The sequence below is a fragment of the Hyunsoonleella jejuensis genome, from assembly GCF_900111025.1.
Taxonomy (GTDB): domain Bacteria; phylum Bacteroidota; class Bacteroidia; order Flavobacteriales; family Flavobacteriaceae; genus Jejuia; species Jejuia jejuensis.
Map to the genome: position 1 here is coordinate 1,268,653 of NZ_FOFN01000001.1, position 57,671 is coordinate 1,326,323.

50 protein-coding genes (1 of these 50 running past the window's edge) are annotated in these 57,671 nt (G+C 32.3%); 37 read left to right on the plus strand and 13 right to left on the minus strand.

Annotated features, from left to right (window positions below):
• On the minus strand, positions 1-277 hold the start of the coding sequence (locus BMY39_RS05455) for a glycosyltransferase (RefSeq protein ID WP_092576692.1). Its footprint begins 839 nt before the window's first position; 277 of the gene's 1,116 nt are visible here — the first part of the coding sequence; the start codon lies at positions 275-277; its stop codon lies beyond the left edge, outside the window.
• A gap of 3 nt (positions 278-280) precedes the next feature.
• Positions 281-487: a membrane or secreted protein gene (locus tag BMY39_RS05460; RefSeq protein ID WP_092576697.1), complete on the minus strand. Its 207-nt coding sequence runs from the start codon at positions 485-487 to the stop codon at positions 281-283.
• A 153-nt stretch (positions 488-640) separates the two neighbouring features.
• On the opposite strand from BMY39_RS05460, the gene aqpZ reads away from it, so the two are divergent.
• Entirely contained in the window at positions 641-1,327 is a 687-nt protein-coding gene (gene aqpZ, locus BMY39_RS05465) for an aquaporin Z (RefSeq protein ID WP_177176547.1), read from the plus strand.
• 100 nt (positions 1,328-1,427) lie between these two features.
• Here aqpZ and BMY39_RS05470 read toward each other — a convergent pair whose 3' ends face one another.
• The 4 genes from BMY39_RS05470 to BMY39_RS05485 form a co-directional block, all read right to left on the minus strand.
• Positions 1,428-2,213: an anti-sigma factor gene (locus BMY39_RS05470; protein WP_092576707.1), complete on the minus strand. Its 786-nt coding sequence runs from the start codon at positions 2,211-2,213 to the stop codon at positions 1,428-1,430.
• A gap of 12 nt (positions 2,214-2,225) precedes the next feature.
• The gene (locus BMY39_RS05475; protein ID WP_092576713.1) at positions 2,226-2,756 is read right to left on the minus strand and encodes an RNA polymerase sigma factor; all 531 of its coding nucleotides are present in this window, start codon (positions 2,754-2,756) and stop codon (positions 2,226-2,228) included.
• A 69-nt stretch (positions 2,757-2,825) separates the two neighbouring features.
• Entirely contained in the window at positions 2,826-3,839 is a 1,014-nt protein-coding gene (gene murB / locus BMY39_RS05480) for a UDP-N-acetylmuramate dehydrogenase (protein WP_092577716.1), read from the minus strand.
• Positions 3,839-5,029 (minus strand): pyridoxal phosphate-dependent aminotransferase, encoded by a 1,191-nt coding sequence (locus BMY39_RS05485; protein ID WP_092576717.1) that lies wholly within the window; start codon positions 5,027-5,029, stop codon positions 3,839-3,841. The genes murB and BMY39_RS05485 overlap by 1 nt, the downstream gene beginning before the upstream one ends.
• A gap of 195 nt (positions 5,030-5,224) precedes the next feature.
• Between BMY39_RS05485 and BMY39_RS05490 the strand changes: the two genes are divergently transcribed.
• Positions 5,225-6,496, plus strand: a complete 1,272-nt coding sequence (locus BMY39_RS05490; protein WP_245738174.1) for an aspartyl protease family protein — start codon at positions 5,225-5,227, stop codon at positions 6,494-6,496.
• Between the two features lie 41 nt (positions 6,497-6,537).
• On the opposite strand, the gene BMY39_RS05495 is transcribed toward BMY39_RS05490, so the two are convergent.
• The gene (locus tag BMY39_RS05495) at positions 6,538-6,963 is read right to left on the minus strand and encodes a DUF1573 domain-containing protein (protein ID WP_092576723.1); all 426 of its coding nucleotides are present in this window, start codon (positions 6,961-6,963) and stop codon (positions 6,538-6,540) included.
• Between the two features lie 174 nt (positions 6,964-7,137).
• Here BMY39_RS05495 and BMY39_RS05500 point away from each other — a divergent pair, with 174 nt between their 5' ends.
• Positions 7,138-9,774: a valine--tRNA ligase gene (locus BMY39_RS05500; protein WP_092576727.1), complete on the plus strand. Its 2,637-nt coding sequence runs from the start codon at positions 7,138-7,140 to the stop codon at positions 9,772-9,774.
• A 157-nt stretch (positions 9,775-9,931) separates the two neighbouring features.
• Here BMY39_RS05500 and secA read toward each other — a convergent pair whose 3' ends face one another.
• From secA to BMY39_RS05515, 3 genes are all read right to left on the minus strand, one after another.
• Entirely contained in the window at positions 9,932-13,285 is a 3,354-nt protein-coding gene (gene secA / locus BMY39_RS05505) for a preprotein translocase subunit SecA (protein ID WP_092576731.1), read from the minus strand.
• 228 nt (positions 13,286-13,513) lie between these two features.
• A complete protein-coding gene (locus tag BMY39_RS05510; RefSeq protein ID WP_019387375.1) occupies positions 13,514-13,735 on the minus strand; it encodes a DUF2795 domain-containing protein in 222 nt (73 codons plus the stop codon).
• A 325-nt stretch (positions 13,736-14,060) separates the two neighbouring features.
• Positions 14,061-14,633, minus strand: a complete 573-nt coding sequence (locus BMY39_RS05515; protein WP_092576735.1) for a cob(I)yrinic acid a,c-diamide adenosyltransferase — start codon at positions 14,631-14,633, stop codon at positions 14,061-14,063.
• A gap of 444 nt (positions 14,634-15,077) precedes the next feature.
• On the opposite strand from BMY39_RS05515, the gene BMY39_RS05520 reads away from it, so the two are divergent.
• Positions 15,078-17,054, plus strand: a complete 1,977-nt coding sequence (locus BMY39_RS05520) for a DUF5723 family protein (protein WP_092576738.1) — start codon at positions 15,078-15,080, stop codon at positions 17,052-17,054.
• A 3-nt stretch (positions 17,055-17,057) separates the two neighbouring features.
• Here BMY39_RS05520 and BMY39_RS05525 read toward each other — a convergent pair whose 3' ends face one another.
• Complete coding sequence (locus BMY39_RS05525; RefSeq protein ID WP_092576741.1) at positions 17,058-17,831, minus strand: O-methyltransferase; 774 nt, start codon at positions 17,829-17,831, stop codon at positions 17,058-17,060.
• A 48-nt stretch (positions 17,832-17,879) separates the two neighbouring features.
• A complete protein-coding gene (locus BMY39_RS05530) occupies positions 17,880-19,742 on the minus strand; it encodes an ABC-F family ATP-binding cassette domain-containing protein (RefSeq protein ID WP_092576744.1) in 1,863 nt (620 codons plus the stop codon).
• A 104-nt stretch (positions 19,743-19,846) separates the two neighbouring features.
• On the opposite strand from BMY39_RS05530, the gene BMY39_RS05535 reads away from it, so the two are divergent.
• Genes BMY39_RS05535 through BMY39_RS05600 form a run of 14 tightly spaced genes read left to right on the plus strand, consistent with a single transcriptional unit; the run spans position 19,847 to position 35,045 of the window.
• Entirely contained in the window at positions 19,847-20,647 is an 801-nt protein-coding gene (locus BMY39_RS05535; RefSeq protein ID WP_092576749.1) for a polysaccharide biosynthesis/export family protein, read from the plus strand.
• 8 nt (positions 20,648-20,655) lie between these two features.
• Entirely contained in the window at positions 20,656-23,106 is a 2,451-nt protein-coding gene (locus BMY39_RS05540; protein WP_092576752.1) for an exopolysaccharide transport family protein, read from the plus strand.
• A gap of 29 nt (positions 23,107-23,135) precedes the next feature.
• Positions 23,136-24,032, plus strand: coding sequence for an ABC transporter permease (locus BMY39_RS05545; protein ID WP_092576757.1), 897 nt, complete (start codon positions 23,136-23,138; stop codon positions 24,030-24,032).
• 2 nt (positions 24,033-24,034) lie between these two features.
• Positions 24,035-25,306: an ABC transporter ATP-binding protein gene (locus BMY39_RS05550; RefSeq protein ID WP_092576760.1), complete on the plus strand. Its 1,272-nt coding sequence runs from the start codon at positions 24,035-24,037 to the stop codon at positions 25,304-25,306.
• A gap of 41 nt (positions 25,307-25,347) precedes the next feature.
• Positions 25,348-26,070 carry a hypothetical protein gene (locus BMY39_RS05555; RefSeq protein ID WP_092576763.1) on the plus strand — a complete coding sequence of 241 codons (723 nt, stop codon included), beginning with the start codon at positions 25,348-25,350 and terminating at the stop codon, positions 26,068-26,070.
• The gene (locus BMY39_RS05560) at positions 26,054-27,070 is read left to right on the plus strand and encodes a glycosyltransferase family 2 protein (protein ID WP_092576767.1); all 1,017 of its coding nucleotides are present in this window, start codon (positions 26,054-26,056) and stop codon (positions 27,068-27,070) included. The genes BMY39_RS05555 and BMY39_RS05560 overlap by 17 nt, the downstream gene beginning before the upstream one ends.
• On the plus strand, positions 27,045-27,764 hold the full coding sequence (locus tag BMY39_RS05565) for a hypothetical protein (RefSeq protein ID WP_092576771.1): 720 nt from the start codon (positions 27,045-27,047) through the stop codon (positions 27,762-27,764). Before BMY39_RS05560 ends, BMY39_RS05565 begins: the two co-directional genes overlap by 26 nt.
• Position 27,765: 1 nt before the next feature.
• Positions 27,766-28,719 (plus strand): glycosyltransferase family 2 protein, encoded by a 954-nt coding sequence (locus BMY39_RS05570; protein ID WP_092576777.1) that lies wholly within the window; start codon positions 27,766-27,768, stop codon positions 28,717-28,719.
• Complete coding sequence (locus tag BMY39_RS05575; RefSeq protein WP_092576780.1) at positions 28,719-29,669, plus strand: glycosyltransferase family 2 protein; 951 nt, start codon at positions 28,719-28,721, stop codon at positions 29,667-29,669. The genes BMY39_RS05570 and BMY39_RS05575 overlap by 1 nt, the downstream gene beginning before the upstream one ends.
• Positions 29,669-30,808 (plus strand): glycosyltransferase, encoded by a 1,140-nt coding sequence (locus BMY39_RS05580; protein WP_092576784.1) that lies wholly within the window; start codon positions 29,669-29,671, stop codon positions 30,806-30,808. The genes BMY39_RS05575 and BMY39_RS05580 overlap by 1 nt, the downstream gene beginning before the upstream one ends.
• Before the next feature lie 12 nt (positions 30,809-30,820).
• On the plus strand, positions 30,821-31,699 hold the full coding sequence (locus tag BMY39_RS05585) for a glycosyltransferase family 2 protein (RefSeq protein ID WP_092576789.1): 879 nt from the start codon (positions 30,821-30,823) through the stop codon (positions 31,697-31,699).
• Between the two features lie 18 nt (positions 31,700-31,717).
• Positions 31,718-32,686 (plus strand): glycosyltransferase family 10 domain-containing protein, encoded by a 969-nt coding sequence (locus BMY39_RS05590; protein ID WP_092576794.1) that lies wholly within the window; start codon positions 31,718-31,720, stop codon positions 32,684-32,686.
• Positions 32,687-32,702: 16 nt separating this feature from the next.
• Positions 32,703-34,142, plus strand: coding sequence for an MBOAT family O-acyltransferase (locus BMY39_RS05595; RefSeq protein WP_092576800.1), 1,440 nt, complete (start codon positions 32,703-32,705; stop codon positions 34,140-34,142).
• A complete protein-coding gene (locus BMY39_RS05600; RefSeq protein ID WP_092576806.1) occupies positions 34,143-35,045 on the plus strand; it encodes a hypothetical protein in 903 nt (300 codons plus the stop codon).
• An 18-nt stretch (positions 35,046-35,063) separates the two neighbouring features.
• Here BMY39_RS05600 and BMY39_RS05605 read toward each other — a convergent pair whose 3' ends face one another.
• Positions 35,064-36,371, minus strand: a complete 1,308-nt coding sequence (locus tag BMY39_RS05605; RefSeq protein ID WP_092576811.1) for a glycosyltransferase family 39 protein — start codon at positions 36,369-36,371, stop codon at positions 35,064-35,066.
• Between the two features lie 210 nt (positions 36,372-36,581).
• On the opposite strand from BMY39_RS05605, the gene BMY39_RS05610 reads away from it, so the two are divergent.
• From BMY39_RS05610 to BMY39_RS05700, 19 genes are all read left to right on the plus strand, one after another.
• Positions 36,582-37,736 (plus strand): acylneuraminate cytidylyltransferase, encoded by a 1,155-nt coding sequence (locus BMY39_RS05610; protein WP_092576816.1) that lies wholly within the window; start codon positions 36,582-36,584, stop codon positions 37,734-37,736.
• A gap of 9 nt (positions 37,737-37,745) precedes the next feature.
• Positions 37,746-38,621, plus strand: coding sequence for an N-acetylneuraminate synthase family protein (locus BMY39_RS05615; RefSeq protein WP_092576821.1), 876 nt, complete (start codon positions 37,746-37,748; stop codon positions 38,619-38,621).
• Positions 38,622-38,635: 14 nt separating this feature from the next.
• Complete coding sequence (locus BMY39_RS05620; protein ID WP_092576825.1) at positions 38,636-40,036, plus strand: glycosyltransferase family protein; 1,401 nt, start codon at positions 38,636-38,638, stop codon at positions 40,034-40,036.
• 1 nt (position 40,037) lies between these two features.
• Positions 40,038-40,703: a class I SAM-dependent methyltransferase gene (locus tag BMY39_RS05625; RefSeq protein ID WP_092576829.1), complete on the plus strand. Its 666-nt coding sequence runs from the start codon at positions 40,038-40,040 to the stop codon at positions 40,701-40,703.
• Between the two features lie 8 nt (positions 40,704-40,711).
• Positions 40,712-41,647: a glycosyltransferase family 2 protein gene (locus BMY39_RS05630; RefSeq protein WP_092576834.1), complete on the plus strand. Its 936-nt coding sequence runs from the start codon at positions 40,712-40,714 to the stop codon at positions 41,645-41,647.
• The gene (locus tag BMY39_RS05635) at positions 41,647-42,528 is read left to right on the plus strand and encodes a formyltransferase family protein (protein ID WP_092576838.1); all 882 of its coding nucleotides are present in this window, start codon (positions 41,647-41,649) and stop codon (positions 42,526-42,528) included. The genes BMY39_RS05630 and BMY39_RS05635 overlap by 1 nt, the downstream gene beginning before the upstream one ends.
• On the plus strand, positions 42,525-43,637 hold the full coding sequence (gene rffA / locus BMY39_RS05640; RefSeq protein ID WP_092576841.1) for a dTDP-4-amino-4,6-dideoxygalactose transaminase: 1,113 nt from the start codon (positions 42,525-42,527) through the stop codon (positions 43,635-43,637). Before BMY39_RS05635 ends, rffA begins: the two co-directional genes overlap by 4 nt.
• Positions 43,638-44,136: 499 nt before the next feature.
• Positions 44,137-44,931, plus strand: coding sequence for a hypothetical protein (locus BMY39_RS14970; RefSeq protein ID WP_143064741.1), 795 nt, complete (start codon positions 44,137-44,139; stop codon positions 44,929-44,931).
• A complete protein-coding gene (locus tag BMY39_RS05650) occupies positions 44,931-46,088 on the plus strand; it encodes a glycosyltransferase family 4 protein (RefSeq protein WP_092576847.1) in 1,158 nt (385 codons plus the stop codon). The genes BMY39_RS14970 and BMY39_RS05650 overlap by 1 nt, the downstream gene beginning before the upstream one ends.
• Positions 46,089-46,171: 83 nt before the next feature.
• The gene (locus tag BMY39_RS05655) at positions 46,172-47,044 is read left to right on the plus strand and encodes a hypothetical protein (protein ID WP_143064742.1); all 873 of its coding nucleotides are present in this window, start codon (positions 46,172-46,174) and stop codon (positions 47,042-47,044) included.
• Entirely contained in the window at positions 47,041-48,588 is a 1,548-nt protein-coding gene (locus BMY39_RS05660) for a glycosyltransferase family 2 protein (RefSeq protein ID WP_092576857.1), read from the plus strand. Before BMY39_RS05655 ends, BMY39_RS05660 begins: the two co-directional genes overlap by 4 nt.
• Positions 48,588-49,616 (plus strand): exostosin domain-containing protein, encoded by a 1,029-nt coding sequence (locus BMY39_RS05665; protein ID WP_092576861.1) that lies wholly within the window; start codon positions 48,588-48,590, stop codon positions 49,614-49,616. Before BMY39_RS05660 ends, BMY39_RS05665 begins: the two co-directional genes overlap by 1 nt.
• 8 nt (positions 49,617-49,624) lie before the next feature.
• Positions 49,625-50,617, plus strand: a complete 993-nt coding sequence (locus BMY39_RS05670) for a glycosyltransferase family 2 protein (RefSeq protein WP_092577723.1) — start codon at positions 49,625-49,627, stop codon at positions 50,615-50,617.
• On the plus strand, positions 50,617-51,735 hold the full coding sequence (locus BMY39_RS05675) for a glycosyltransferase (protein WP_092576864.1): 1,119 nt from the start codon (positions 50,617-50,619) through the stop codon (positions 51,733-51,735). The genes BMY39_RS05670 and BMY39_RS05675 overlap by 1 nt, the downstream gene beginning before the upstream one ends.
• Positions 51,735-52,805, plus strand: a complete 1,071-nt coding sequence (locus BMY39_RS05680; protein WP_092576867.1) for a glycosyltransferase — start codon at positions 51,735-51,737, stop codon at positions 52,803-52,805. Before BMY39_RS05675 ends, BMY39_RS05680 begins: the two co-directional genes overlap by 1 nt.
• A gap of 6 nt (positions 52,806-52,811) precedes the next feature.
• Positions 52,812-54,143 carry an O-antigen ligase family protein gene (locus BMY39_RS05685; RefSeq protein ID WP_092576870.1) on the plus strand — a complete coding sequence of 444 codons (1,332 nt, stop codon included), beginning with the start codon at positions 52,812-52,814 and terminating at the stop codon, positions 54,141-54,143.
• Positions 54,127-55,065: a glycosyltransferase family 2 protein gene (locus BMY39_RS05690; RefSeq protein ID WP_092576873.1), complete on the plus strand. Its 939-nt coding sequence runs from the start codon at positions 54,127-54,129 to the stop codon at positions 55,063-55,065. The genes BMY39_RS05685 and BMY39_RS05690 overlap by 17 nt, the downstream gene beginning before the upstream one ends.
• Positions 55,062-56,651 (plus strand): hypothetical protein, encoded by a 1,590-nt coding sequence (locus BMY39_RS05695; protein ID WP_092576876.1) that lies wholly within the window; start codon positions 55,062-55,064, stop codon positions 56,649-56,651. The genes BMY39_RS05690 and BMY39_RS05695 overlap by 4 nt, the downstream gene beginning before the upstream one ends.
• 13 nt (positions 56,652-56,664) lie before the next feature.
• Positions 56,665-57,669 (plus strand): glycosyltransferase family 4 protein, encoded by a 1,005-nt coding sequence (locus BMY39_RS05700; protein WP_092576879.1) that lies wholly within the window; start codon positions 56,665-56,667, stop codon positions 57,667-57,669.
• Positions 57,670-57,671 lie beyond the last annotated feature (2 nt).

Sequence of the window (57,671 nt, forward strand, 5' to 3'; positions counted from 1 at the left end):
AGTCTTCCATAACCTCTAAAGTATCATCATGAGATCCATCGTTTATCAAAACAATTTGAAAATTCTCATACTCTTGCCGAATCACTGAGGGTAAAAACAATTTTAGGTTTTCAGCTTCATTCTTCGCACAAATAATTACGGATACGGGAGCTTTAGAATTTGTAACGACCGATTTAGGTTTGAAAAAAGCAAGTTTCCCAAAGACGTGCAATAAAAAGAACACTTGAATTAAAACAACTACAATAAGGGAGTAGAGTGCAATATCAAGAATAATCATCAATTAGTTGGAATGTTGCGGTTCATTACATTCGCTAAATTGATCTGGAGTTTTTCCACAAAAACCACAAGCCTCACCATCTTTATTTAACATTGGGTTTTGGCTAGCGCAGGTTCCTGCGAATTTACCATCTTTTTTTGCCCAAATTTTAATAGCAATACCAGCAACACCAACACCTAAAAGAAGTAATGTGATAAGTAGAAGTTTCATGAAATTTTATTTTGTGCAAAGATACAGATTTTACAAAAAAATGGCTGTAAAATACACATTATAATTAAGGTGTTGTGACGGTTTTATATTTTAGGTGTCTCATTACTAATGAAATATGTTTTTTAGTACTAACCAATTAAATATTATATCATCATGAAAAAATTATTTGCAGAATTTTTCGGAACATTTTGGCTGGTTTTTGGAGGTTGTGGTAGTGCAATTTTTGCCGCTGCCTTTCCAGAAGTTGGTATCGGGCTTTTAGGGGTATCGCTTGCATTTGGTTTAACAGTTTTAACCATGGCCTATGCTGTAGGGCATGTTTCTGGAGCGCATTTTAATCCAGCTGTATCATTAGGCTTATGGGCTGGAGGTAAATTTGAAGGAAAACATCTTTTAGGCTATATTATCGCACAACTTATTGGTGCCATTGCCGCTGCAGGAACACTTTACCTTATTGTTTCTGGTAAATCTGATTTTACTGACATTGGCGGTTTTGCAGCTAATGGTTATGGAGAATTATCTCCTGGAGGCTATAGCATGGTGTCGGTTTTGGTAACAGAATTTATACTTACTATGTTTTTTCTTTTAATTATTTTAGGAAGTACATACCCAAAAGCGCCAAAAGGATTTGCTGGTATCGCCATAGGTTTAGCGTTAACTTTAATTCACTTAATTAGTATTCCAATTTCAAATACATCAGTTAACCCAGCAAGGTCTACAAGTCAGGCCTTATTTGCTGGTGGAGATTTTACCGCACAATTGTGGTTGTTTTGGTTAGCTCCAATAGCTGGTGCAATAGTGGCTGGATTTATACATAAAACATTTTTCGATAAGGAATAAAGACAATAACCTTTAATAAGAGTTATTAATAGCAATTAAAAAGCCTCTTTTCATTTGGAAAAGAGGCTTTTTCAATATTAAAGCGATGCTAATTTGCTTTTTATTGTAAGCTAATTTCTGCTACAGTGTTTTCTAATGATGCTACCGCATTACCACCTTTAGGTTCTATGGTAATATTTAAGCCTCTTGCATTTTCCGTAAACGGAATTCTCTTTAATTGTCTGTCGGTTTCGTTCAAAATACCTAAACTCACCATTTTACCTTGTAAATCTGCCCAGATTTGATAGCATTGTTCTTCAGGTAATTGCGGAAGCGATACCACATCAATCATAGATGTTTTTTCCTTAGGGTTAATATAGGCAACAGTTTTTAAGTTTCTAGCACGATTGTTACCTTTCATAATATATTTGTAGGTATCTGGATCGTTTAAACGCTTAAACTGCTCCATAACGGCGTCCAACTTTTTGTTGTTCATTTCTATATCACTTCTCAAATCAAATATTTCATCGACAACCACCTGATTTTCTTCAGCTAGCTTTTGATTTTGATTGTAGAATAAATACGTGCTTGCCGCAAACACAATGGCTGCAACACTAGCGGCAATGCTTAATTTATACCATTTTTGGTATCTTTCCCTGCGCGTTAGTTTTATAACTGGTGGATCAAGTTCTTCTAATACATTATCTAAAATATATTTCGGCGCTTCTACAGCATTGCTTTTTGCAACAATTTCTAGGTTATGTTGCAGTGTGTTATATGCGTTTTGTACTTCTGGATATTTTGAAATGTAGGTTTCAACCTGTGTCGTTTCGGCAGCAGTTGTTGTGCCCATTAGATATTTATCTAACAGACCTGAATTTAAAAAAGTAGTTATTTTCTCATTCATGACTTGGTTTAATTAAGGATTGTAAATTTTTTTCAATTCCCGCAATCCAATTTTTAATCTCGATTTTATAGTCCCCAACGGAATATCTAGCTCATCGCTGGCTTCCTGTTGTGTCATACCTTCAAAAAATAGCGCATTAATCACTATTTGATACTTCTCATCCAAGGTGCCTAAATGCTTTTTAATATCTAAAACATCTTGGTTTAAAGAGTTCGTTGTAATTTTATATACGCTAGAATTGTCGATTTGGACTTCTTTCTCGGTTTTATTTTTTAAAGACCTGGTTTTATCAATAGCTGTATTGTATGCAATTCGGTAAAGCCAAGTAAACAATTTGGCCTTAGAGGCATCGTATTTTTTTGCATAACGCCAAATTTTTACAAATGTTTCCTGTAAAACGTCTTGTGCTGTTTCTTCATCAGTAATCACCTTTCGTATCACGCCATAAAGTGCATCAGCATAGTTTTCATAAAGTAAAGAAATAGCACGTTTGTCGCTATTTTTCAATAAACTAACTATTTCTTTTTCTATGTTTGAAATCAATGTAAGGTGGTTTAATTAGTTGTTGCTTAATTAGAACTGATAAACGCCAAAGTTAGAAATTTATTTAAACTACAGGATATTTACTTCAGCTTCAATTGAAATGCCAAACACACGTAAAACAGTTTTCTGAATTAATTTTGAAAGCTTTAGAATATCAGAGCCTTTGGCGTCTCCATAATTTACAAGAACTAAAGCTTGTTTTTTATGCACGCCATAATTGCCAAAGCGTTTCCCTTTAAATCCTGCTGTTTCAATAAGCCAACCAGCTGGAACTTTTACTTCACTTTCTGAAATAGGATAGCTTGGGATGTTCTTAAAATTCTCCTGAAGTTTTTCAAATTTTACTTTTGAAATTACTGGGTTTTTGAAAAAACTTCCGCTGTTACCAATATCCTTCGGGTTTGGTAATTTACTCTCTCTAATGGCAATAACTGCTTTTGAAATATCTTGAATAGTTGGGTTTTTAATGTTTTGAGCTTCCAATTCTGAAGTTATGGCGCCATAAGCTACACTAAGTTTGTGTTTATGCTTCGTAAGTTTAAATACCACAGAAGTGATACTATATTGTCCTTTTACGTCATTTTTAAAAATGGAATTTCTATAACCAAAATTGCATTCATCTTTAATAAACGTTTTTGCCTGTAGGGTTTCAATGTGTATGGCGTCACAGGATATAAAAGTGTCTTTTAATTCTATGCCGTAGGCACCAATGTTTTGAATGGGTGCAGTACCAACGTTACCAGGGATGAGCGATAGGTTTTCGAGCCCGCCAAAATCTCTTTCCAAACACCATAACACAAACTCATGCCAGTTTTCACCAGCATTTGCCTTTACCCAAACAAAATGGTCATCTTCATTTTCTATAGTAATGCCTTTCAGGTTTATGTGTATTACAAGTTTTTTTTGGTCTTGTGTAAGTAGCATATTGCTGCCCCCTCCTAAAAGTAACTTTTTCGGAAAATGCTTTAGGGCTAAAACCTCTTTTAATTCTTCAATGGTTGACACTGCAACAAAATGCTCTGCTTTTACATTAATACCAAATGTATTGTAGTTTTTTAAAGATATATTTTTTTCAATTTGTATCAATCTTTATACACTTTTAGGCCTTCCTTAATAATATTAGCAGCTTTTATCAAGCTTTTTTTGTTAAGTACGTAAGCAATTCTAATTTGGTTGATTCCTACACCAGGTGTAGAATAGAAACCTCCAGCAGGAGCAACCATAACCGTTTCATTATCAATGCTAAATGATTCTAGAAGCCATTGGGCAAAATAATCCGCATTTTTTATGGGAAGCTCTGCAATACAATAGAAAGCACCTTTTGGTATAGCAACTTTTACACCGTCAATGTTTTGTAATTCAGCAATTAAAGTATCTCGTCGCTCAATATATTCTTGCTTCACATCGTCAAAATAGCTTTGGGGTGTGCTTAGCGCAGCTTCACTGGCAATTTGTGCATATGTTGGCGGACTAAGACGTGCTTGGGCAAATTTTAAAACCGTATGTCTTACGATTTCATTTCTAGTAACCAAACATCCAATTCTAGCACCACACATGCTGTACCGTTTAGAAACAGAATCAATCATTATGGTGTGTTCATCTAAATCTTCTAATTCCATAATAGAATAATGGGAGTTGCCATCATATGTAAACTCTCGGTAAACTTCATCTGAAATTAAAAACAAATCGTGCTTTTTAACTAAAGCTGCCAATTGCTCAATTTCTTCTTTGGAATATAAGTAGCCTGTAGGGTTGCCAGGGTTGCAAATCATTATGGCTTTAGTGCGTGCAGTAATTAATTTTTCAAATTCTGCTATTGCTGGTAATGCAAAATTATCTTCAATTTTAGAAACTATAGGTCTTACCTTTATACTTGCAGCTGTGGCAAATGCAATATAATTGGCATAAAAAGGTTCGCATATAATTACTTCGTCATCAGGATCCATAATACTTCCAAATATAAAAGCAATGGCTTCACTTGCTCCAGTAGTTACAATTATATCGTTATGCGATACTGAAATATTATGGTGTGCGTAGTAATTTGCAATCTTTTTTCTATAGGTATCAGAACCTTCAGAACGTGAATAAGATAAAATCTCAACATCATTTTCCTTAACTGCTTTTAGGGCTACTTCTGGGGTTTTAATATCAGGCTGACCAATATTGAGATAATAGATAAATTTACCTTCTGCTTCAGCTTTTTCAGCATAAGGCACAAGTTTGCGTATAGGAGATTCAGGCATATTTCGCCCTTTATGAGATATTGAAGGCATGTAAAAACTGTTAAGCGGCAAAGTTGCAAAAATTATCTTAAAATTTTTTTAAAAAACGAAGCTAAATTAACAACACACTGTAAAGATTTGTAACTTGATTTGGAATAGATTGTTGTAATTATAATGAAGCGGTTTTTATTTATAATGTTTTTTTGCCTTGGGTGTTTTAGTACCGCATTAGCTCAAGGGCATTTCATGGTTCATAATAAAAAGGGAAAGGATAAAATTAGTTTCAAGCTAATTAATAACCTTATTGTATTTCCTGTTGAGGTAAATGGTGTAGAACTTTCGTTTATTCTAGATACAGGCGTTAGTAAGCCCATTATCTTCAACATAGTTAATGTTTCCGATAGTTTAAACATAAAAAATACTGAAACCATTCTTTTAAGAGGTTTAGGTGGAGGCGCTTCAATTGAAGCATTAAAATCAAAGCATAATGTCATAAAAATTGGCGATGCCATTAAGGTAGATCAAGATTTATATGCTATTTACAGCAAATTTTTAGATTTTACCCCAAAATTAGGTGTGCCAGTGCACGGTATCATAGGTTTTGATGTTTTAAAGGATTTAATTGTTGAAATAAATTACTCCAAACGGTTTTTAAAACTGCACAACCCATACAAGTTTGTCTATAAAGACTGCCCCAATTGTGAAGTGTTTAATTTAGAATTTTACAACAATAAGCCATACATATACGGTATGGTGTATAACAATAAAGAGAATATTCCTGTGAAACTTTTAATTGATACAGGAGGGAGCGATGCGTTATGGCTTTTTGAAAATGAAGAAAAAAAAATAACATCTGGCAATCAATATTTTGATGATTTTTTAGGGCATGGACTTAATGGCAGTGTGTATGGTAAGCGTTCTAAAATTGATGCATTTTCCTTAAAGGATTTCAGGTTGAAAAATGTAAATGTAGCGTACCCAAATGCTGAATCCATTAATTTTAATAATATGATGGAAGACCGCAATGGTAGTATTTCTGGAAACATATTAAAACGTTTTAATGTTATTCTAGATTATGCTAGAGCAAAAATAACATTGAAAAAAAACAGCAACTTTAAAAAGCGCTTTAGTTATAATAAATCGGGTATTGTTCTGGAGTATAATGGTTACAGGTTTGTAAAAACTAGGAATAAGGGTATTGAGATAAAAAATCAAGGATATAACGATCCTGAAAGTCCAAATTATATAGCATTACATAATAATTACGAAATAAGCTTAAAACCGGCGTTTGCTATTGTAGAATTGCGGAAAGGTTCGCCAGCGGAAAAAGCAGGCTTGTTAAAAGGGGATGTGATTTTAAATATTAATGGTAAAAGCACACATAATTATTCGTTACAACAGATTACTCGGTTCTTTCATGCAGAAGAAGGAAAAACAATAAAGCTTGTTGTAGACAGAGACGGTTATAAACGTACATTTAGTTTTAAGTTAGAAAACCCATTGCATAAAAAAACCTAGACAATTTTGTCTAGGTTCTTTATTTTATAAAAGTAGTTTTTTTATTGTTCAATAACACTTTTATCCTTTTTTTCTAGAACGCTGCTCTTAGTAGGGTCAATCACTAAACCTTTAATTTTTAAAGCAACAGTAGGTGTTTCTGCATTAGACATTACTGTAATAGTTTTTCTAATCGGATTCACTCTATTTGTGTCATATTTTACTTCTATCTCCCCTGTTTCACCTGGCATTATTGGTGCATCAGGCTTTTTAGGAATAGTACATCCACAACTAGAACTAACTTTAGATATAATTAAAGGTGCATTCCCTGTATTGGTAAATTCAAATGTTCTTACACCGTTCGAGCCTTTTTCTATAGTACCATAATCGATGGTAGTATCCTTAAACTCAATTTTTGCTACTTTCTCTTGAGCATTAAGTGAAAAACTAATTAACCCTACAAATAAAAGTGTAAATAAATGTTTCATCTTTTTGTATTTAATGGTTATTATTTTGTTGTAAACATAGGTACTTTTTCCACAACTTGCAAAAATAATAGACGAATTGCATTAATCTTAACATATAGCGCTTCATGCTTTGCTTTCACAGGAAAAGAAATATAAGTACTTTTGCCAACTAAAAGTCAAAAACTGTTCCAAAGTATGCAAATTCCATCAAAATACGATGCAAGTAGGGTAGAAGATAAGTGGTATGATTACTGGATGAAACACAATTATTTTCATTCAACACCTGATGAAAGAGAGCCTTATACTATAGTAATTCCACCGCCGAATGTTACAGGTGTATTGCACATGGGGCATATGCTAAACAACACTATTCAGGATGTGCTAATACGTCGGGCAAGATTGCAAGGAAAAAATGCATGTTGGGTTCCTGGTACAGACCACGCATCTATTGCTACCGAAGCTAAAGTAGTGGCAAGACTTAAAGAACAGGGTATTGATAAAAATGATTTAAGTCGAGAAGAATTTTTAAAGCATGCCTGGGATTGGACACACGAATACGGCGGTGTTATTTTAGAGCAATTAAAAAAGTTAGGATGCTCCTGCGATTGGGATCGTACTAAGTTTACTATGGATGACGACATGTCAGAAGCCGTCATTAAAGTTTTTGTTGATTTGTACAATAAAGGCTTGATTTATCGCGGGTACCGTATGGTGAATTGGGATCCTGAAGCTAAAACTACATTGTCAGATGAAGAGGTAATCCATGAGGAACGACAAGGTAATTTATACTACATAAACTATAAAATAGAAGGAAGTGATGATACGTTAACTATCGCTACTACCAGACCTGAAACTATTTTTGGTGATACTGCTATTTGTATTAACCCAAATGATGAACGTTTTAAGCATCTAAAAGAAAGAAAGGCCATTGTGCCTATTTGTAATCGTGTGGTGCCAATTATAGAAGATGAATATGTAGATTTAGAGTTTGGTACAGGATGTTTAAAAGTAACACCAGCACATGATGAAAATGACAAAGTTTTAGGCGATAAACATAATTTGGAGGTTATTGATATTTTTCACGATAATGCCTCTTTAAACAGTTATGGTTTACAGTTTGAAGGCTTAGATCGTTTTGAAGCGAGAAAAGCAGTTGCCAAAGAATTGGAGAGTTTAGGCGTTTTGGTAAAAACCGAAATCCATATTAATAAAGTAGGAACTTCGGAGCGTACTAAAGCAGTTATTGAACCGAGATTAAGCGATCAATGGTTCTTAAAAATGGAAGACTTAGTAAAACCTGCTATTAAAGCAGTTTTAGGCGAAGATAATGCAATACAGTTATTTCCTAAAAAATTCGAAAACACGTATCGTCACTGGATGGAAAATATTCGCGATTGGAATATTTCTCGTCAGTTACTTTGGGGGCAACAAATTCCTGCCTATTTCTATGGTGATGGAAAAGAGGATTTTGTAGTTGCCGAAACTATAGAAGATGCTGTTACATTAGCACGGGTTAAAACTTCAAACTCCAAGTTGCTAGCGTCTGACTTAACACAAGATAAAGATGCTTTAGATACTTGGTTCTCCTCATGGTTGTGGCCAATGAGTGTTTTTGATGGTATTAGAAACCCAGAAAACGAAGAGATAAATTACTATTACCCAACTAACGATTTGGTAACTGGTCCAGATATTCTATTCTTTTGGGTAGCACGTATGATAATTGCTGGTTATGAATTTAGGGGTGAAAAACCATTTGAAAATGTGTATCTCACTGGTTTGGTAAGAGATAAGCAACGCAGAAAAATGAGCAAATCGCTTGGGAACTCACCAGACGCCTTAAAATTAATTGAAGCATATGGTGCAGATGGAGTTCGTGTTGGTTTGTTGTTGAGTTCTGCAGCGGGTAACGATTTATTGTTTGATGAAGCATTATGCCAACAAGGAAAAGCCTTTGGGAACAAGATCTGGAATGCATTCCGATTGGTGCAAGGTTGGGAAATAAATGAAAGTTTAGGGCAACCCGAAACTGCAATAGTAGGATTAGAGTGGTATGAAGCTAAATTTCAAAAAGCTTTAGCGGAAATTGAAGATCACTTTAATAAGTACCGGTTAAGTGATGCCTTAATGACGATTTACAAATTAATCATGGACGATTTTTCATCATGGTTATTGGAAATTGTTAAACCAGCTTACCAACAACCAATTGATGCTAAAACCTATAATGCTGTAATTAATGCCTTTGAAAACAATTTAAAAGTATTGCATCCTTTTATGCCGTTTTTAACTGAAGAAATTTGGCAATTTATTTCTGAAAGAACTCCGGAAGAAGCTTTAATAATCGCTAAATGGCCAGAACATAAATCTGTAAATTCTGCATTAATTTCTGAATTTGATTTTGCTTCAGAAGTTATTTCTGGGATTAGAAACATTAGAAAACAAAAGAATATTGCATTTAAAGATGCAATTCCCTTTTCAATAATTAACAACGAAAATGCAACACCGACTTTTGATGCAGTAATTGCTAAATTAGGTAATCTTGAAGCTATAGACTATGTAAATGAAGCAGTAGATGGGGCATTGACCTTTCGTGTAAAATCCAACGAATATTTTGTACCCATGGCTGGTGCAATAGATATTGAAGCAGAAATTAATAAGCTAACGGAAGAATTGAATTATACTGAAGGGTTCCTAAAATCTGTTCAAAAAAAATTATCAAACGAACGTTTTGTGAATAACGCACCAGAGCAAGTCGTGGCAAGCGAAAAGAAAAAGGAAGCCGATGCCTTGGCTAAAATAGATACAATAAAGGCTAGTTTAGCAAGTTTAAAGTAAATACCATTTTTTCTGCTTTGTAGAAAGATTCTACATTAGGTTCTACTCAAGACTAGAACTAATATAATGTAGATATGAGAAAAAAATGTCCTGATAATAGATTGTTATCAGGACATTTTTATGTTAAGATGCTTCCATCTTTAAAATAAATGAATGTTTAGTCCTCAACCAAAACCCAATCACCTTTAGCAATTAGAGGTTCGGCTTGTTTGTATTTTAAAGTTTTGTTTTCACCGTTGATAACGTGCTTTATGGTAACGCGATCGTTGCGTCCAATTTTTGGTCTGTCACGTACTATAGTTTCTACAATTTGTGGCTGACGTTGGGTGTTACCAGCAGCTCTACTTTGTGAAGAACGTTCGTCCAAATTAGGAATTTCCTCTTTAGAGGTCTCTACTTTTTCACGTTTTCTCGCTCTGGCTTCTTGAATAGTATCTTGTGTTTCCTGAGGTAATTCACCTTTAAATAAGAATGAAATTACATCTTTATTCACTTCGTCAATCATAGCTTTAAACAATTCGAAAGCCTCAAATTTATAAATCAATAATGGGTCTTTTTGCTCATGAACTGCTAACTGTACCGATTGTTTCAATTCGTCCATTTTACGTAAATGGGTTTTCCAAGCGTCATCAATAATAGCAAGTGTAATGTTTTTTTCAAAATCGGTAATTAGTTGTTTACCATTGGTTTCATAAGCTTTTTGTAAATCGGTAACCACATTTAAGCTTTTTACGCCATCGGTAAAGGGCACTACAATACGCTTAAATTTATCACCTTGATTTTCATATACATTTTTAATCACAGGAAATGCAATTTCCGCATTGCGCTCCATTTTTTCCCTGTAGCTTTCAAAAGCTGTTTTGTAAATTTGAGAGGTAATCTCTTGAGACGATAACTTTCCAAATTCCTCTTCTGAGATAGGAGAACTCATAGAGAAATAACGAATCAATTCAAACTCAAAGTTTTTAAAGTCGTTAGCATCTTTATTGGTTTGCGAAATATTTTCCGAAGTATCAAAAATCATATTTGCTAAATCCACTCTAAGACGTTCCCCATGTAAAGCATGCTTACGACGTTTGTAAACCACCTCACGCTGTGCATTCATTACATCATCATATTCTAATAAACGCTTACGAACCCCAAAGTTGTTTTCCTCAACTTTTTTCTGTGCACGCTCAATAGATTTAGAAATCATGGAGTGCTGAATAACTTCGCCTTCCTTTAGGCCCATGCGGTCCATCATTTTCGCTATACGCTCACTACCAAACAAACGCATTAAGTTATCTTCAAGAGATACATAAAACTGAGAACTTCCAGGATCTCCTTGACGACCTGCACGACCACGCAACTGCCTATCTACACGACGTGAATCATGGCGCTCTGTGCCAACAATAGCTAAACCACCGGCTGCCTTTACTTCATCAGATAATTTAATATCTGTACCACGACCGGCCATATTTGTTGCTATGGTTACTTGCCCAGATTTCCCTGCCTGATCTACAATCTCAGCTTCTCTTTTGTGTTGTTTCGCGTTTAAGATGTTATGTGGAATCTTACGAATACTCAACATCTTTCCAAGTAATTCTGATATTTCAACAGAAGTTGTACCAATTAATACTGGGCGACCAGCTTGTGATAACTTGGTAACTTCATCAATAACAGCATTATATTTTTCACGTTTAGTTTTATACACCAAATCGTCTCTGTCGTCACGGGCAATAGGACGATTTGTTGGTATCTCAACAACATCTAATTTGTAAATTTCCCAGAATTCGCCAGCTTCTGTAACAGCTGTACCCGTCATACCAGATAGTTTGCGATACATTCTGAAGTAATTTTGTAAGGTAACAGTGGCGAAAGTTTGTGTAGCGTCTTCAATTTTCACATTCTCCTTAGCTTCAATCGCTTGATGTAGTCCGTCAGAATAACGGCGCCCATCCATAATACGACCCGTTTGCTCATCTACAATCATCACCTTGTTGTCCATCACAACATATTGGGTGTCTTTCTCAAAAAGCGCATAGGCTTTTAACAATTGATTTAAAGTATGAATCCGCTCAGACTTTACACCAAACTCCTTAAATAGCTCCTCTTTCAGTTCAGCTTCTTTTTCTTTTTCAAGATTTTGTTCTTCAATTTTTGCTATTTCTATACCTATTTCTGGCAGTACAAAGAAATCGGGATCGTTCTTTCCGGAGATATATTCAATACCTTTATCGGTCAATTCAATCTGATTATTTTTTTCTTCAATCACATAATACAATTCCGCATCTACCTTTGGCATTTCGCGATTATTGTCCTGCATATAAAAGTTTTCGGTTTTCTGCAATAACTGCTTTACACCTTCTTCAGACAAAAATTTAATTAAGGCCTTGTTTTTCGGCATACCACGATACACACGCAATAATTGAAAACCTCCTTCTTTATCATCACCTTCTTTAATTAATTTTTTGGCTTCAGCTAAAACACCTGTTAAATATTTACGTTGTACGGCAACTATATCATCAACTTTTGGTTTTAGTTCATTAAACTCATGTCGGTCTCCTTTAGGAATTGGACCTGAAATAATTAATGGTGTACGTGCATCATCTACCAAAACAGAATCCACTTCATCCACAATAGCATAGTGGTGTGGACGTTGCACCAAATCTTCAGGAGCGTGCGACATGTTATCACGTAAGTAATCAAAACCAAATTCGTTGTTTGTACCGTAGGTAATGTCGGCATTGTAAGCTTTTCGTCGTGCTGCGGAGTTTGGTTGGTGGTAGTCTATGCAATCTACACTCATACCATGAAATTCAAAAATGGGGGCCATCCAAGCGCTATCACGTTTTGCTAAGTAATCATTTACTGTAACCAAATGTACACCCTTCCCAGCAAGAGCGTTTAAATATACAGGTAGTGTAGCTACAAGTGTTTTACCTTCACCAGTTTGCATTTCGGCAATTTTACCTTGGTGTAAAGCTATACCACCAATTAATTGCACGTCGTAGTGCACCATGTCCCAAGTAATAGGTTTTCCTGCGGCATCCCAGGAGTTGGCCCAGGTAGCATTATCACCATCAAGCGTTACGTATGTTTTTTCACCAGATAAACTTCTGTCGAACTCGTTAGCTTTAACAGTAATTTCAGTATTGTTTACAAAACGTTTCGCGGTTTCCTTAACTACGGCAAAGGCTTCTGGTAAAATCTCATTTAAAACATCTTCGGTAATCGCATAGGCATCATCTTTAAGTTTGTCAACTTCCTCATAAATATCTTCACGTGCATCAATGTCTTCAGTGTTTTCAGCTTCTTCTAAAAGATTGGAAATCTGTTCGTCTATAGTCTTATTTGCCTCAGCAATTTTAGCCTTAAACTCTGCCGTTTTTCCTCTTAACTCATCGTGTGATAAGGCTTCAAGTGCACTTTCAAAAGTCTTAATTTCATCAACTATTGGCGTTATCGCCTTAACGTCTTGTTTTGATTTGTCTCCAACAAATACTTTTAAGACCGAATCTAAAAATCCCATACTGTATATTTTTATATTTACTTATCATTCTGAATGCAATAAAGAATCTAATACATTTATTGAGATTCTTCGCTTCAATCTAAATGACAAAAGTTTTATTTAATTGTCTAGTGGCAACGCTTTACGTAAGCGCTTTCAAAGATACATTTTGTTCTACTTTTTCGGGTTGAAATGGACAAAAAAAAAGCCTCAAATCGAGACTTTTTAATAATTCTTTATGCTTTGTATTTAATATTCATCTTCATTCCAGAGGTAATCCTCGTCGGTTGGATAATCAGACCAGATTTCTTCAATCGAATCGTATGAGTCACCTTCATCTTCAATAGACTGTAAGTTTTCTACAACTTCCAACGGTGCTCCTGTTCTAATAGCGTAATCTATCAATTCGTCCTTTGTGGCTGGCCATGGCGCATCACTTAAATACGATGCTAATTCTAAAGTCCAATACATTTCTTAATGTTTAATTTTTTGCAAAAATAATTTTTTAGTTTAAACACACAAGAAAAAAGTAAAATATTTAATCATTAATTAAAAGAACGTATCTCTTTGTACTCTAAACATCATGAAATTATTTACGTATCGTTAATAATAACGGAACATAACAGCTTTTTAAGTAATTAATTTGGGCGTTACCACAACACTTCGACAAGCTCAGTGCAAGCGGTCGGGCTTTCACTACTCGCTCTCTGTGAGGAGCTCAAACATACCGTTCAATCCCTAACGCGAAGTTAATTACGTCTATTTGCTGTAAAATTTAGATTAATGAAAGCCGTTTTTACCTCTTTTCAGGAATCCATTTAATTTCATTTGCTTGTAAATCATGTGACAACTTTCGTGCCAGTACAAAAAGGTAGTCAGAAAGGCGGTTAAGGTACTTTAAAGCATTATCCTCAAAAGGTTCTAAGTCATACAGCGCAGAAGCTAATCGTTCTGCACGTCTACAAACACAACGGGCTATATGACAGAATGACACCGTTTGGTGGCCACCAGGAAGCACAAAATGCGTCATTGGTGGTAAGGCCTTATTCATGGTGTCCATTTCCTGCTCTAAAAGTTCAATATCGGCGGCTTTTATTTTTTCAATGTTTAAACGTTCTTTACCATTTTTCAGAATAGCTTTTTCTGGATCGGTTGCTAAAATTGCTCCAACAGTAAAAAGTTTATCTTGAATAGTCATTATTAGTTCTTGGTAATGCTTATGGATATCTTGATCTCGAATTAACCCCAAATGTGAGTTGAGTTCATCAACAGTGCCATAACTATCGATTCGAATATGGTGTTTTGGTACGCGCGTTCCGCCAAAAAGAGCTGTAGTGCCTTTATCTCCTGTTTTTGTGTAAATTTTCATTTCTTTTCTCGCAATGACGTAAAACCGTCAAAATTTTAGTCAAATTTAAGGGAAATATGGCGAAAGGACTAATTCCAAAAAATATCTTTTACTAAAGATGGGCTTCAATATCTTTACTTACTCATCTTTTTTCATGCAGTTCCTTCTAAACATGGCATTTTTATGTTTACGCTCTCGCTTTTTACTTAGCATATTGGAAATTATTCTTATTAAAAGAAAAATACTCGCAAGAATTAGGATATCAATCATTTAAATCGGTTTCTGCATTTCGTTAAAGTTGTCTTTAAACAAACTGTCTTATTTCTGAACCTATAGTAAAAACTGTAATAATTATAAATAATAATTTGTATTTATAACGAGATCATATTTTCATTTAAAATTAAGAAATTAAAGTTTTTTTAGAAGAAAAAATTTACATTTGTTACTACACAAACACCAAACTTCATGAAGAAAATTACGTTAGCGATCCTCTGGCTGTTAGGGGCTTCTGTTTTCTTGCAAGCACAATCATACATAGGGTTTAATTCAGATAATTATAGTGGTGTAAACGCCATTACTTTAAACCCAGCAAATATTACTGATTCACCTTACAAATTCGATATAAATATAGTAGGACTAAGTGCGTTTGGAAGTAACGATTATTTTGGTGTAAATATATTTGATACGTTTAAGGATGGCTATAGCTTTGATTTAGAGTCGACTAAGTCTCCAAGAGATGATAATAGAGGTGCTGGAAATATTGATATTTTAGGACCTTCGTTAATGTTTAATCTTACTCAAAATAGTACAGTTGCTATTTTTACTAGAGGACGATTATTTATTAATGCTAATGATATTGATGGTGCAACCATGGCTTCTATAGATGATGATACCACTAAAGATTACAATATAAATGAAGAAGCGTTTAATGGCGTGGGGCATTCGTGGGCAGAATTTGGTGTGGCCTATGCCAGAACTATTTTAATGAACAATCGTAGTAAATTAAAAGGTGGTTTTTCATTGAAATATTTAAAGGGTTTAGGTAGTGCCTATGCATTTGCAGAAAATGTAACCTTTATTTATGATTACGACGGCACAGATTTAGGCGGAGGTAACACCACAGGAAGTATTTCCTCTTCTGGAACATTAAATATAGCTCGTTTTGAAGAGTTTGATTCAGATAATTACGACTATAAGTCACCTAAAAACTCAAGTGGGTTTGGATTTGATTTTGGAGTAACGTATGATTGGAATCCAGATGGGTTTTCTGGAGAAGGCGTAAATGATTATAAAATAAGAGTTGCTGCAAGCGTTACAGATATTGGGTACGTTAACTACAAAAATGGTATTAAGGAGATTTATAATATTAATAATACCAATGTAAGTGAGGAAGATTATAGAAATGCTGAAAGTATTGGTGATTTCCTGAACGATTTTTATACTAAGGGAGAGGCAGGTACTGGGTACAAAATTGATTTGCCTTCTGCGCTTCACATCAATTTTGATTGGAATTTGAATTCAAAACTGTTTTTAAACTTCAATTCGGATGTTTCCTTAATGTCTGCAAATAGGATTACTGCCAACCGCATTATAAATACTTATTCCTTAACACCGCGTTACCAAAGTAAATGGTTTAGTTTTTATTTGCCTTTTAGCATGGTTGAGCGCAATGGTTTACGGCTGGGGGCAGGTTTAAGGGCAGGGCCTTTATATGTTGGTTCTGGATCTGTGATTTCAGCATTTGCTAGTGATGATAACCAACAGGCCGATGTGTATGCGGGGTTGAAAATCCCATTTTACAAAAACACGTCTAAAGATAAAGATGAAGATGGTGTTGTAGATAAAGAGGATGAATGTCCTAACGCATTTGGACCTGAAGAAAATAATGGTTGCCCATGGGGCGATAAGGATGACGATGGTATTTTAGATAACGAAGATACTTGTCCCGACCAGGCGGGCCCTATTGAGAACAAAGGCTGCCCTTGGAAAGATACTGATGGCGATGGTGTTATTGATAAAGATGACGAATGTATGTTTGAAGCTGGTACAATTCCAAACAATGGTTGTCCCGAAGAAGAGGTGACTGAAGAAGTTCAAAAAAGTCTAAATGCCTTTGCAAGAACTATTCTGTTTGATTCTAATACGGCTATGATAAAAACGGAATCTACTGGTGTTTTGAATGAGATCGTATCAATTTTAAAAGAGTATCCAAGTTCTGGATTTACTATCGAAGGCCATACGGATAGTACTGGTGGTGATGAGTTAAATAGAGAGCTATCAGAAGCTAGAGCCAATGCTGTAAAAGACTTTTTGGTAAGAAACGGAATAGATACAAACAGGTTGCTTACCGTTGGTTACGGAGAAAGTAAACCTATTTTTAGCAATAAAACACGATATGGAAGATCAAGAAATAGAAGGGTTGAAATCAATTTAATTGATTAATCATCATGTTCTTATTTTAAAGTCTTCCTTCAGTTGCTCTTTTCTAAAGAAAGCCATGCCCCAAGAAAAAGTATCAATAGTTACGGTGACTTTAGGGTGGTGCTTTATGATTTCCCAAGCTTCTGTCATGCCTTTAGACCAATAGATGTCATCGAAAATAAATATCGAATCATTATGCGCTTTAGGCAAAAGTATTTCAAAATATTTAAGTGTTGCTTCTTTCTGGTGGTTGCCGTCAAAAAAGATTAAATCGAATTTTGGAACATCAATTTTTGGGATGACTTTTGAAAAATCACCGGTTAATATTTCAATATTATTTAGTTTTTGAAGCTTAAGTTGGGTTTTAGTATATGTTGAAATTTCGGGACAACCTTCAATACTAATAATATTAGCATTTGGATTGCCTAAAGCTAATGCCTGTGTTGCAAAACCTAAGGATGTGCCGAGTTCTAAAACTGTATTTGGTTTAAAATATTTTGATATTCTGAATAATAGCTTCGCGTTTTTATTTGAAATAGCAACATGTTTAGCAATATTTGAAACAGCTCGGGATGCTGACTTTAGTTTTTTGCTTCCAGCACCAAAATCAGTAACTTCAAGTTCAAGGTCAACTTCTTTTAGACGTTTTTTAAAGTCTATAATAGTTTGATAGTCGCTATATTCCGACTTATCATAGAAGCATTTGGTTACTAAATTATACACAAAAGGTGAGTGTATCCCATGTTGGTTAGAGGATTTTAAAAGGAATTTTATATATTCTTTTATTTGGTATAGCATTGCCTAAGTTCAAAGGGTTGTGCGCTTTCGCAATTAACAAGAAATTAATTAACCTTCCAGTTTAGCTGATAATTCAAACCATCGTTCTTCCTTTAATTCAATGGTTTCTATAATACCTTGCAATTGCTTGGAAAGCTCATTAATTTCTTCTTGAGTTAAGTCTGGATTATTAAATTTACTTTCCAACTCTTTTTTATCAAAAGCCAATGCATTAAGTTTACTTTCAATATTTCGTAGTTCTTTTTCTTCGTTAAATGAGAGTTTAGAGGCTTCATTTTGTTTCCAAGACTGTTTTTCTTTTTTGTCTTCTACGGTTTTTATTTCTATAGGCTGGCTATCTTCATATATTCTGTAATCAGTGTAGTTCCCAGGAAAATCTTCAATAATACCCTCACCTTTAAAAACAAATAGATGGTCCACAATTTTATCCATGAAATAACGGTCGTGCGACACCACAATGATGCAGCCGGGGAAATCTAAAAGGAAACTTTCTAATACATTCAGTGTTACAATGTCTAAATCGTTAGTTGGTTCATCCAAAATTAGAAAATTAGGATTTTGAATAAGCACTGTACATAAATACAGGCGTTTACGCTCACCACCACTTAGCTTCTCAACAAAATCATATTGTTTTTTTCTACTGAATAAAAAACGCTCTAAAAGTTGTTGTGCACTTATCTGTCTACCCTTTTTTAAAGGAATATAATCTCCAAATTCTCTAATAACATCAATTACCTTTTGTTCTGGTTTTATGCTAATGCCGTTTTGGGTATAGTAACCAAATTTAACCGTGTCTCCTTTTACCACCTTTCCGGAATCGGGTTGATCGGTTTGAGTTAAAATATTTAAAAATGTAGTTTTACCAGTACCGTTTTTTCCAATAATACCGACACGTTCACCTTTTTTAAATGTATAATCGAAACTATCTAAAAGTATCTTGTCTTTAAATGCTTTTGATACTTTATGAAACTCCATGATTTTACTGCCAAGGCGTTCCATATTCAATTCTAGCTGAATTTGGTGTTCTTTTCTTCTTTGATGTGCTTTATGTTTTATTTCGAAGAAGTCATCTATTCTAGATTTCGACTTTGTGGTGCGGGCTTTTGGTTGGCGCCGCATCCATTCCAATTCTTTTTTAAACAATTGCTTGGTCTTTCCTGCTTCGGCTTCTTCTCGTTCCCTTCTTTCGTGTTTCTTTTCTAGGTAATAGGAATAGTTTCCTTTGTAACTGTAGAGTTCTCCATTGTCGAGTTCAATTATTTCGTTGCAAACACGTTCTAAAAAGTAGCGATCGTGCGTTACCATGAACAATGTAATATTCTCCTTGGCAAAAAAATCTTCCAACCATTCAATCATTTCTAAATCTAGATGATTGGTAGGTTCGTCTAAAATCAATAAATCAGGTTTATTAATTAAGGCGTTGGCCAAGGCTAAACGCTTTTTTTGCCCACCAGAAAGTGTACTTACCTTTTGTTCTAAATTTTCAAGCTTTAGTTTGAATAGTATTTGTTTGTAAAGCGTCTCGAAATCCCAGGCTTGGTGGCGTTCCATAGCATCGAAGGCAGACTGGTAGGTTTCCGTGTCCTCAGGGTTTAAAAGCGCTTTTTCATAGGTGGAAATTACTTTTAAAACAGGGTTGTCGCTCGCTAAAATAGTGTCTTCAACAGTTAAGGATTTATCAAACTTGGGGTCTTGAGATAAAAACGACACCTTAATGTCTTTTCTATAAATAATATTACCAGAATCTGCTACATCATCCCCCGATAATATGTTTAGAATAGATGTTTTTCCAGTGCCATTTTTGGCTATGAATGCAATTTTTTGATCTTTATGGACGCTAAATGAAATATTTTCAAAAAGTGTGAGTTCTCCATAAGACTTAGATATGTTTTCAACTGTTAAGTAATTCAAAGAAATTATTTTTTAGAAATATTGGATAAAAAACCAAAAAATCCGATTAAAGTTTTATTATTCACGATGAAAGGTTATATTTGTCATATCTCAAACCCCATGGAATGAAGCAATTTGTTTGGTTTTATCTGCTAATTTTTGGCCTTTTTTTTAATTCATGTATTACTAATAAAGACCTTGTTTATTTACAAGATAAAGGTACAACTGTTGATAATTCTGCACAAATACAAAGTTTGTCGACACCATACAGGGTGCAAGTTAACGATATTCTTAGTATAAATATTAAATCTTCTGATAGTGAACTAAAAAAATTAGTTGAGATTTTCCAACCAACAGAACAGGCTAGTGGGCTTGTAAACAATCAAAGTTTATATTTTAGTGGTTTTACTGTAGACTTACATGGTAATATAGAGTTCCCCATACTTGATAAAATTAACGTATTGGGTTTTACCACAGATGAGATTGAAACTAAAGTTAAGCAAGCACTATTAGATAAGTATTTAAAGGACGTTTCTAAAATTTTTATTACCGTTAAGTTGGCTGGGTTGCGCTTTACTGTTACCGGAGAGGTTAATGGAGGAGGTGTGCTTACTTTATTTCAAGACCGAGTTAATATTATTGAAGCTTTAGCTAATGCTGGTGATATAAAGGATACAGGAGATAGAAAAGATGTTTTAGTTGTAAGGCAATATCCTGATGGACAAAAAATTCACCATATAGATTTAACGGATAAGGCTGCAATGAAATCTCCATTTTATTTTATTAAGCCCAACGACATGATTTTAGTCAAACCACTTAAAAGAAAAGCATTGGGTGCAGGCCAAACAGCTACACAGAATATTACTACTTTTGCAAGTATTTTTTCTGTGTTGTTAACCACATACATTTTAATACGGGGTAATTAACACTTGCTATGAACGACGAATTTGAAAATATAGACTCCAGTCCAGCATTTGATATTAAGGCGTTCCTTCTAAAAGCACTCAGTTATTGGAAGTTGTTTTTATTGTGCGTTGGTGTAGGTGTATTTATTGTTTATCAACAAAATATACGTAAACAGCAATCTTTTAGACTAAGTACTAAAATTTCTATTGAAGAAGATAAAAACCCATTATTTTCCACAAATACCAGTTTAACATTTAACTATGGAGGTATATCAGGAAAAGTACAAACAATTATAAATACACTACAATCAAGAAGCCTACATGAACAAGTAGTTGATAATTTGCAATTTTATGTAACGTACCTTAAAGAATCTCGTTTTCGTAAAGACGATATTTATAAGGATGCGCCCTTCAGATTTGAAATCGACACAACGGTATATCAGGTTTTAAATTCACCGGTAAAAATAACCTTCAAGGAAAACAACCAATTTGAATTAGAATTTAACTTCGAATCTAATCAAATTACAACCCAAAAGTATTCTACCCAAGCACTTATTACGCAAGATGTTTCTATGGGAGTGACTACAACAACCCATACTTTAGGTGAGTTTATTAGTTTACCTTATTTTAAAGGAAATATTGTACTAGCTGAAGAAAGAACCGTAAAACCTGGAGACATTTATTTTATTAAACTTTTATCATTTGATGCTGTAGTAGCTACATATCGAGGGAGATTAGCCATAGGTAACCCCAGAAATTCTTCAATTATTAACCTAAGTATGGTAGATAACAATACTAAAAAAATTGAAGATTACTTGAATGAAACTGTTAGGGTATTAACAAAAGAACAACTAGAGAGAAAGAATCAATTTGTTACTAATACTATCAATTTTATCGACAGCCAGTTAAGTAGAGTAAAAGACTCGTTAGAAGGCAACTCCAATGCTTTAAATACATACCGTTCTAAAATTGGTATTTATAACTTAGATCAAGAGAGTGAACTTATTACTCAAAAACTTTCTGATTTAGAGTTACAGCGAGATGATATTAATAGAAAAAAGGCGTATTATACTAGTTTAAAATCTTATTTAGAAAATAGTACGTCTTTTACAGAGTTACCCGCGCCATCAGTTGCTGGAATAGATGATTCTAATATCTTAAGCAACATTTCTAAAATAAATACACTTTCAGTTCAAAAGGCAAAATATGAGGCTTCCGTAAAATCGGGTGCATCTATTTTTGATGAATTGAACATGCAAATAAATGGTTTAAAGCAAGTATTATTAGAAAACATCAAATCTTCAACCTCCGGATTAGATAGAGAACTTAATGTACTAAATAGTAAAATATCTAGGCAAAAATCTCAATTTAGTCGTTTGCCAGAAGATCAGCAAAATTTGTTAGATATTCAAAGACAGTATGTGTTAAATGAGAAAACCTATAACCTTTTTCTATCAAAAAGAGGTGAGGCAGATATCATAAAAGCAGCTACCGTTTCGGACATTATTTGGATAGATTCAGCTAAAAATACTGGAGCGCAACCTATTGATTTAAAATTAAGTTCTAGATACATTTTTGCCATATTTGGAGGGTTATTGCCACCTCTACTCTTGGCACTTTTAATTACATTTTTTGATACCAGAATTCATAACCCACAAACTTTAGACAGTATTACAAATATTCCTATACTTGGTATGATAGGAAGAAATAATTTGGATAACAATCTAGTAGTTCATAGAAAACCAAAATCTTCAGTATCCGAGTCGTTTAGAGCAATAAGATCTAGTTTGCAGTATATGTATAAACAGCATGATACAGCTAGTACTAAAACCGTTATGGTAACTTCTTCTGTTAGTGGTGAAGGCAAAACATTTTGTTCTATTAATATTGCTACTGTGTTTGCATTAAGTGGAAAAAAAACCATTTTAGTTGGCTTAGATCTTAGAAAACCTAAAATTTTTGGAGATTTTGAAATAGAAAATGACATAGGAGCGGTAAACTATTTGATAGGTCAGAAAACTTTAGATGAAGTTACTCAAAAAACGAAGGTTGAAAACCTTGATGTAATCACTTCAGGCCCTATTCCTCCAAACCCTTCTGAGCTTTTGATAAACGAAAATATGGATGTGTTAATGCAGAATCTTAAAGGTAAATATGATTATATTGTATTAGATACACCGCCAGTTGGTTTGGTTGCAGATGCTATTGAGTTAATACAATATGCAGACGCATCGTTATACGTGATACGACAAGACTATACCAAGAAAGAAATGTTAAAACTAATTAACGACAAGCATAAAAAAGGAGAGATTAAAAACTTAAGCTTGCTGTATAACGGTTTTGATAAAAAAGGACGATATGGCTATGGTTACGGTTATGGTTACGGCTATGGAAATTACACCAACGGTTATCATGAGGATGAAAAACATAAATCATCTTTTTTTAATAGAATAATAACATTCCTTAATCCTTTTAAATAATATCTCTTTTAAATTAATAAGGTGAAGCCTTGAAAAACGAAAATTCAAATTCAGAGTGGTTATATACGATTTCTCCTAAAGGAAAATTTATCGATTTTAATTTTAAGGAGATTTGGCGTTATAAAGACTTACTGTTTTTATTCGTAAAGCGAGATGTTATAACCTTATATAAACAAACAGTTTTAGGGCCTCTATGGTATTTAATCCAACCACTAATTACTTCAGTAATTTTTACAATTATCTTTAATGGTATCGCTAACATTAACGTTGGCGCCAATGTGCATCCGTTTCTGTTTAATTTAGCCGGAGTTACTATATGGAATTATTTTGCTGAATGCTTAAAAGGCACTAGCGATTCATTTAAAAAAAACCAGAATATATTTAGCAAGGTGTATTTTCCAAGAGTGATTATGCCAATGACGGTGGTGATTTCTTCATTACTAAAATTCGGAATACAGTTTTTGATATTTATTGGTTTTTACTTGTTTTTTGCATTTCAAAATAAGGCAGGAACTATCGACTTTAATGCACTAATCTTGCTCCCTTTACTCGTATTGTTGATGGGATTATTAGGTTTAGGTTTAGGAATGATTATTTCGTCAATGACAACAAAATATAGAGACCTTTCTTTTTTAGTGGGTTTTGGTGTACAGTTGCTTATGTATGTGTCGGCGGTAATGTATCCAATACAAGATGCCGTTGAAAAGATTGAAAGCAATTTTCCACAATCGTCTTCTTATATTAATCCAATAATAGAAAATAATCCATTAGCGTATATAGTGGAAACATTTAGATATATGTTTTTTTCGCAAGGGGAATTTTCTACAAAAAGTATTTTAATAACTTTAATTGTTTCAGTTTGCATTGCTTTATTAGGGTTGGTAATATTTAACAAAACTGAGAAAAGTTTTATAGATACCGTATAATTATGGCTGACATTATTTTAAAAGCTGAAAATATATCAAAGCAGTACCGCTTGGGATTGGTCGGTACTGGTACAATAAGCCATGATTTAAACCGATGGTGGTATAAAATTAGAGGAAAGGATGATCCGTATTTAAAGGTGGGAGAAAGTAATGATAGAAGCACCAAAGGGAATTCAGATTATGTATGGGCACTACAGGATATAAATTTTGAAGTTAAGCGTGGTGAGGTTTTAGGTATTATTGGTAAAAATGGGGCCGGAAAATCTACACTACTTAAGATACTTTCTAAAGTTACGAGCCCCACAACTGGTGAAATAAAAACCAGAGGACGTATAGCTTCTTTGTTAGAAGTTGGAACAGGTTTTCATGGTGAAATGACTGGGCGGGAAAATATTTATTTAAATGGTGCTATTTTGGGCATGACAAAAAAAGAAATTACTTCTAAAATAGATGAGATTATTGAATTTTCTGGATGCCAGCGCTATATAGATACACCAGTAAAACGTTACAGTTCTGGAATGACTGTAAGGTTGGCTTTCGCGGTTGCTGCTTTTTTAGAGCCAGAAATTTTAGTTATAGATGAGGTTCTTGCAGTTGGAGACGCTGATTTTCAAGCAAAAGCAATAGGTAAGATGCAAGATATTAGTAGAGGTGATGGAAGAACAGTGCTATTTGTAAGCCACAATATGTCATCGGTTAAAAGCTTGTGCACAAGAGCTATAGTTTTAAAAAATGGAGTAATTGGATTCAATGGGAGTACTGCCGATGCCATAAATAATTATCTTAAAAGTAAGAAAAACAACTTTTCACATACTGAGTTTGAGCATAGAAAAGGTACTGGTATTGTTAAAATTAAGAAAGTAGAAGTTTTTGGAGAACTTGAAGATATTAAGCCTCAATCAGGACATCCAATAACATTAAGATTTCAAATAGATAACCCAAGAAAAATAAAACTCCAAGATTTTGAGTTCGATCTAAGAATAGATGACAACTTAGATCAAAGAATTGCTTGGTTAAGTACCAAGCTTATTAAAAAAGAAAAAAATAGCACATTTAATTGCGTAGAATTTACAATTGACAGATTACAGCTTAATAATGGAATATATCATGTAACAACCCATATTATTGTGAAAAATATTGTTTCAGATTGGATTCAAAAAGCATTTTCTTTTGAAGTGGATCAGGGTGATTATTATGATAATGGGTTTTTTGTTCCAAATACTCAAGGTAAAACATTGTTAGATTTTGAAATTAATTTTTCCGAGAATCAATAAGTGTGTTTTAGTCTTATTCTCATATGTTTAGATAAGAAATAATGATCAGGAAATTAAAAAAAACAATTAAGACTCAGATTAGGCTTCAAAACGAAGTTAGATTGCAGTTGCTGGAATTAGAATGGGCAAACATTTATCATGATAGTATTCGCGGTAAAAAAAGCTTAGAGCAGCTGTCTTTGAACATAGGTAGGTGGGCCGGTAATTATACGTTCTTTTATTTATTAAACAGGATATTAAATGATTTTAAGCCAAAACAGATATTAGAGTTTGGATTGGGTGAATCTACCAAATTTATAATTACTTATATCAATAATTATTTAAATGACTCTGAACTCAAAACTATCGAGCATGATGAAAAATGGAGACTACTTTTTTTTGAAAGCTTTACAGTCAATGATAATATTGATATTGAAATTTTAAAATTAACTGACCATGTCGTAAATGGTTATAAAACACATGGATATCTAGATTTATGTAAAAAAATAAATAGAAACTTTGATTTATATATTGTTGATGGCCCTTTTGGCTCAAATAACTATTCTAGGTATGATATAGTTTACCTCATGGAAAATGTTTATAAAGAAGATGAGTTTATCATCCTTTTAGATGACTATCATAGGAAAGGAGAGAAAGAAACAGCTAAAGTTTTACTTAATATATTAGATTCAAAAGGAATAGTTGCGCACACTAGAGAATACGTAGGAAATAAAACAGTTTATGTTATAGCTACCAATAAATATAGGTATGCAGTATCATTATAAAATAGATAATACAGTAGTATCCATAATAATTCCAACTTTCAATAAAGCTAAATTAGCGGTTGAAACTTTAAAAAGTGTAGCAAAACAAAGCTATACACATTGGGAATGTATTGTGGTTGATGATGGCTCTTCCTTAGAAGATTTTAGAGTTTTGGATGATTATGTTTCTTCAAACGAAAAATTCGCTCTTCATAAACGACCTTCACAATTAAAAAAAGGAGCAAATGCTTGTAGAAATTATGGATTATCCATTGCAAAAGGAACATACATTCAGTTTTTTGATAGTGATGATTTAATGCTGAAAGACTGCTTAAAAGGAAGGGTAGAAGCAATAGAAAAATCAAAGCTAGATTTGGTTGTTTTCTCAATGGGAATCTATAACAAAAAAGGGTTTACAAATGATGATACGCAAGATGTTATAGTAGGCGATTGGGAAACTGCGCTAAACGCATTTATTGGTAAGAGTAGATTGCCTTGGAACTTGCAACGCACACTCTATAGAACTGCATTAATAAAAGATAAGTTGTTATTTAATGAAGATTTGAGTAGGTTTCAGGATGTTGAGTTTAATATTAAGTTGTTAAGTCGTTTACATCCCCAGTTTATGATTTTTACAAAGGTAGATTGTGTATACAGACGAGCTAGTTCTAATAATCCAAGAACAAAAGATTTTAATCAAAATGTATTTAATTCTATACCAGTTTTTTTAGATTCCATACATCTTGAGATGCCTCCAGAAATTTTGGCTAAAAACAGAGAGAATTTGCAGCAATGGTTATTTAATTTGGTTGGTTTGTATGCTAATAACTCTATTGGAACAGGTGCTTTTAGTCATATAATTAATGAGACTTCAAATAAGCTGGGTTTAAATAGAAAACAAAAAAATATTCTAAAACTTTTTTTTATAAGTAAAACAAAGTTAAATAACTTAAAAGGGGTAGTGAAGTTAAATTGGTATCTTAGAAAAAAATACAGTGAAAAGAATTATAAAGATAATTAGAGAACAAATAAAACTACAAAGAAAATCTTATTTGCAGTTAAAGGAACTCGAATGGGCTCATGTTTTTCATGATAGTATTCGAGGAAAGAAACCTTTAGAAAACCTACCTTTAAATATTGGAAGATGGGCAGGTAATTATGCTTTTTTTTATGTGCTTCATCGCATACTTTCTGATTACAAGCCAGAGAATATATTGGAGTTTGGATTGGGTGAGTCTTCAAAATTTGTGTCTACATATATTGATAATTATTCTAAAATTTGTGAACACATTATAATAGAACATAACGACGAATGGCAAACGCTCTTTTTAGAAAAGTTTAGTCTATCAGACAAATCAAAGATAAAAATATTAAACCTCACAAAACAGAGTTATAAAACTTTTGAGTATAACAGTTACAATAATATTCAAGATCATATTACAAAAACTTTTGATTTATATATAGTAGATGGGCCAATAAAGAGCCTTAGGTATTCTAGATTTGATATTGTTACTTTAGCACAAAATTTTCGTTCAGATGACCAATTTATTATCCTTTTTGATGATTTTGAAAGGGACTCTGAAAAGGAAACAGCGAATGAGTTATTGTATGTTTTAAAGCAAAATAATATTTCAATAGAGACTAGGGAATTTATTGGAAATAAAAGTGTATTTGTAATAGCTACAAGCAACTATAAGTATATAACTTCGGTTTAAATTGAAAACACAATTAGTCTCAATTATAATTCCAGTATATAACAGAGCCTCTATCATAAGGTCAACTTTAGATACTATTGCAAACCAAACATATCAAAATTGGGAGTGTATTATTGTGGATGATGACAGTAGTGACGATACCGAACAAGCCATTGCTTTGTATTCAAAAAAAGATTCAAGATTTGTGTTTGTAAAACGTCCAAATACTGAGGTTAAAGGCGCAAATAGTTGTAGAAATTACGGATTTACATTGGCCAAGGGAAGCTATGTTAACTGGTTTGATAGCGATGACATAATGAAACCAAATTTCCTAGAGCAAAAAGTAAATGCATTTACATCAGAATGTGATGCAGTGGTGCATAGAAACGATTATTCAAATTATAATTTAACCGAGTTTAGAGATAGTAAGTTTATCCATAATAATGGTAAAAGTTTATTTTATAACTATGCTATGGAGTGCATAGAATTGCAAACCTGTTGTTTTATGTGGAAACGTAGTTATCTTAAAGATAAGGGGTTGTTCAGTGAAGACATTATGAGATATCAAGATAACGAATTTCATATAAGAATGTTGGCTTTAAAACCGAAACTTCAAATTTTGGATAAGGTGCTGGCTACCATTAAAAGCGGTGATGGCCACAAGAGTCAAATAAGTGCAAAAGTTAATTTAACCACCAAAAAATTATATGATGTGTTTTACTACCGATATCAATGCTTGAAATTGGCAAAGGATTATACGTTAGATGCAGATGCAGCTTTTAATAAAACCATTGCAAAAAAAGCACTTTGGGCATTTTATGCAGGCCTTAAGTTTGAAAAAAGTATGGTTAAGAGAATTAAAGACTTCATTGAATATTACTTAAAATTACAATATGTGTATTCAAGTCCGCAATTAACTTTGATGGATGCATTTAAATCTCAAATTTATATTCTTAAAATAATTGTATTTAAATAATGATATCCATCATAATGCCCATATATAACAGAGCACATGTAATAGAAGAAACTATAAATTCTATTAAGGGGCAAACCTATACCGATTGGGAATGTATTATAGTAGATGATGGGAGTACTGATAAAACGGTTGAAACTTTAAAACAATTAGTTAAAAATGACGAGAGGTTTCAACTTTATAAAAGACCACGCGATTTGGTAAAAGGCCCAAGTGCCTGCAGAAACTATGGGTTTACTAAAATAAAAGGCGATTATATACAATTTTTTGATAGCGATGATATAATGCATCCTGATCATCTAAAATTGAAAATGGAAGCTATTAAAAACAATGATTTGGTGGTTTGTAAACTTCGGGCTTTTTCAGGAATTTTTACTGAAAAACTTTTTAATCAAGAAGATGTTTCACTTTTAATTAATCAACCCAACAACCTATTCGAAGCATTTGTTACAGGAGATTTTCCAATGATGATGGTAGCTCCGCTTTGGAAAGTAAGTAGCTTAAAACCGTATTTGCCTATAAGAGAAGATTTACATATCCTCGAAGATCATGAATTATACGCTAGAGCATTATTTGAAAATAAGTCCTTAGCAATAATCAATAAAGAATTGATTTATTATCGTATTGGAGGAGAGTCCTCTACAGCTAATTTTTACAATAACGTCGATTATGGTTTAGCCTCATACTTTGAAGCTAAAGGTACCGTTCTAAAACTATCTCAATCACGGCCAGTTAAGTTATCAATTTTAAAAATGACTTTAGGTTTTTTTAGACAAGCACTTGCAGAGCGCAACTTTAAAGCTGGTAATAAGTGCTTAGGTTTTATAAGAGAAAAAGAGTTATGCTATAATTTTATTTTGAAGTTGAAATGCCTACGCATACGTTTTTTCTATGGAATATTTAAAATCATCAGAAAAGGAGATACCAAATTTAAACCGTTATTTAAGTTGTAATGAAGATTTTAATGGTTGCCATACCAAACCACCACTTTTTTCAATGGGTTAACCAACTGGAGAGTTCTGGGTATGAAGTATATTGGCTTGATGCTAATGATGATGGAATAGCATCTCCTCGGATACAATGGGTATCTCAAATCAAAGGTTGGCGGTTAAAGAAGAATTATCCTCTAAGACAAACTATTAAAAAAAGCCTTCCAAATTTATATAAAGTAATTCAGAAACTGAACGAAAAAAGTATAACAAGTGTTTTAGATGAAAGTATCAAAAACATAAAACCAGATATTGTACACTGTTTCGAAATGCAATTAACTGGGTTTTCAATTTTACCTGTGATGGAACAAAATAATATTCCTTTAATATATTCCTCATGGGGAAGTGATGTGTATTATTATAAAAAAAGGGGAACTACTGATGATGAGGTTAAGCACTTTATGAATAGAGTAGATGTATTGATTTCAGATTGCAAAAGAGATGTTACACTACTTGATAAATTAGGGTTTAAAAAGAAATTTTATGTTTTCCCTGGCAATGGTGGTCTTCAGGTTGAGAAACACAAAATTAAACCGCAGAAGGAAAGAAACTTTATAGTGTTTAAAGGCTATCAATATGATTCAGGAGAGGCATTGCAAATCGTTAAAGCAATAGAAGTACTTCCATTGGAATTAATAAAGAATATTGAATTTCATGTTTATAGTACGGATAAGGAAATTGAAAATTATATAAAGGAGTCTAACACTTTTAGAGAGCTAGTCTATAGAATTCATCCACGCCATGAAAGACTTCAAAATGAAAAGTTATTAGAACTAATGGGTAAAAGTCTTATACATTTAGGTAATAATCTTTCTGATGGTATGCCAAATTCACTTTTAGAGGCTATGGCCATGGGGGCATTCCCTATTCAATCAAATCCAGGAGGAGCTACTTCCGAAGTTATAAAGCATGGGAAAAATGGCTTTTTAATAGAAAATCCTCTAGATTTTATTGCTATTTCTAAATTAATAAAAGCTGCCATAAAAGATTCACAATTAAGAATCAAAGCACAAGATTATAATGTGAGTTTTATTGAAAATAATTATAAACGTGCTACCTTACGTCCAGAAATTGTTCAGTTGTATAAAGACATAATGTTATAAGGTTTAAGCCAGATGGAAGTATCTTTTTTAATTGTTACAAAACACCGTGCAAAAGATTTAGCAATTACGCTTGATAAACTAAAGCTTATAATAGATAGTTCCCGTCATGAAGTTCTTGTATTTATTGATGGATGCTCAGATACTGAAGTATTGGTAAATAGCTATGATTGGGTAGAATGGACAATCTCTAAAAAAAGCATTAGTGCATCACCAGCGCGTAATATTCTATATAAAAAAGCAAAAGGTGGCATTTTTATAGGTTTAGATGATGATGCACATCCGATAAGCAATAATTTTATTGCCTCAGTTGAAGCATGTTTTAATCAAAACCCTAAACTCGGAATCATTGCATTTCAAGAAGTCAGAGGATTGTTTGAATCAGATGCTCAAGCCCTCAAAAAATCAAAACAATTAGAAGCTCATCATGCAAGCGATTTCGTAGGTTGTGGTTTTGCAATACGAAAGCATGTTTATGATGTAACAAATGGGTTTCCGGTATGGATGGATATTTACGGAGAAGAAACTGCACTTGCCATAGAAGTTTTAGACATGGGATATACTATTTTATATAAGCCTAATATAAAAGTAAACCATAGGGTAGATGTGGAATTAAGAAAAAAAAGAGGTAGAAATTATTATAGATTTCAACGACAACTAAAAAACAGTATTAACTTTTATATAGTGTACTATAAGTATCCCTTAAAAAAGGTTCTAAAAGTATTATGGCATAACTTAGTCAAGTATGCTTTTAAAGATTCGAAATATTTTAAATGTTACGTCGTGGCGGTTTTTAAAACTATTATAGATTTATCAAGAGTTTTAAAGTATAGAAATCCGGTACAGCAAGAAACTATTGAACAAAAAATAAATTTACAAGGTTTAAGGTATTAAGCTTTTAATAAATAATTAATGTTAGTTAAGATTTGTAGATATTATCGATATCCAGACATAAAAAGGCAAACTCCGAACCAATCTTTTAAATGGGGAGAGATTACCTTTACAGAGGATGAGGTTGATGCCTGTGATTTTTTGGTGACACTTGATTATCCTAAAACTGATGTTCGCGTTAAAGTAAACCCAAATAATATTTTACACTTGTGCTTAGAGCCAGCCAACGAAGTTTCTAAATACAGGCAATATGCCAATAAAAAAGCATCAGTAATATATAATCAAATAAATCAAGGGGGCAAATATGTTTTAGCGCAACCGGCATTACCTTGGCATTTAGATAAAGATTACGATTATTTTAAACAACTTCAACCAGAAGATTTACAAAAAGAAGATAAAATAGTTTGGGTAACAAGTAACCAACGTACCTCTATTCAGCATAATAAAAGAATGGATTTTTTAGAGTCCATATCAGATTTACCATTTGTGCATCTATTTGGCAGAGGTATAAAGGAAGTTGATAGTAAATGGGATGTAATGAAAACATCCAAATATACCATTGCCTATGAGAATTTTAGAAACGATTTCTATTGGACCGAAAAAATATCTGATTGTTTCTTAAGTTACAATGTGCCGTTATATTTTGGCTGTGAACGCATTGAAGATTATTTCCCAAGTGAAGCCATCATTCAAATTGATCCCCAGGATAAACATATAAAGCAGTTTTTAAAGGAAACTTTAAATTCTAAAGCATACGAAACAAGATTGGAGGCAATTAAAGAGGCTAGAACATTAGTTTTAGATAAATATCAAATGTTTCCTTTTATAAGTAATCAAATTACTGAAATACTATCTAAACGAGAGGTGAATAATGCTGAAAAAGAGATGATTCATTTGAAAGGCGGTAATGCCTATTATGATAATTACCCAAAATCTTTAGAAATTCAACGTTTGATAAGAAAGATAAAACATAAATTGAAAAATATTTAGATATCCATTCCAATAAATGCTCTTTAATTCCATAGATTTTGCCATTTTTCTTCCAATAGTTTTTATGCTCTATTGGGTTGTTTGTGGTAAGAATTTAAAGCTTCAAAATATATTATTAGTCGTAGCTAGTTATTTGTTTTATGGTTGGTGGGATTATCGCTTTCTTGCCCTAATAGTATTTAGTTCATTAGTAGATTATACGATTGGCTTAAAACTAAAAAATGAAGGTAGAGTTCCGGTTAGGAAAACACTTTTGTGGATAAGTATATTAGTGAATCTGGGGTTTTTAGGTTTTTTTAAATATTACAATTTCTTTGTTGATAATTTTGTGTCTGCTTTTTCATTTTTTGGCAATGAAATAAAGCCTAATACATTGAACATTATATTGCCAGTTGGGATTAGTTTTTACACGTTTCAAACATTAAGTTACTCCATTGATGTGTATAGAAGAAAACTAGAGCCAACACGAGATTTGGTCTCGTTTCTTGCGTTTGTTAGCTTTTTCCCCCAATTAGTGGCAGGTCCTATTGAAAGAGCAACGAACCTACTGCCACAATTTTACCAAAAAAGAAAATTTCATTACTCAAAAGCAACAGATGGCTGCAAACAAATTCTTTGGGGTTTATTTAAAAAAGTAGTAATTGCCGATAGTTGTGCCGAATATGCGAACTTGATTTTTAATAATTCTGCCGCTTATTCAGGTAGCACCTTATTTCTAGGCGCTTTGTTTTTTGCCTTTCAGATTTATGGTGATTTTTCGGGCTACTCAGATATTGCAATTGGTACTGCGAGACTGTTTGGTTTTAATTTGAAACAGAATTTTGCGTTTCCATATTTCTCAAGAGATATTGCTGAGTTTTGGAGACGTTGGCATATATCTTTATCTACTTGGTTTAGAGATTATCTATATATTCCGCTAGGAGGTAGTAGGGGCAGTACATGGAATAAAATAAGAAATACTTTTGTGATTTTTGTAGTTAGTGGGTTCTGGCATGGTGCCAATTGGACGTTTATTGTATGGGGTCTTTTGAATGCGCTTTACTTCTTGCCATTGCTACTTGGTAAACGCAATAGGAATCATTTAAACGTCGTTGCACAGGATAGTGTGTTGCCAAATATTAAAGAGTGTTTAGGTATGTTACTTACTTTTTTACTTACCGTTTTGGCTTGGATATTTTTTAGAGCAGAAAATATAACTCATGCATTTAATTACATACAGGAAATGCTATTAAAAGATTTTTTTACAATTCCTTTGATAAGACCTAAAGATATCATCATTCTTGTTTTTGTTTTTATGATAATAGAATGGATTGGTAGAAAACACCAATATGCTATTGAAGTATTGTTTAGGAATAAATCAAGACTATTAAAATGGAGTTTTTATATGATTTTGATGGCTTTAGTATTACTTTTTAGTAATGAAACACCACAAGAATTCATCTATTTTCAGTTTTAAATGAGGCAATTTTTAAAACATATATGCGTATTTGGTTTGTTGTTTTTTCTTGTAGAAAAAGGGAGTTTCTTTCTACTTAAAGAGGCAAAAAACAATCAAGCTGATAAACGTTTAGAATATGTTATTGATGGAAAAATGCATAAGGATATTGTGATTTTTGGTTCGTCTATCGGGGCAGGAAATATACTGGCTGGTGAAATTCAAAAAGTTCAGAAACTCGACACTTATAATTTATCTTATCACGGTTCCGATGTAGTGTTGCACAAGTTTTTGTTAGAATCACTTTTGAAATATAATAAGGCTCCTAAAAAAGTAATTTTGGTAGTTGATAACCCTTTCTATTTCAAAAAAAACGCTCTAACTTTTAGAGATGATGTTTTAAAACCGTTGTCTCAATACGATTTTGTAAACAATGCACTTATTGAAACGGGCAACCAACCCTATTACAGCAAATTTTTGTATTTGGGAAGGTTGAATAAAAACATGATTAGTTTCAAGCAAAAATCTGGTAATAAAAATAACCCCCTAGATAGTTTTGGTTCACAGCCTTTGTTGAAGCTTGATAAGCATCCTTCGAACATTGAAAAGATTGGAAACAACTATACAACTAATGTGGAAGACCAATTTAAAGTAGAGGCATTTGAGGATCTTCAAAAGTTATGTAAACAAAATAAAATTGAATTAATATGTGTATTGCCTCCAAGCTACAGAACACATAATACAGTTTTTGTTAATCGTCTTAAGAGACTTATTGATAAAAATGTGAGTAAAGTATTTGTTTATAACACATCAAACAAGGCGTATCTTGATAGTTTAAATTATTATGATAATGCCCATTTAAATATTACTGGAGCCAAAATTTTCACTTCAGAACTAAACGATTACCTGTCTTCTTTAGATTAACGCGTTTTTTCAATAGAATTAAAAGATGCTTGGGGCCACTTTTCTTAAAACATCAGAAAGTAAATTACTATCCGTAAAAATAAATTTTGTTTGATATATTAAAAGCAAAATTAAGTTGATATTCAATATCCTTTCTGATTTTATTTTGAGTTTTAACCATTCGGGATTTTCCAGCAGTTGATGGAAAAATAGAATCCCTAAAAATATAAAACTAGTATACCATCGTATTTCTAAACTAGTTAAAACAACAAAGCAAAGTAAAAATGTGTAGCTCCATAAAAAAAGAAAAAACGATTTGGTAAATTTAAGCTCCTCTCTAATGTGTTTTTCTTTTTTCAGCATTTTGTAACTGAAAGCTAAAATAACAAAAAGGCCTAATCCAAAAAACCTAAAAAATATAGCGTGAAGTGTAAACCACAACTCATTAAAAAATTCTTTAATGCTATAACTCCAATTAAACGTTACACTTTCAATAAAAGTCTTTGGCAAATGAGCACTTCCGTAAGTATCAATATAATTTTGAAGTTCTTCCCAAGTTATTCTTGTATGTTCCGGAATTTTATTTTCGTAAATGTAGATTTGAGATACATAGTTTAATTGTGCCCATGTTAACCCGTTTTCTGGATCTTTATTAATTGAAGAAAGTGATTTATTAGCCAATAAAGATGGAGCGTGTAAACAAAACCCAACCATTAAGGCAATTGCACCAACTTTCATCATGGTTTTGAAATCTCGATATAGAAAGAAAATATACCCTGGAAGTATAATAAATGCTGAGATTCTTGTACCAATAATCAACCCAATTATAATACCAAGAAATAAAATATGTTTGATTTTTGTTTCTACGTGAATATTATAAAGTAGTGTTACAGAATAAATAACCAGCAGATGTAAAAAGTCATCGTTTATTCCTTGCCAAAATATTCTATAGCCCAAAAAATTAATAATTAGAATTAAACTTGAATATAGGAATATGCCATTAAGTTTTAGTTTGTTTTTGGCAAAATTGTAAAGTAAAATAACTGAAATGATGGTGCATATGAGAGAGACTATTCTGAAACCATTCAAAGGATTTTCCAACAATAAAGTGAATGGATAAGAGGCTAAAAAAAATGAAGGTGAAAAGTTGCCTGCCATCCATTCAGCTAGAAAGCCATTAGCTTCAATGTTATCAATAGCCTTTAGAAAACTGTTTTCATCTCCGTATGGAACATGCAATCTGGTAAAGGTTTCAGTTCTAAGAACAAAGTAAACTATTGTAGAAATACAACTAAAAAGAAGTAATCGTTTTGTGTTCCAAAAAGAAGAGTTCAATATGTTAGGCATTGCTATACATTTGTTCAAAAGTAATTAAAAATATAATTCAGAGTTCCATTTTAAAGTCAGACAAGATAAAAGTGAAAGACTGCTCCGTAATAGTAAAAAAACAGAGGCAGATTTTTTTAAAAACACTCCTTTTATCCTTAAGAACATTACTTTCATCCTAAAAAAAGTGTATTTTAGCGATTGTTACATAAGATTCAATCATTTGCCTCTATGAAGAAAATCGGTTTTATCCCTTTAAGAAAAAACTCTAAAGGAATCCTAGGAAAAAACAAGCGTAAAATGGTGGGCAGACCACTTTTTACTTGGGTTTTAGGAGAAGCTATTCAATCTAGTCTAGATATGGTTTATGTGTATACCGATGATGAGTCTATTATTAGTTTTATCGAAAAGGAATATCATTACACTAATAAAATTAAGGCTTTAAAACGTTCTGATGCATCGGCTACTGATACAGCTTCTACTGAAAGTGCGATGTTGGAATTCGCAGAAAAAATAGATTATAATTTTGATGTATTTTGTGTATTACAAGCAACGTCGCCATTTACAAAAGCGATTGATATTGAAAATTGTTTAAGTAAGATTGAAGAGGGAAAGGATTCTGCCTTAACGGTAGTTAATACACATAGATTTGTTTGGAATGAGGACGGCACGCCAGTTAATTACAATCCTAAATCACGCCCAAGACGACAAGATTTTGAAGGGCTACTAATAGAAAACGGAGCCGTATACTCTTGTACAAAAGATGTATTGCAAAAGCATAAAAATAGATTAGGAAGTGATGTTGGTGTCGTAGAAATGCCGGAAGAAAGCTTACACGAAATTGACTCTGAAGCAGATTGGATAGTCGTTGAAAATTTGTTGATAGAGCGACAAAAACGAGACAAACATCCTGAAAAAATAACCCATCTAGTTTTAGATGTTGATGGTGTTTTTACCGATGGCACCATTAGTTATACAAAAGATGGGGAGCATACCAAAAATTTTGATATGCGAGATGGTATGGGATTGGAGATTTTAAGACAATATGGTGTAGAGGTAATGGTGATGACAAGTGAGCAATCTGAACTTGTGGCAAAACGTATGCAAAAACTACAAATTCAACATGTTTTTTTAGGAGTTAAAGATAAGTACACGTTATTACAACATCTTGCTACAAGTAAAAAGTTTTCACTAAAGAATGTCGCCTATGTTGGTGATGATGTAAACGATATGGCTAACATTTGTAGTGTTGGTTGGTCTTTTGCCCCAAATAATGCCATGGATGAGATTAAAATAGTAGCAGATGTGGTCCTTTCAAAGAATTCTGGAGCAGGCGCCATACGTGAAGCTTGCCAATTTATTAAAAACTACAATAAACGCTTTTAGGAAAACCCTATGAACACTTACAAAACACCTTATGTTATTGCAGAAATTGGTTGTAATCACAAAGGCGACATTGAAATTGCTAAAGAACTGATAAAAGTTGCAAAAATATTCTGTGATGCCGATGCCGTAAAGTTTCAAAAGCGCAATAATAAAGAATTACTAACTGAAGAGCAATACAATACACCACACCCTAACCCTGCGAATTCTTATGGTAAAACCTATGGAGAGCATCGCGAGTATTTAGAGTTCAATGTAGAACAACATAAAACTTTGAAAGACTTCTGTGAAGACATCGGAATCGATTATTCTACATCTGTATGGGATGTCTCCTCTGCGAAAGAAATAGCATATCTTAATCCAAAATTTATCAAGATACCTTCAGCTTGTAACAACAACACTAAAATGTTGAAATGGTTGTGCGAAAATTATATGGGAGAAATTCATATTTCAACGGGTATGACTACAAAATCAGAAATTGATGATTTGGTTAATCTCTTTAAAGCACACAATAGAAATAGAGATTTAGTATTGTATAATTGTACATCAGGTTATCCAGTACCTTTTGAAGATGTATGCTTGTTAGATATAAATTTGCTTATCGAAAAGTATGGAAAAGAGGTAAAGCATATTGGTTTTTCTGGTCATCATTTAGGAATAGCGGTTGATGTTGCAGCGTACACGTTAGGTGCCAATATAATTGAGCGTCACTATACCTTAGATAGAACTTGGAAAGGTACAGACCATGCGGCATCTTTAGAACCCATGGGGCTTAGGAAGTTGTCTAGAGACTTGAGAGCTGTACACAGTGCCTTGAGCTTTAAAAATCAAGATATTTTACCAATAGAAAAAGTACAACGTGATAAGTTAAAAAATCAAAAAGGCTAATTTTTAGAAAAAACATGAAAAAAAAGATTTTTGTTTTTTTTCCTGATGGTGTGGGTTTACGAAATTTTGCTTTTACCGATTTTAAAACTATTGGCGAGCAAAAAGGTTTTGATATTACCTATTGGAACAATACCATTTTTTCGCTTAAAGATAATTTAGGTTTTGATGAAGTAAAGATTGAAAATCATCAATTACATCCGTTAACACCAATTTACTCTCGAGCGAGAAAACGATGTGAACTCAATGTTTCAAGAGATAAATTTAATGATGATGTTTATCCAACCTACAAATTTCCTTTCAATTATAAGGGATTAAAAAATATAGGGAAGAGCCTGTTTACCAAATTGTTAATTGGATTGTATTCTTCTGAAAAAGGTGTAGAACGTATTCGTGAAAAAATAAACGCTTTAGAGCGAAAAAATCCAAAATATACCTATTGCAAAGCACAACTTGTAAAGCATAAACCCGATTTGATATTTTGTACCACCCAGCGTGCCACACAATCTATTAGTGCGCTGTTGGCTGCAAAAGATTTGGGAATACCAACGGTAGCTTTTGTGTATTCATGGGATAATGTGCCCAAAGCAATGCAAGTTGTGGAAACCGATTATTATTGTGTTTGGAGCGCCCATATGAAGCGTGAGGTTTTACAGTATTATCCCTTTGTTAAAGAACATCAGGTATTTGTAACTGGAACACCTCAGTTTGAACCGCATTATGACGACAGTTTAAGGTTAACTAGAAATACTTTTTTTGAAGCACATAATTTAGATGTGAACAAAAAATACATATGTTTTTCGGGGGATGATGAAACCACTTCTCCATTAGATCAGTATTATCTAGAAGATTTAGCAAATGCCGTTAGAAGTTTAAACGAAAACGGATACAACCTTGGCATTATTTACCGAAAATGTCCTGTAGATTTTACGAAACGATATGAGCCTGTAATCGGAGCAAATAAAGATATTATTGAAGTTTTAGATCCAATTTGGAAGCAAGTTGGCGACCAATGGAATCAAGTATTACCTGCAAAGGAAGATTTTAAAATGTTGTACAATGTTTGCGAACATAGCGAATTCGTAACCAACGTTTGTTCTTCAACAGTCTTTGATTTTGTAGCTCATAATAAATCCTGTATCTACTACAATTATGAACAGCCACAATTAAAGAAAGGTATTCGTGATATTGGTCAGAATTATAAGTACGTGCATTTCCGAAGTATGCCTAGTGATAAGGCTGCTGTATTTTGCAGAGATAAAAATGATTTAGAAGATTTGGTAAAACGTATCTTAGATGGTGAATTATCAAATGTAGAGGAAGGTAAAAAGTGGTATGAAGTTATAGTTGGAAAAACACCAACAAAAGCATCAGAAAACATTTGGAAGGCCATAGATTCAATTTTGAACAAGAAATAATTTGGACAATTATTATAATAAAATAAAAGAAGAGTTTTTAGTTGAAGAACCATCGCTTTTTAGATTTGGAAGTATTGGTGATGGTGGTTATTATTTGAAACCAGAAACTATAAAGTCTTCAGGTATATTAATTAGCGGCGGTATTTCATCTAATTTAGAATTTGAATACGATATATTTCGTTTCAATAAAACCATTGATATAGTAATGATTGACCCGACTGTATCTGGTTTTAAATTAATTTTTAAAGGCCTTGCGAGGATTTTTTTTAAAAAACCAGATAAAATTAGATATCTGTTTAATGCCTTAATTTTTAATTATCTTGTACAACAGAAACGCTGCAACCATTTAAAGTTATGGCTAAAAAAACCGGTTAGTCTATTAAAATTTATAGAAACTAAAGTAAGCACTGATAGTAAAATATTGTTGAAGTTAGATATTGAAGGTGGTGAATATGATTTTTTGGATGAGATTAGCACCAATTTAGATGAATTTTCAGCAATGGTATTTGAATTTCATGATATGCATCTTCATCATCAAAAGGTGCATAGTTTTATAAAAGAATGTCATGCACAATTTAGTTTAGTGTTTATGGGTGAGAATCCTTCTGGAGGATATAATGACAAGGGTGAACCAAAATGCATAGAGATTACGTTAGAAAGAAAGTAGAATAATATATGGCTAACCATCCAGAAATATCATTTGTAAGTCCGGTTTATAAAGCAGAAAACATACTGGAAGAACTTGTGTCTGAAGTTCAAAAAGTTATGGCTAAGTTGAATAAAACTTACGAGATTATTTTAGTAGACGATAGAAGTCCAGATGATAGTTGGAGAGTAATGAAAGCACTTTCGGCAAAATTTCCGGAAGTAAAAAGTATAAGATTAAGCCGAAATTTTGGACAACATCCAGCGATAATGGCAGGCTTATCTTCGGCCAAAGGCAATTGGGTTGTGGTGATGGATTGTGATATGCAAGACCAGCCTAAGGAAGTAGAGAAATTATATAATAAAGCCTTGGAAGGATTTGATGCAGTGCTAGCGCAACGGATAGATAGAAAAGATAGTTTCTTTAAGAGACTATCTTCTAAACTATATGCAAAAACATACGCCTATTTTACCAATACTAATTACGATAACACTGTAGCTAATTTTGGGATATACAAACAAAAGGTTATAGCGTCTATTTTGGAGGTTAATGATTATATAAAATATTTTCCTCTTTTCGTAAAATTTGTAGGTTACAATACAATAGCTATAGAAGTTGAGCATAATAGTAGAGAAGATGGTAAGTCATCGTATTCAATAGCTGCCTTGGTTTCATTAGCCTTTAATACTATTATTTCATTTTCCAATAAACCATTAAAGCTTTTTGTAAAATTCGGAATGCTTATTTCGCTTATTTCATTTATTGCTGGAATATATACTATTTATAAATATTTCGAAGGAGCTATTGAGGTATTGGGGTATAGTTCGCTAATTGTTTCCATATGGTTTCTTTCAGGAGTTATTATTACTATTATTGGGGTTACAGGTATATATGTTGGTAAAATTTTTAATCAAATTAAGGACAGACCTGTCTACATTATTGATAAAACTATAAATGTAAAATAATGGGGATTACACTTTTTTTAATGTCTCAAAAGGGATTAGCAGTATTAAATGCTGTAATCGAAAATAAATTTACAGAAATTATTGATAAAGTAGTAGTGGGTACAGATAAAAACGTTGTTAATGATTTTAGTAAAAACATTGTGCAACTTTGTGAAAAAGAAAAACTTTCATATTGCTACAGATTAGATGATTATACTGTAAATACTGAATTTAGTATTGCTATATCGTGGAGATGGTTAATAAACCTACCAAAAAATAAGAAGTTAATTGTTTTACACGATTCACTTTTACCAAAATATAGAGGCTTTGCCCCCTTGGTTAATGCTCTTAAAAATGGAGAAAAATTTATAGGAGTTACTGCCTTGTATGCTTCAAAAGAGTATGATAGAGGAGATATCATTAAGCAACAAAAAATTGAAATTTTATATCCTATAAAAATAGAACAAGCCATTTTAAAGGTGAGTGCTTTATATCAAGAAATCGTAGTTGATCTTTTTAAAGATTTAAATAATAACAAAACCCTTGACCCTAAATCCCAGGATAATAGCGAGGCAACTTACAGTTTATGGTTAGATGAACAAGATTATAAAATAGACTGGACAAAGGAAGCATCTTACATTGAAAGATTTGTTAATGCCACTGGTTTTCCATATAAAGGGGCGAAGAGCGTTCTCAACGGAGAATGGGTTACTATTGTTTCAGTAAAACAAATTGAGGATGTATATGTTGAAAATAGAGATGTTGGAAAAACAATTTTTTTAAGAGAAGGGAAACCTGTAGTTGTTTGCGGAAGAGGTTTATTAATAATTCAGGAAGCAAAGTATAATAAAAACAATAAAAGTATATTCCCTTTAAAATCATTCAGAAACAGATTTCTATGAAAATACCCTTTAACAAACCTTACTTTACTGGAATGGAAACATTTTACATTGAAGATGCTGTTAAAAGAGGTATGATTTCTGGTAACGGTTATTACACCAAAAAATGTCAAGCTTTTTTTCAAGATACCTTTGGTTTTAAAAAGGCATTACTCACTACTTCCTGTACCGATGCTCTAGAGATGTGTGCTATATTGGCAAATATAAAGGATGGAGACGAAGTAATAGTTCCTAGTTATACGTTTGTTTCCACTGCGCTAGCTTTTGTACGTCAAGGTGCCAATATTGTTTTTGCCGATTCTAAAGCAGACAACCCAAATATTGATGAAGCAAAAATAGAAGCCTTAATTACTAGTAAAACAAAAGCTATAGTTGTTGTTCACTATGCGGGTATAGCCTGTAATATGGAGGCTATTATGAAAATTGCAAATAATCATAATTTATTAGTGATAGAAGATGCAGCTCAAGCTATTTGTTCGAAATATAACGGAAAGTATTTAGGAAGTATTGGTCATATGGCTACATTTTCATTCCATGAAACAAAAAATATAATTTCAGGTGAAGGCGGTTTATTGGCAATTAATGATGATCGATTTATTGATCGTGCTGAGATTATTTGGGAAAAAGGTACAAATAGAGCAGAGTTTTTTAGAGGAGAAGTAAATAAATATGGATGGGTTGATACTGGTTCATCATTTTTACCTTCAGAAATTATAGCAGCTTTTCTTTGGGCACAAATTGAGAATATTGATAAAATTCAAAAAAAAAGATTAGAACATTGGCATTATTATCATGATGCTTTAAGAGATTGGGCAGAAAAAAATCAAATTCAACTTATGCCAAAACCAAAAACAGAAACTAACAATGCGCATATGTTTTATTTGGTTTGTAAAACTACCAAACAAAGAGAGGCAATTATTAAACATTTAAAGTCAAGGAATATTTTGTCTGTTTTCCATTATTTAAGTCTGCATATTAGTCGATACTATATAGAAAGGCATGATGGGAGAAGTTTACCAAATAGTGATAAATTTTCAGAACGGCTATTAAGGTTGCCTATGTTTTATGAGTTGGATGTAAAGAGAGTAGTGGATAACGTTCTTGTATTTTAATATGAGGTATTTTAATAATGTAAGTATTCTAACTAAAACTCTATTGGGAGTTTTTATAGCTACTTGGGGTGTTAACATAATATACTCTAATATTGATTTTTCAATTGAAAACGTTGGAGATCCAGACGGATACTTTATTGCTTTTGACTTTTATTTAAGCCATGACTATTCTACTACTATTACGAAAGGCTCTAGCTATTTGTTTAATGTAGCTAATCATTTCTTTTTTAAATTATGTAATGATACTAAAACGGCATTCTTTCTAACGAACTTAACTTCACAATTGTTAGTTTTACTATTAGGCGTTTTGTTATTGTTAAGACTAAATAGAAAAATAAACTTTAAATTTTTTTATTCAGTTTTATCCATATATATATTAAACATTTTGAGCTTTAAAGCATTTAGATATTCTAATAATGATATTTTTCAAACTGTTTTTTTTATGCTAATAGTTTTCTCTTTTTTTTTAGTTTATTTCAGAGAAAAAAAATACTATTACTTGTATTTTATTATTGGCATTCTTTGCGGTATTTGTACATTAATCAGACCAACATCTCAAATTATAATAGTTGTTGCCTTGTTTTCAGTTGTTTTAATGGAATTCTTAAAGAAGAAACCAATTTTGTCCTATTCTAAATCTTTATTGTTTTTTTTAATTCCATTATTTTCAATAGTGGTTGTGTGTCATTACCCTTCAATAAAAGAAAAAGGGAAACTAGGCTTTTATGATAAAAATTTCAGTTCAGGGGCTAATTGGGTTCAACGTAATTATTTAGCCACTAAAAAAATGCAAGCTGGAGAGTTGCCCATTCATAAAAATTCAATTTTTAGAGCAACCCCTTTTTCCGCGGTAAATCAATACTTGTTAAAGAATGGTGAAAATTCACTTCCTAAAAATCAAAAAGAGTTTTTAATAAAAGATCCATTATTGATAGTTCAATTATCAGTTTACAATCTTGGTTTTTTAGCGTTAAAATATTTTAGATTTTATGGGTTTTTATTAATTTTTCCATTTCTATATTTATTTACCAAACCCTATTTAAGTTTACGCAAATATCCGTTTTACGTGTTTTTATTTGCAATGGTATTAATTTCCACTATTGTATTAACCTTAATGGAGTTTAGATGGGTAATAGGGTATGATATATTATTGTGTATATGTATTTTGGTAAGCCTGAAATATTTTAATACTACTTCATTAAAGAGTAAATTACCTTATATTTTAAATGGAAGTTTAATAATTGTATCTATTTTTAACATATTGCTCACATTTTTTATAAAATCTAGTTATTGATGCATATCGCCTTTTTAACCCCAGAATATCCACATCCAAAAATAGTATCTAGTGCGGGTATTGGCACTAGTGTTAAAAATTTGGTGGATGCTTTGGTTAAAAAAGGTAATGAAGTATCTGTTTTCGTGTACCAACAAAACACATCTGAGGTCTTTAAACAAGATAATATTACCATTCATTTAATAGCTAAAAAGAGATTTAAAATTTGTACTTGGTATTATTATCGAAAGCATGTCCAAAAGTATATTACCACCATTATTTCAAAAGAACATATAAGTATTATTGAAGCTCCAGATTGGACAGGTATAACTGCTTTTATGAGATTTAGGATACCCTTGGTGATTCGATTTCATGGTACAGACGCTTACTTTTGTAAATTGGAACAACGAAAACAAAAGTTTAAAAATTTTGTTTTTGAAAAATTGGCACTTATAGGCGCCACTGCTTATATTTCACCAACCCAGTACGCTAAAAAAGAAACGGCTAAACTATTTTCTTTAAATGAAGATAAAATATCAGTAATACCTAATGGCATTGATATTGAGGTTTTTAATAATGAAGAGCCTAATCAATTTATTGAAAAAACTTTACTTTATATTGGAACAATTATAAGAAAAAAAGGTGTTTTTGATCTTGTAGGTGCCTTCAATAACATAATTGAAGAAGCACCTGATGCTACCTTAATATTAATTGGAAGTGATAGTGCTGATGTAGAAACTGGTAGTAGTTCTACTTATCAATTAGTTCAAAAAAAGTTGTCTGAAAAAGCCAAACTAAATGTGAAATACCTAGGTAAAGTACCTTATTCCAAAGTGGTTACTTATATTAAAAAAGCGCATATTTGTGTGTTTCCAAGTTATGCAGAAACTTTTGGAATGGTAACCGTAGAATGTATGGCTATGCATAAGCCGGTGGTAAATACCAATATAGGTTGGGCTAATGAGATTATTGATGATGATATCAACGGTTATTTAATTCATCCAAGTGAAACTATGGTTTATAAGGACAGAATATTAACTCTTTTTAAGGATAAACCGTTATGTTTAAATGTCGGAAAATCTGCAAGACAAAAAGCGGAAAGTACTTTTAATATTGATATAATTGCAGAAAAAAATATTCACTTTTATAGATCAGTAATTTCAGAAAGTAAATATTAATGCGGGTAAAAATGCTAAAGCAGTTCTTAAGTAGAAAGAAAAAGGATTTTTTGATCTTTTCTCATTACCTGAAATACTTTAGTTTGAAAGAAAATAAAAGGAAGTGCATAGTTGTTTGTTTTGATGGTTTGTTTCCTCATGGAGGTTTGGTAGATCGTTTAAAAGGCATTGTTTCATTTTATCAAATAGCTAGAGAGCTAGATTATGATTTCAAAATTTTATTTGACAATCCTTTTGAATTGAAAATGTTTTTGGTACCTAATAGTATTGATTGGAGCATTAAAAGAGACAATATAAAATGGCATCCTACTAAAACAAGGTGTCTTTATTTTATCAATAATTTTGATGCGAATCCTTTGGAAATCATTAAAAAGTCGAAAGCAAATCGATTCTACGTTTATGCTAATATTGACTATTCTAAAGTCACTTTTCCCAACTTAAAGCAAGAAGATTTAGATGAGAATTGGCGCAAAAATTTTGATGCCTTGTTCAAAAAAAGTAACCTGCTTGAAGAAAAACTCAATGCTATTTCCGCAGAACCATTTATAGCCTTCCATTCGCGCTTTACAAGTTTAATGGGTGACTTTAAAGATACAACTACTAAAGTGCTCTCAATTGATGAAAAGGAACAACTAAGCGAAACACTATTGAAAATAATAGAAAGAGTTACGAAGGGAGAAGGAGAGAAAGCTTATTTGTTTTCTGATAGTATCAACTTTATACATAAGATTAAACAACAAATTAATATCAATACGGTTGATGGTAATCCGTTTCATATGGATAATTTTGATAAGGCTAAAAACACCGAAGGACATTTAAAAACCATGGTTGATTTTTTTCTTATGTCTAAAAGTAAAAAGATATATTTTTTAAAAGTAGCTCCAATGTATCATAGTAGTTTCTCTAAATATGCAGCTGTAATAGGTAACACAGAGTTTGAGCTTTTGGAATCATGATAATAATAGTACATCAAAATAAGATAGTCGTAAAAGTACTAGATACAAATTTGCATGTAGTTGATAATACTTGTATTGGACATACTATTACTAAATCTATTGTAACACTTTCGAAAAATTTTTCAGATGAATTAATTATCTGGTGCAATGAAAGCTATTTGAAAAATCTTAATATAGCTGAATTCTCTACTATTTTTCACCATAGACGTATTCTGGCTACCTATAATCCTTCAGAACACACTTTTTTGCCAAAACAAATAGGGTATGTAGAGCGTTCCTTCGTTTTAAAAATCAATAAAAGGGTAACCTATTCTACATGGTTTATGGATAGCAGTGTTGGCGGAATCTACGCTGAAGTGATTATTAGCTTAGAAGAACACTTAAATTTTAATGTTGATTTTGATTATTTTTTGAATTCTCTTGCTAAACGAGCTATAGCCGAAGGTTTGTTCTGTTATTCTGAGCCTAAATTATTATTAGAAAGCACAAAACCTATAACCAATACAGTACAGGCTTCAACGTATGTGCTATTTAAATTTGTAAAGCAACATTACAAATGGGTTTGGGTGTTTTTTCTTTTTTTATCCTATTTGATTTATGAAAGGAAATTAAAAGTATTATCGTTATTAAAAGCATTGTTTTATAAACAGTTGTGTGCAGATTTTGACTTAGAACAGATACCAGTTAAATCGAACAGAAAGGTTATAACTAAAAAGGAAATCGACGTAATTATACCTACAATAGGGAGAAAGCCATATTTGTATGATGTTTTAAAAGACTTATCTAACCAAACATTAAAGCCTAAAAGAATAATTATTATTGAACAGAACCCGTTGGAAGGCTCTATTTCGGAATTGGATTATCTAAGTAATGAAGATTGGCCTTTTAAAATCAAGCATATCTTTACACATCAAGCAGGGGTTTGTAATGCTCGAAATATTGCTTTAGAACACATTGAGAACGATTGGGTTTTTCTTGCCGATGATGATATTAGAATAAATCTAGACTTTTTTGAGAAGTCTTTCGAGGGAATTACAGCCTATGGTAATTCAATAATTAATTTTGCTTGCCTGCAACCAAACCAGAGTCAAATATATCTAAAAATACATCAAACCTCAGTTTTTGGATCTGGATCAAGTATGTTGAAAAATCAAGTTTTAAAAGTTTTAAAATTTAATACGGCGTATGAGCATGGTTTCGGGGAGGATAATGATTTCGGCATGCAGATACGTAATAAAGGTTATGATGTGATTTATTTCCCAAATATAAAAATCACTCATTTAAAAGCGCCCGTTGGAGGTTATCGTACTAAAATGAAACAGCCATGGGAGAATGAAAAATTTCAACCAAAGCCTTCACCTACAATTCAATTGTTGTATCAAAGTTATTTTACCAAAGCGCAAATATTAGGTTATAAATTATTGTTAGGTTTACGTAGTTATAAAAATAGTGCTACAAAAAATCCTTTTAAGTACATAAGAATTTATAAAGCACAATGGCAGCAAAGTGAATACTGGTGCCATAAACTTAAGTCGCAAAATTAATGCTTAAACTTTACACAAATACTAGTTTTTTAATCGAAACATATAGAAAAGATGTTTTTCCTATATTGTTTGATTTGGTGTTTAAAGAGAACGCTAGTTTGTTGGCTAAATATCAATTAGTTACTGAAATTTGTGAAGCTGATATTGTTGTCTTTCCAACAGATTATAGTATTTTTTTAAAGCACGAAACTGAATTTTTAGACTTATTGAAAGATGCGAAGGAGTATAAAAAACCAATTTGGATTTACACTGCCGGAGATTATGGTTTTACCAATTATATTTCAAATGCTTATACTTTTAGATTAGGAGGTTTTGATAGTAAGCTAGACCAAAAAACATTTATAACACCTTCGTTTATTAATGATCCATACGCCATTTATTTAAAACAAGAGTTCTATCCTCTGAAAAAAGAAGTTAAACCTAGTATTGGTTTTGTAGGGCATGCTCAGTCAGGATTTTTAAAATATTTAAAGGAATATAGTAATCACTTAAAATATAGATTGAAAAGAATTTTTAAGCAAATACAGGCAGATAAGCAACCTTTTTATCCTTCTAGCGTAAAACGCGCTAAGTATTTGAGACAATTGTCTTTGAATATGGGTTTAGAGTCAAATTTCATACTTCGAAATAAGTATAGGGCAGGTTTGCAAACCCCCGAAACCCAAAACGAAAGTACATCGCAATTTTACAAGAACATATTCGAGAATGCTTACACGGTTTGTTTGCGAGGTGTTGGCAATTTTTCAGTACGATTTTATGAAACCCTAGCAGTAGGTCGTATACCTATTGTTATTAATACAGATTGCAGGCTCCCTTTAGAAGATAGGATAGATTGGACCAAACACTGCTTAATTATTGATGAAAATAGCCGAAAACCATTAGGGGAGCATATTTTAGAGTTTCATAATAGTTTGTCTCATGTACAATTTGAAGATATCCAAAAATCTAATAGAGCACTGTGGTTAAACTATTTACATCGCGAAGCTTACTTTTTAGAAATATATCAACTATTTAAATCAAAGGTTTAATAATGGATATGTCTTTTTCACTAATCATCTGTACCTATAAGCGCCCTAAGGCGTTAGTGACACTATTGAATTCGGTTGTAAACCAAACCTCATACCCAAATGAAATTATTGTGGTGGATGGTTCTGAAGATGAAAATACTGAAAAGGTCTTATCTGAAGGAAAATATACAAATCTAAAGTATTTTAAAGTTGATGCACCCCATAGAGGTTTAACTAAGCAGCGCAATTTTGGGATTAAACAAGTAGATAATACTTCAAAAATTATATGTTTTTTAGATGATGATGTGGTGTTAGAGGTCGATTATTTCAGACAATTACTATCTACGTATTATAGCTACCCTAAAGCCCTTGCTGTTGGAGGATATATTACTAATGAAGTTAATTGGGAAAAGACAGATAACAGCAAAAGTTCTAAAAAGTTTTATTATGATGGATGGATGCGAAACGAGCCATCACGATTTAAAATAAGGCGAAAGTTTGGGCTTGCACCAGATACTAAACCAGGATATTTACCAACGTTTGCTCACGGACGTTCTGTTAGCTTTTTACCTCCATCTGGAAAAGTGTATATGGTAGAACAAATTATGGGAGGTGTTTCTAGCTACAAAAAAGAAGTTTTTGATACCTTAAAATTTTCAACTTACTTTGAAGGTTATGGGCTTTATGAAGACGCAGATTTTTCTCTAAGATTATCACTGCTAGGTGAATTATATATAAATACCAAAGCAAGATTAGCACATTTTCATGATGGTTCAGGGCGACCCAATCAATATAATTATGGAAAAATGGTAGTAAGAAACGGCTGGTATGTATGGCGTATAAAACATCCCAATCCAAACGTAAAGGCTAGAATTAAGTTTCACGTAACTTCGTTTTTGCTAACATTAATTAGAGCAAGTAACGTTTTAACTTCAAAGGAAAAGAAAAAAGCATTTACGGAAACAATAGGTAGAAGTGCTGGATGGTTTTCCCTTATATTTAACAAACCGAAACTACAATAATGCGCTTTTTAATCGTCACTCATGTTTTACACAAGAAAGACAAAACCGATTGGTTTGCTTATGCCCCTTATGTTAGGGAGATGAATTTATGGCTAAAATATGCTGATGAGGTAGAAATTGTTTCACCATTAACTGAAGAGGAATCTTCGGTAATAGATATTGCATATAAACACGATAACATTTTTTTTACTAAAATACCAATAATAGCGTTCGTTACAGTAGGGAGGAGTTTACTATCCCTATTGTCTATACCATTTATCTTATTGCAATTGTTTAAGGCCTGTAAAAGAGCAGATCACATTCATTTACGTTGCCCAGGAAATATTGGGTTATTAGGCTGTTTAGTGCAAATATTTTTTCCGAAGAAAATAAAAACAGCAAAATATGCCGGAAATTGGGATCCAAATGCAAAACAGCCTTTAAGCTACAAGTTTCAAAAAAGAATACTATCAAATACTTTTTTAACAAAACGAATGACAACTATCGTTTACGGCGAATGGGAAAATCAAACTAAAAACATAAAACCATTTTTTACAGCAACCTATAAGAATGAAGATATAATTGAGCTAACACCGAGAGATTACTCTAATAAATTAAACTTTGTTTTTGTTGGAAGTTTGGTGCAAGGGAAACGTCCATTATTTGCCATAAAAGTTATAGAAGCACTTCATAAAAAAAACTATAATGTTTCTTTAGATATTTATGGTGATGGTGTTTTAAAAGATGAATTAGCTTTATATATTGAAGATAAAACATTAGAAGGCATTGTTGCATTACATGGTAATAAAGACAAGGAAGCCATTAAGAGTGCTTTACAAACTTCGCATTTTATTATTTTAGCTTCAAAATCTGAGGGATGGCCCAAAGTTGTGGCTGAAGGTATGTTTTTTGGTGTTATTCCTATTGCTACATCGGTTTCTTGTATACCAGATATGTTAGGCAATGGAAAGCGGGGAATTTTAATTTCGGAAGAACTAAACGGCGCTGTTAGTCGTATTGAAAGCCATTTGCAACAAGAAGATAGTTTGATAGAAATATCAAAGTTTGCCGCTAGATGGTCTCAACGGTATACAATTGAGCGATTTGAAGAAGAGATAAAAAAACTAATTAAAGCTTAATGCGAGTACTTCAAATTATTGATACATTAGAAGCTGGTGGAGCAGAACGTGTTGCGGTAAATTTGGCAAATGCGTTGGTTGAAGAAGTTGATGAATCGTTTTTATGTGCTACTCGAAAGGAAGGTGCTCTAAAATCTATCTTAAAACAAGAAGTACAATATCTCTTTTTAAATAGAAGTTCTACTTTAGATATTCAAGCTCTAGTAAAGTTGCACAAATTTGTTAAACGGAACAATATCACACACATACATGCGCATGCCTCATCATTTTTTATTGCAACAATAATAAAATTTTTAAGACCTAAATTAAAACTCGTGTGGCACGATCATTATGGCAAAAGTGAGTTTTTAAAGCAGCGGCCAAAAACTATTTTAAAGATATGCTCAAGTTTTTTTGATCATATTTTTAGTGTAAATTATAGGTTGAAGGATTGGTCAGAAGAAAAATTAAAAGCAACATCTGTTAGTTATTTGCCTAATTACGCAGAGTTGGATAATCAACCTGAAAAAACTGTACTAAAAGGTGAAGCAAATAAACGGATTGTGTGTTTAGCTAACTTAAGACCACAGAAAGATCACCTCACACTTTTAAAAGCATTTCAACAATTAATTGGAATATATAACAATTGGAGTTTACATTTAATAGGTCAGGATTTTAGGGATGATTATTCTAAAGTAATAAAAGCTTTTATAGTTGATAGTGCTTTAGAGGAAAAAGTTTTTGTTTACGGGAGTTGTCCCGATGTTTCAGCGATTTTGAAACAATGTGATATTGGAGTACTATCTTCAAAGTCTGAAGGTTTACCTTTGGCATTGATTGAATACGGACTAGCTGAACTTCCTGTTGTAGCCACACGTGTTGGCGATTGTCATCTTGTGATTTCAGATGAAAAAGAAGGGCAACTAGTAAAACCTCAAGATGTTTTAGAGTTGAAAAAGGCACTTGAAAACTATATCAATCATCCGGAAAACGCTAAATTGGCAGGAGAGTTTTTGAAATTAAATGTAAAAAACAACTTTTCTAAAGAAGCTACAATACATAAAATTATTAGTATTTATAAATCTATTTAAGCTTTAATGATTAAATCAGGAAAGATTAATAAAGAAATAGAGTTTTTATTTAAGGCAATTTACATTAAGATAGCTTTGGTGTTAATGGTGGTATCTTACTTTTATAATTTACCAGTATTAAAATATAGTGCTATTGGTGAAAATGAGCTGAGATTGTACGATTTAGTAGGTTTAGTAATATTATTTGTTGTAGTTAATAATTTCAAACTTATTAGAATTTATATTAAATCTAAAACATATTTTAAATATCTACATGCATTTATACTTTGGGCTGGTTTTAGTCTGATATTTAATTTAATATTTAGTCTTTATAAAGCTCGACCTTTATGGTTTGTTCAAACGTGTTTATATTATTACCATTTATTAGTTTTCTTCTATACTGCGATACTTATGGCTATGTATTTAAGAAAACGGTCTAATTATAAATATATAGCAAGTTTAATATTATTATTAGCAATAGCCGAAGCTGTAGTTGTCTTTGGTCAGCATGCAGGTGTAGTGCCATTTTTGTGGAATGATATTTACAAATCGTCTTACGGTGGATTTTTATCAGGAGCACTTGGACCTAATAAAATTAATTTAGGGATGAATATGTTTTTTTCATTCATTTTTGCAACTGGACTAATATTACAGCCACAGATAAAAGTAAATAAGCTACTTATTTTTGGTGCTTTATTAACATCACTTGCTGCAATTGGTGTTTCTGGTTCTAGAACTACCTATTTAGCGCTTATTGTATTTATATGTTATTTGTTTGTATCCAAAACAAAGAAGTTTTTTGGTTTGTCAATAATTATTTCTTTAGGAGTTATTATTGCATTTTTTTTGAATTTAGAGTTAATTGAAACTATTACAACTACCATTGAGAATAGAGTAGTGAATAAGGTGAGCGACCCTCGTTTGTTAAGTGGTGAAAATTTAGATGTCGGAGAATTATATGAGGATTTGGGTTCTGGACGTAAAGAACTATCTATTCGGTACTTATATTACTTGCTAGAAAATCCACTAATAATACCTCTTGGTATTGGTTTAAATAACCGGCTTCTTATTCAATCATCGGCTCATAATATTTATTTAAGTCTAATTAATGAAGTGGGATTGGTTGGACTTTTCTTATATATGAAATGGATTATTAATTATTTATATTTAAAATTTGGGAGGCTTGTTTCATTAAAATCCGCACTTAGTGGTTTAATATTAGCAATGTTAGTTACCTTGTTTTTTGGAGAACATTTATATATTTACCGCTCCTTATTCACTATTTTAGGATACTTTTTATTAATTGTGGTAATGCTCATAGCACCACGTTATTATTTTATGAATGCTCGAAAAAAGTAAAATAGCTGCAGTTATACCTTATTATAATGCTTCGAAGCAAATTAAGAGTGTAATAAAAAAGCTGCCTGATTTTATTGATGTAGTTTATATTGTGGACGATTGTGGTGCCGAACCGATACCGAGTGAATTAGACAATAATGAAAAGGTTGTTATTTTTAAAAATCAAATTAATTTGGGGGTAGGAGGCGCCACTAAGGAAGGATTTAAAAAGGCAATTAATGATGAAGTGGATGTTGTTGTTAAGGTTGATGCCGATGGCCAAATGGATACAGCATATATAAAAGATTTGGTAGAGGCTATAATACATGAAAAAGCAGAGTACGCTAAAGGCAATAGGTTTAGAGATTTTAAAGCACTGAATAAAATGCCTTTTGGAAGAAAGATGGGGAATTTAGTGTTGTCTTTCCTAGTCAAAGCAGCTACTGGCTATTGGAATAACTTTGACCCTACTAACGGCTTTTTTGCCATAGAGGTAAATACTCTAAAGCATTTAAATTTTAATAATATTTCAAACCGATATTATTTTGAAACATCATTAATTGCAGAGCTTTATTTTCAAGAAGCTAGAATTTATGATGTGTCAATGCCCGCAATTTACGGTGACGAAAAATCGAATATGAAGGTTTGGAAGATGCCATTCGTATTTCTCCCAAGACTATTTAAAACTTTCGTGAAACGCATAATTAAATCTTATTTTGTTTACGATTTTAATATGTCATCTATATACATATTAATTGGGATACCACTATTTTTATTTGGTGTAATTTATGGTTCATACACATGGTGGTTTTACAGTTCACAAGATATTTTTGCGCCAACAGGAACTATCATGCTTGTAACGCTTACCATAATTTTAGGGTTTCAATTGTTGCTACAAGCCATACATTATGATATAACTAAAGCACCAAAATCTTTAAAATGAAAGTATTGAGTGGGCCAAAAATAGCTCTAGTGATTTTGCTTAATCTTACAATAGCTATTGCTTACTTTTTAGATAATTTAAATGCAAATTACAGCGAATTATCTTCAGATATTCAAAATATCATTCCTGTAGCCCAAAAGTTTGATAATCCAGATTTATTTAAGAATGATTTATATCTCAATGATATTAATAATGTTAAATACTACACACCGTTTTATGTACAAACATTACGATTTGTTGCAAAATTCACAAAGCATAACTATGTTCAGGCTATCAATGTAATTGGTTTAATTTGCCATTTGCTTTTTGGTATACTTTGGTTTTTTCTCGTATTTAAATTTGTAAATAATTATTGGATAGCGCTCTTGGTTTCAGTTATGATGCGGGGAGTAGTCTGGTTACCAGGACTTGAAATTTGGGGTATTTCAGATTTATGGACTATGATGCCTCGAACAATATATATATCTTTATTACCGATTCCATTTCTATTGATTTCAAACTCTTTTAAACATCTAGTTTTAGCGAGTTTTATAATTGGACTTATTTTCAATTTCCACCCTATAACTGGTCTTGGGGGTGTTTTAGGTTTTGTGCTATTTTTAGTGTTGCTCTTATATTTTTATCCTAAACTTAGGAATAATTGTACTTTATCAAGACTAGCTTTGTTGATAGTTGTATTGGTTTTTGGGATTTTACCTTTTATACTTACTTATTTTGGTAAAACATCATCTGAACTTACTTATGATTTAAATGCTTTTAATGAAGCTTTTAAAACACGAATACCAGAATACTTTAGAAATTCATTTTTATTTTTAAGACAATGGTTAAGTTTTAAAACTTGGTTTTTTCTTTTGCCATTAATTGGTTTTCTTGGTATTGTACTTAAAGATAAATTAGATACAAGAAAGCCCAAATTATTGTTTATTCTTACTCTATTGCTATTTTTTATTCCAACTTTTAGTATTCCTGTAGAACAAGCGCTTAATAGTTTTTTTGATTTAAATTTAAGAATGTCGTTTCAATTAGTGCGTATGCAGAAGGTTGCCATAATACCAGGTTTTTTCGCTTTAGCGTTTGTTTTAAATTATGTTTTCTCTAAAATACTGCCCCAACAAATACTGCCGTTTTTCTTTATTCTTTATCTATGTTTATTGGTATTCTCTGAAAGCGAGTTGTTTAAGAATGTGCCCTTTCTAGGAGATGACATTTCAAAATCTATATTACCTCATAATTTAAGTGCTTTCACTCTTGATAATGATAAAGAATTGGCTATCGATAGAATGGCAAATTTTATAACCCAAAATACCGATATTAATACTGTAATTTGTGGTAGTCATGTTTTAAGGGGTTCAGTAAAAAGATCTATAATTTTTGATGGTAAAGGTACTTCAATGCTTATTGAAGGAAATCCCAAGCAGTTTTTAGAATGGCAAGAACGCCTAAAAAGGATTAATAATTTTGAAACTATGGAGGAGGTTGTAAGTTATCTAAAGTATTTTGGAACGAATTATTATGTTACTACGAATACAGTAAAAGATTGTGAATTAGTGCATGTGGAAGGAAATCTAAAACTATATAAACTCTAGTTAGTTCATAAATTTGAAAAACATTCTTTACATAGGAAATCAATTATCAAATAAAACTGCAACTACGATAGAAACTTTGAGTGCTCTATTACGGTCAGAAGGGTTTAGCGTTACCACAGCTTCAAATAAAAAAAACAAAATACTGAGATTGTGGGATATGCTATTTCACATTATCAAATACAGGAAATCTACCGATTATGTTTTAATAGACACTTACAGTACAACCAACTTTTATTATGCATACCTATGTAGCATGATGTGCCAACTTTTCAAACTGAAATACATTCCCATTTTGCATGGGGGCAACTTGCCTGAGCGATTAAAAACTTCTCCGCAGCTTTCAAAGCAGATTTTCAAAAACGCTCATATTAATGTATCACCTTCAAAGTTTTTAATGTTGAGTTTTCAAAAATCGGGATTTAAAAATATAATTCATATTCCCAACACCATAGAATTGAAACACTATAATTTTAAGGAACGAGATTTAGATGAAATTCACCTGCTTTGGGTGCGTTCATTTTCAAACATATACAATCCAAAATTAGCTGTAGAAATTTTAAAATCGCTGAAACTAGATAACATAAAGGCGAGTTTATGTATGGTAGGACCAGACAACGACGGCAGCTTATCTGAAACAAAAAGATTAGCAAATGATTTAGGTATTGAAGTTGAATTTACGGGAAAGTTATCAAAACCTGAATGGCACAAAAAAGCAGAAAAATTCAATGTTTTTATTAATACTACAACTGTTGATAATATGCCCGTAAGTGTTATAGAAGCTATGGCTTTAGGGTTGCCAGTGGTAACTACAAATGTTGGTGGATTGCCTTATTTAATTGAAAATAATGTGGATGGTATTTTGGTGGAATCTAATAATGTAATAGAATTTAAGAAAGCTATCTTAAAGTTGAAGAAGGATGTGGTTTTCTTATCGCAAATAACAAATAGAGCTAGACAAAAAGCTGAACAATTTGATTGGAATACAGTAAAGCACCAATGGTTTTCCATTCTTTCTTAACA

Bases quoted from the DNA above. Each gene is read 5' to 3' on its own strand.
- BMY39_RS05460 (WP_092576697.1), bottom strand. From the start codon at position 487: ATGAAACTTCTACTTATCACATTACTTCTTTTAGGTGTTGGTGTTGCT.
- aqpZ (WP_177176547.1), top strand. From the start codon at position 641: ATGAAAAAATTATTTGCAGAATTTTTCGGAACATTTTGGCTGGTTTTT.
- BMY39_RS05470 (WP_092576707.1), bottom strand. From the start codon at position 2,213: ATGAATGAGAAAATAACTACTTTTTTAAATTCAGGTCTGTTAGATAAA.
- BMY39_RS05485 (WP_092576717.1), bottom strand. From the start codon at position 5,029: ATGCCTTCAATATCTCATAAAGGGCGAAATATGCCTGAATCTCCTATA.
- BMY39_RS05490 (WP_245738174.1), top strand. From the start codon at position 5,225: ATGGTTCATAATAAAAAGGGAAAGGATAAAATTAGTTTCAAGCTAATT.
- BMY39_RS05495 (WP_092576723.1), bottom strand. From the start codon at position 6,963: ATGAAACATTTATTTACACTTTTATTTGTAGGGTTAATTAGTTTTTCA.
- BMY39_RS05500 (WP_092576727.1), top strand. From the start codon at position 7,138: ATGCAAATTCCATCAAAATACGATGCAAGTAGGGTAGAAGATAAGTGG.
- secA (WP_092576731.1), bottom strand. From the start codon at position 13,285: ATGGGATTTTTAGATTCGGTCTTAAAAGTATTTGTTGGAGACAAATCA.
- BMY39_RS05510 (WP_019387375.1), bottom strand. From the start codon at position 13,735: ATGTATTGGACTTTAGAATTAGCATCGTATTTAAGTGATGCGCCATGG.
- BMY39_RS05515 (WP_092576735.1), bottom strand. From the start codon at position 14,633: ATGAAAATTTACACAAAAACAGGAGATAAAGGCACTACAGCTCTTTTT.
- BMY39_RS05520 (WP_092576738.1), top strand. From the start codon at position 15,078: ATGAAGAAAATTACGTTAGCGATCCTCTGGCTGTTAGGGGCTTCTGTT.
- BMY39_RS05525 (WP_092576741.1), bottom strand. From the start codon at position 17,831: ATGCTATACCAAATAAAAGAATATATAAAATTCCTTTTAAAATCCTCT.
- BMY39_RS05535 (WP_092576749.1), top strand. From the start codon at position 19,847: ATGAAGCAATTTGTTTGGTTTTATCTGCTAATTTTTGGCCTTTTTTTT.
- BMY39_RS05540 (WP_092576752.1), top strand. From the start codon at position 20,656: ATGAACGACGAATTTGAAAATATAGACTCCAGTCCAGCATTTGATATT.
- BMY39_RS05550 (WP_092576760.1), top strand. From the start codon at position 24,035: ATGGCTGACATTATTTTAAAAGCTGAAAATATATCAAAGCAGTACCGC.
- BMY39_RS05555 (WP_092576763.1), top strand. From the start codon at position 25,348: ATGATCAGGAAATTAAAAAAAACAATTAAGACTCAGATTAGGCTTCAA.
- BMY39_RS05560 (WP_092576767.1), top strand. From the start codon at position 26,054: ATGCAGTATCATTATAAAATAGATAATACAGTAGTATCCATAATAATT.
- BMY39_RS05575 (WP_092576780.1), top strand. From the start codon at position 28,719: ATGATATCCATCATAATGCCCATATATAACAGAGCACATGTAATAGAA.
- BMY39_RS05580 (WP_092576784.1), top strand. From the start codon at position 29,669: ATGAAGATTTTAATGGTTGCCATACCAAACCACCACTTTTTTCAATGG.
- BMY39_RS05585 (WP_092576789.1), top strand. From the start codon at position 30,821: ATGGAAGTATCTTTTTTAATTGTTACAAAACACCGTGCAAAAGATTTA.
- BMY39_RS05590 (WP_092576794.1), top strand. From the start codon at position 31,718: ATGTTAGTTAAGATTTGTAGATATTATCGATATCCAGACATAAAAAGG.
- BMY39_RS05595 (WP_092576800.1), top strand. From the start codon at position 32,703: ATGCTCTTTAATTCCATAGATTTTGCCATTTTTCTTCCAATAGTTTTT.
- BMY39_RS05600 (WP_092576806.1), top strand. From the start codon at position 34,143: ATGAGGCAATTTTTAAAACATATATGCGTATTTGGTTTGTTGTTTTTT.
- BMY39_RS05605 (WP_092576811.1), bottom strand. From the start codon at position 36,371: ATGCCTAACATATTGAACTCTTCTTTTTGGAACACAAAACGATTACTT.
- BMY39_RS05610 (WP_092576816.1), top strand. From the start codon at position 36,582: ATGAAGAAAATCGGTTTTATCCCTTTAAGAAAAAACTCTAAAGGAATC.
- BMY39_RS05615 (WP_092576821.1), top strand. From the start codon at position 37,746: ATGAACACTTACAAAACACCTTATGTTATTGCAGAAATTGGTTGTAAT.
- BMY39_RS05620 (WP_092576825.1), top strand. From the start codon at position 38,636: ATGAAAAAAAAGATTTTTGTTTTTTTTCCTGATGGTGTGGGTTTACGA.
- BMY39_RS05630 (WP_092576834.1), top strand. From the start codon at position 40,712: ATGGCTAACCATCCAGAAATATCATTTGTAAGTCCGGTTTATAAAGCA.
- BMY39_RS05635 (WP_092576838.1), top strand. From the start codon at position 41,647: ATGGGGATTACACTTTTTTTAATGTCTCAAAAGGGATTAGCAGTATTA.
- rffA (WP_092576841.1), top strand. From the start codon at position 42,525: ATGAAAATACCCTTTAACAAACCTTACTTTACTGGAATGGAAACATTT.
- BMY39_RS05650 (WP_092576847.1), top strand. From the start codon at position 44,931: ATGCATATCGCCTTTTTAACCCCAGAATATCCACATCCAAAAATAGTA.
- BMY39_RS05660 (WP_092576857.1), top strand. From the start codon at position 47,041: ATGATAATAATAGTACATCAAAATAAGATAGTCGTAAAAGTACTAGAT.
- BMY39_RS05665 (WP_092576861.1), top strand. From the start codon at position 48,588: ATGCTTAAACTTTACACAAATACTAGTTTTTTAATCGAAACATATAGA.
- BMY39_RS05670 (WP_092577723.1), top strand. From the start codon at position 49,625: ATGTCTTTTTCACTAATCATCTGTACCTATAAGCGCCCTAAGGCGTTA.
- BMY39_RS05675 (WP_092576864.1), top strand. From the start codon at position 50,617: ATGCGCTTTTTAATCGTCACTCATGTTTTACACAAGAAAGACAAAACC.
- BMY39_RS05680 (WP_092576867.1), top strand. From the start codon at position 51,735: ATGCGAGTACTTCAAATTATTGATACATTAGAAGCTGGTGGAGCAGAA.
- BMY39_RS05685 (WP_092576870.1), top strand. From the start codon at position 52,812: ATGATTAAATCAGGAAAGATTAATAAAGAAATAGAGTTTTTATTTAAG.
- BMY39_RS05690 (WP_092576873.1), top strand. From the start codon at position 54,127: ATGCTCGAAAAAAGTAAAATAGCTGCAGTTATACCTTATTATAATGCT.
- BMY39_RS05695 (WP_092576876.1), top strand. From the start codon at position 55,062: ATGAAAGTATTGAGTGGGCCAAAAATAGCTCTAGTGATTTTGCTTAAT.